Origin of the sequence: Pusillimonas sp. (assembly GCF_029263785.1) — a bacterium.
GTDB lineage: Bacteria > Pseudomonadota > Gammaproteobacteria > Burkholderiales > Burkholderiaceae_B > Pusillimonas.
Window position 1 is genome coordinate 1 of the sequence record NZ_JAJUFE010000010.1, and the last position, 57,671, is coordinate 57,671.

General features: G+C 58.4%; 48 protein-coding genes, 1 tRNA gene and 1 other RNA gene (1 of these 50 running past the window's edge). 29 read left to right on the forward strand and 21 right to left on the reverse strand.

Annotated features, from left to right (window positions below):
* The 3 genes from lptD to rsmA all read left to right on the forward strand — a co-directional run.
* Window positions 1-577: LPS assembly protein LptD (lptD, locus tag Q1J88_RS04615; protein WP_301116382.1), on the forward strand; the 577-nt coding region annotated here is incomplete at its 5' end.
* Complete coding sequence (locus tag Q1J88_RS04620; protein WP_301116436.1) at window positions 574-2,031, forward strand: peptidylprolyl isomerase; 1,458 nt, start codon at window positions 574-576, stop codon at window positions 2,029-2,031. The genes lptD and Q1J88_RS04620, both read left to right, overlap by 4 nt.
* 7 nt (window positions 2,032-2,038) lie before the next feature.
* On the forward strand, window positions 2,039-2,818 hold the full coding sequence (gene rsmA, locus Q1J88_RS04625; protein ID WP_301116383.1) for a 16S rRNA (adenine(1518)-N(6)/adenine(1519)-N(6))-dimethyltransferase RsmA: 780 nt from the start codon (window positions 2,039-2,041) through the stop codon (window positions 2,816-2,818).
* Here the strand turns inward: rsmA and Q1J88_RS04630 are convergent.
* Window positions 2,815-4,044 (reverse strand): spore maturation protein, encoded by a 1,230-nt coding sequence (locus Q1J88_RS04630; protein WP_301116384.1) that lies wholly within the window; start codon window positions 4,042-4,044, stop codon window positions 2,815-2,817. The two genes, rsmA and Q1J88_RS04630, sit on opposite strands and share 4 nt — an antisense overlap.
* Window positions 4,045-4,182: 138 nt before the next feature.
* Here Q1J88_RS04630 and Q1J88_RS04635 point away from each other — a divergent pair, with 138 nt between their 5' ends.
* The 4 genes from Q1J88_RS04635 (at window position 4,183) to Q1J88_RS04650 (ending at window position 8,648) form a co-directional block, all read left to right on the forward strand.
* On the forward strand, window positions 4,183-6,399 hold the full coding sequence (locus Q1J88_RS04635) for an acyl-CoA dehydrogenase (RefSeq protein WP_301116437.1): 2,217 nt from the start codon (window positions 4,183-4,185) through the stop codon (window positions 6,397-6,399).
* Between the two features lie 177 nt (window positions 6,400-6,576).
* Window positions 6,577-7,263, forward strand: coding sequence for a molybdate ABC transporter substrate-binding protein (modA, locus tag Q1J88_RS04640; protein ID WP_301116438.1), 687 nt, complete (start codon window positions 6,577-6,579; stop codon window positions 7,261-7,263).
* 10 nt (window positions 7,264-7,273) lie between these two features.
* Window positions 7,274-7,948 carry a molybdate ABC transporter permease subunit gene (gene modB / locus Q1J88_RS04645; protein WP_301116385.1) on the forward strand — a complete coding sequence of 225 codons (675 nt, stop codon included), beginning with the start codon at window positions 7,274-7,276 and terminating at the stop codon, window positions 7,946-7,948.
* Between the two features lie 7 nt (window positions 7,949-7,955).
* Window positions 7,956-8,648 (forward strand): ATP-binding cassette domain-containing protein, encoded by a 693-nt coding sequence (locus tag Q1J88_RS04650; protein ID WP_301116440.1) that lies wholly within the window; start codon window positions 7,956-7,958, stop codon window positions 8,646-8,648.
* Between the two features lie 25 nt (window positions 8,649-8,673).
* On the opposite strand, the gene gloA is transcribed toward Q1J88_RS04650, so the two are convergent.
* The 6 genes from gloA to glyQ are packed head-to-tail and all read right to left on the reverse strand — an operon-like array spanning window position 8,674 to window position 14,248.
* A complete protein-coding gene (gene gloA, locus Q1J88_RS04655; RefSeq protein WP_301116386.1) occupies window positions 8,674-9,069 on the reverse strand; it encodes a lactoylglutathione lyase in 396 nt (131 codons plus the stop codon).
* Between the two features lie 11 nt (window positions 9,070-9,080).
* On the reverse strand, window positions 9,081-9,959 hold the full coding sequence (locus Q1J88_RS04660) for a SprT family zinc-dependent metalloprotease (RefSeq protein ID WP_301116387.1): 879 nt from the start codon (window positions 9,957-9,959) through the stop codon (window positions 9,081-9,083).
* The gene (locus tag Q1J88_RS04665; RefSeq protein ID WP_301116388.1) at window positions 9,943-10,674 is read right to left on the reverse strand and encodes a lysophospholipid acyltransferase family protein; all 732 of its coding nucleotides are present in this window, start codon (window positions 10,672-10,674) and stop codon (window positions 9,943-9,945) included. The genes Q1J88_RS04660 and Q1J88_RS04665 overlap by 17 nt, the downstream gene beginning before the upstream one ends.
* A gap of 9 nt (window positions 10,675-10,683) precedes the next feature.
* Window positions 10,684-11,220 carry a D-glycero-beta-D-manno-heptose 1,7-bisphosphate 7-phosphatase gene (gmhB, locus tag Q1J88_RS04670; protein WP_301116389.1) on the reverse strand — a complete coding sequence of 179 codons (537 nt, stop codon included), beginning with the start codon at window positions 11,218-11,220 and terminating at the stop codon, window positions 10,684-10,686.
* The gene (glyS, locus tag Q1J88_RS04675; RefSeq protein ID WP_301116390.1) at window positions 11,217-13,352 is read right to left on the reverse strand and encodes a glycine--tRNA ligase subunit beta; all 2,136 of its coding nucleotides are present in this window, start codon (window positions 13,350-13,352) and stop codon (window positions 11,217-11,219) included. The genes gmhB and glyS overlap by 4 nt, the downstream gene beginning before the upstream one ends.
* Window positions 13,349-14,248 carry a glycine--tRNA ligase subunit alpha gene (glyQ, locus tag Q1J88_RS04680; protein ID WP_301116391.1) on the reverse strand — a complete coding sequence of 300 codons (900 nt, stop codon included), beginning with the start codon at window positions 14,246-14,248 and terminating at the stop codon, window positions 13,349-13,351. The genes glyS and glyQ overlap by 4 nt, the downstream gene beginning before the upstream one ends.
* A 208-nt stretch (window positions 14,249-14,456) precedes the next feature.
* On the opposite strand from glyQ, the gene Q1J88_RS04685 reads away from it, so the two are divergent.
* Both Q1J88_RS04685 and Q1J88_RS04690 read left to right on the forward strand, forming a co-directional pair.
* Entirely contained in the window at window positions 14,457-15,224 is a 768-nt protein-coding gene (locus Q1J88_RS04685; RefSeq protein WP_301116392.1) for a crotonase/enoyl-CoA hydratase family protein, read from the forward strand.
* A gap of 36 nt (window positions 15,225-15,260) precedes the next feature.
* On the forward strand, window positions 15,261-16,781 hold the full coding sequence (locus Q1J88_RS04690; protein WP_301116393.1) for a fumarate hydratase: 1,521 nt from the start codon (window positions 15,261-15,263) through the stop codon (window positions 16,779-16,781).
* A 182-nt stretch (window positions 16,782-16,963) separates the two neighbouring features.
* Here Q1J88_RS04690 and folK read toward each other — a convergent pair whose 3' ends face one another.
* The 4 genes from folK to hda are packed head-to-tail and all read right to left on the reverse strand — an operon-like array spanning window position 16,964 to window position 20,305.
* Window positions 16,964-17,479: a 2-amino-4-hydroxy-6-hydroxymethyldihydropteridine diphosphokinase gene (gene folK, locus Q1J88_RS04695; protein WP_301116394.1), complete on the reverse strand. Its 516-nt coding sequence runs from the start codon at window positions 17,477-17,479 to the stop codon at window positions 16,964-16,966.
* 52 nt (window positions 17,480-17,531) lie between these two features.
* Window positions 17,532-18,896: a polynucleotide adenylyltransferase PcnB gene (pcnB, locus tag Q1J88_RS04700; protein ID WP_301116395.1), complete on the reverse strand. Its 1,365-nt coding sequence runs from the start codon at window positions 18,894-18,896 to the stop codon at window positions 17,532-17,534.
* 9 nt (window positions 18,897-18,905) lie between these two features.
* Complete coding sequence (locus tag Q1J88_RS04705) at window positions 18,906-19,607, reverse strand: HAD family hydrolase (RefSeq protein ID WP_301116396.1); 702 nt, start codon at window positions 19,605-19,607, stop codon at window positions 18,906-18,908.
* Window positions 19,604-20,305, reverse strand: coding sequence for a DnaA regulatory inactivator Hda (gene hda / locus Q1J88_RS04710; protein WP_301116397.1), 702 nt, complete (start codon window positions 20,303-20,305; stop codon window positions 19,604-19,606). Before hda ends, Q1J88_RS04705 begins: the two co-directional genes overlap by 4 nt.
* Before the next feature lie 77 nt (window positions 20,306-20,382).
* On the opposite strand from hda, the gene purM reads away from it, so the two are divergent.
* On the forward strand, window positions 20,383-21,432 hold the full coding sequence (gene purM / locus Q1J88_RS04715; protein WP_301116398.1) for a phosphoribosylformylglycinamidine cyclo-ligase: 1,050 nt from the start codon (window positions 20,383-20,385) through the stop codon (window positions 21,430-21,432).
* A gap of 82 nt (window positions 21,433-21,514) precedes the next feature.
* On the opposite strand, the gene miaA is transcribed toward purM, so the two are convergent.
* From miaA to tsaE, 5 genes are all read right to left on the reverse strand, one after another.
* Window positions 21,515-22,465, reverse strand: coding sequence for a tRNA (adenosine(37)-N6)-dimethylallyltransferase MiaA (gene miaA / locus Q1J88_RS04720; RefSeq protein ID WP_301116399.1), 951 nt, complete (start codon window positions 22,463-22,465; stop codon window positions 21,515-21,517).
* On the reverse strand, window positions 22,462-24,333 hold the full coding sequence (gene mutL, locus Q1J88_RS04725) for a DNA mismatch repair endonuclease MutL (RefSeq protein ID WP_301116401.1): 1,872 nt from the start codon (window positions 24,331-24,333) through the stop codon (window positions 22,462-22,464). Before mutL ends, miaA begins: the two co-directional genes overlap by 4 nt.
* A gap of 2 nt (window positions 24,334-24,335) precedes the next feature.
* Window positions 24,336-24,953 (reverse strand): exopolysaccharide biosynthesis protein, encoded by a 618-nt coding sequence (locus Q1J88_RS04730; RefSeq protein WP_301116403.1) that lies wholly within the window; start codon window positions 24,951-24,953, stop codon window positions 24,336-24,338.
* A 126-nt stretch (window positions 24,954-25,079) separates the two neighbouring features.
* A complete protein-coding gene (locus Q1J88_RS04735; protein ID WP_301116404.1) occupies window positions 25,080-26,450 on the reverse strand; it encodes an N-acetylmuramoyl-L-alanine amidase in 1,371 nt (456 codons plus the stop codon).
* Window positions 26,381-26,926 (reverse strand): tRNA (adenosine(37)-N6)-threonylcarbamoyltransferase complex ATPase subunit type 1 TsaE, encoded by a 546-nt coding sequence (tsaE, locus tag Q1J88_RS04740; RefSeq protein ID WP_301116405.1) that lies wholly within the window; start codon window positions 26,924-26,926, stop codon window positions 26,381-26,383. Before tsaE ends, Q1J88_RS04735 begins: the two co-directional genes overlap by 70 nt.
* A 242-nt stretch (window positions 26,927-27,168) precedes the next feature.
* Between tsaE and Q1J88_RS04745 the strand changes: the two genes are divergently transcribed.
* From Q1J88_RS04745 to Q1J88_RS04755, 3 genes are all read left to right on the forward strand, one after another.
* Window positions 27,169-27,243: transfer RNA gene (locus tag Q1J88_RS04745), tRNA-Arg, on the forward strand.
* A gap of 89 nt (window positions 27,244-27,332) precedes the next feature.
* Window positions 27,333-28,145, forward strand: a complete 813-nt coding sequence (locus tag Q1J88_RS04750; protein WP_301116406.1) for an enoyl-CoA hydratase-related protein — start codon at window positions 27,333-27,335, stop codon at window positions 28,143-28,145.
* 80 nt (window positions 28,146-28,225) lie between these two features.
* Window positions 28,226-29,137: an SDR family oxidoreductase gene (locus tag Q1J88_RS04755; protein ID WP_301116408.1), complete on the forward strand. Its 912-nt coding sequence runs from the start codon at window positions 28,226-28,228 to the stop codon at window positions 29,135-29,137.
* A gap of 96 nt (window positions 29,138-29,233) precedes the next feature.
* Here the strand turns inward: Q1J88_RS04755 and Q1J88_RS04760 are convergent, their stop codons facing one another.
* Both Q1J88_RS04760 and xerD read right to left on the reverse strand, forming a co-directional pair.
* Window positions 29,234-29,722 carry an aminoacyl-tRNA deacylase gene (locus tag Q1J88_RS04760; RefSeq protein WP_301116409.1) on the reverse strand — a complete coding sequence of 163 codons (489 nt, stop codon included), beginning with the start codon at window positions 29,720-29,722 and terminating at the stop codon, window positions 29,234-29,236.
* 14 nt (window positions 29,723-29,736) lie between these two features.
* Window positions 29,737-30,636 (reverse strand): site-specific tyrosine recombinase XerD, encoded by a 900-nt coding sequence (gene xerD / locus Q1J88_RS04765; protein WP_301116441.1) that lies wholly within the window; start codon window positions 30,634-30,636, stop codon window positions 29,737-29,739.
* Between the two features lie 88 nt (window positions 30,637-30,724).
* On the opposite strand from xerD, the gene Q1J88_RS04770 reads away from it, so the two are divergent.
* The 6 genes from Q1J88_RS04770 to recR all read left to right on the forward strand — a co-directional run bounded on the left by Q1J88_RS04770 (window position 30,725) and on the right by recR (window position 40,133).
* Complete coding sequence (locus Q1J88_RS04770; protein ID WP_301116410.1) at window positions 30,725-33,379, forward strand: PD-(D/E)XK nuclease family protein; 2,655 nt, start codon at window positions 30,725-30,727, stop codon at window positions 33,377-33,379.
* Complete coding sequence (locus tag Q1J88_RS04775; protein ID WP_301116411.1) at window positions 33,369-36,677, forward strand: exodeoxyribonuclease V subunit beta; 3,309 nt, start codon at window positions 33,369-33,371, stop codon at window positions 36,675-36,677. Before Q1J88_RS04770 ends, Q1J88_RS04775 begins: the two co-directional genes overlap by 11 nt.
* Window positions 36,678-36,709: 32 nt before the next feature.
* Window positions 36,710-36,807, forward strand: an RNA gene (gene ffs / locus Q1J88_RS04780) — signal recognition particle sRNA small type.
* Window positions 36,808-36,904: 97 nt separating this feature from the next.
* The gene (locus Q1J88_RS04785) at window positions 36,905-39,163 is read left to right on the forward strand and encodes a DNA polymerase III subunit gamma/tau (RefSeq protein ID WP_301116412.1); all 2,259 of its coding nucleotides are present in this window, start codon (window positions 36,905-36,907) and stop codon (window positions 39,161-39,163) included.
* Between the two features lie 27 nt (window positions 39,164-39,190).
* A complete protein-coding gene (locus Q1J88_RS04790) occupies window positions 39,191-39,517 on the forward strand; it encodes a YbaB/EbfC family nucleoid-associated protein (protein WP_301116413.1) in 327 nt (108 codons plus the stop codon).
* Between the two features lie 7 nt (window positions 39,518-39,524).
* Complete coding sequence (gene recR, locus Q1J88_RS04795; protein ID WP_301116414.1) at window positions 39,525-40,133, forward strand: recombination mediator RecR; 609 nt, start codon at window positions 39,525-39,527, stop codon at window positions 40,131-40,133.
* A 43-nt stretch (window positions 40,134-40,176) separates the two neighbouring features.
* Here the strand turns inward: recR and tal are convergent, their stop codons facing one another.
* The gene (tal, locus tag Q1J88_RS04800; protein ID WP_301116415.1) at window positions 40,177-41,154 is read right to left on the reverse strand and encodes a transaldolase; all 978 of its coding nucleotides are present in this window, start codon (window positions 41,152-41,154) and stop codon (window positions 40,177-40,179) included.
* A gap of 165 nt (window positions 41,155-41,319) precedes the next feature.
* Here tal and carA point away from each other — a divergent pair, with 165 nt between their 5' ends.
* From carA to greA, 4 genes are all read left to right on the forward strand, one after another.
* The gene (gene carA / locus Q1J88_RS04805; protein WP_366902377.1) at window positions 41,320-42,474 is read left to right on the forward strand and encodes a glutamine-hydrolyzing carbamoyl-phosphate synthase small subunit; all 1,155 of its coding nucleotides are present in this window, start codon (window positions 41,320-41,322) and stop codon (window positions 42,472-42,474) included.
* An 8-nt stretch (window positions 42,475-42,482) separates the two neighbouring features.
* Window positions 42,483-45,719: a carbamoyl-phosphate synthase large subunit gene (gene carB, locus Q1J88_RS04810; protein ID WP_301116417.1), complete on the forward strand. Its 3,237-nt coding sequence runs from the start codon at window positions 42,483-42,485 to the stop codon at window positions 45,717-45,719.
* Window positions 45,720-45,980: 261 nt separating this feature from the next.
* Window positions 45,981-47,297 carry a solute carrier family 23 protein gene (locus Q1J88_RS04815; RefSeq protein ID WP_301116418.1) on the forward strand — a complete coding sequence of 439 codons (1,317 nt, stop codon included), beginning with the start codon at window positions 45,981-45,983 and terminating at the stop codon, window positions 47,295-47,297.
* Window positions 47,298-47,554: 257 nt separating this feature from the next.
* Window positions 47,555-48,031, forward strand: coding sequence for a transcription elongation factor GreA (greA, locus tag Q1J88_RS04820; protein ID WP_301116419.1), 477 nt, complete (start codon window positions 47,555-47,557; stop codon window positions 48,029-48,031).
* Between the two features lie 306 nt (window positions 48,032-48,337).
* Here greA and Q1J88_RS04825 read toward each other — a convergent pair whose 3' ends face one another.
* Window positions 48,338-48,883 (reverse strand): YhbY family RNA-binding protein, encoded by a 546-nt coding sequence (locus Q1J88_RS04825; RefSeq protein WP_301116420.1) that lies wholly within the window; start codon window positions 48,881-48,883, stop codon window positions 48,338-48,340.
* Between the two features lie 17 nt (window positions 48,884-48,900).
* Here Q1J88_RS04825 and Q1J88_RS04830 point away from each other — a divergent pair, with 17 nt between their 5' ends.
* The 5 genes from Q1J88_RS04830 to Q1J88_RS04850 all read left to right on the forward strand — a co-directional run bounded on the left by Q1J88_RS04830 (window position 48,901) and on the right by Q1J88_RS04850 (window position 54,594).
* Window positions 48,901-49,575 carry an RlmE family RNA methyltransferase gene (locus Q1J88_RS04830; RefSeq protein WP_301116421.1) on the forward strand — a complete coding sequence of 225 codons (675 nt, stop codon included), beginning with the start codon at window positions 48,901-48,903 and terminating at the stop codon, window positions 49,573-49,575.
* Between the two features lie 74 nt (window positions 49,576-49,649).
* A complete protein-coding gene (gene ftsH, locus Q1J88_RS04835) occupies window positions 49,650-51,542 on the forward strand; it encodes an ATP-dependent zinc metalloprotease FtsH (protein ID WP_301116422.1) in 1,893 nt (630 codons plus the stop codon).
* 18 nt (window positions 51,543-51,560) lie between these two features.
* Window positions 51,561-52,400 (forward strand): dihydropteroate synthase, encoded by an 840-nt coding sequence (folP, locus tag Q1J88_RS04840; protein WP_301116423.1) that lies wholly within the window; start codon window positions 51,561-51,563, stop codon window positions 52,398-52,400.
* Window positions 52,397-53,746, forward strand: a complete 1,350-nt coding sequence (gene glmM / locus Q1J88_RS04845) for a phosphoglucosamine mutase (protein WP_301116424.1) — start codon at window positions 52,397-52,399, stop codon at window positions 53,744-53,746. Before folP ends, glmM begins: the two co-directional genes overlap by 4 nt.
* Window positions 53,747-53,811: 65 nt before the next feature.
* Complete coding sequence (locus Q1J88_RS04850; protein WP_301116425.1) at window positions 53,812-54,594, forward strand: GNAT family N-acyltransferase; 783 nt, start codon at window positions 53,812-53,814, stop codon at window positions 54,592-54,594.
* Between the two features lie 74 nt (window positions 54,595-54,668).
* Here the strand turns inward: Q1J88_RS04850 and Q1J88_RS04855 are convergent, their stop codons facing one another.
* On the reverse strand, window positions 54,669-56,156 hold the full coding sequence (locus Q1J88_RS04855) for a Ppx/GppA phosphatase family protein (RefSeq protein ID WP_301116426.1): 1,488 nt from the start codon (window positions 56,154-56,156) through the stop codon (window positions 54,669-54,671).
* Window positions 56,157-56,312: 156 nt separating this feature from the next.
* Between Q1J88_RS04855 and ppk1 the strand changes: the two genes are divergently transcribed.
* Window positions 56,313-57,671 carry the 5' portion of a polyphosphate kinase 1 gene (gene ppk1 / locus Q1J88_RS04860; RefSeq protein WP_301116427.1) on the forward strand. Its footprint extends 708 nt past the window's final position, so 1,359 of the gene's 2,067 nt are visible here — the first part of the coding sequence; its start codon is at window positions 56,313-56,315; the stop codon falls past the right edge of the window.

Here is a 57,671-nt window from a genome sequence, read left to right on the forward strand (position 1 = left end):
GCCCCGGACGGATACCAAGTCTGATTATCTTGTTGGAGCTACCGCCGCGCTGACTGACAAACTTGATCTACGGTTCGACGCACAGTTCAATCCGGAATCACGAGACCGCAACCGCATGTCTGCCGGTGTGCGGTGGCGGCCCCAGCGCCTGGCGATGCTTGCGGCGAATTACCGCTATGAACGCGACCCCAGCCAGATCATCAACCCTGACATCGTTCATTCGCCGACGTACATTGATCGAAGCAAAGAGCAGGTGTCGGTGTATGGTCAATGGCCACTGCATAAAAAGCTCTATGCCTTGGGCCGGCTGGATTATTCATTGCAGGAAAAGCGCTCTACCCAGTCGATATGGGGACTGGAATACCGGGGAGATTGCTGTTGGGCCGCGCGGGTTGTTTACCAACGCTATGCCGTATCACAACAAGACACCAACACTGCTGTTTTCTTCCAGCTTGAATTAAGCGGGTTGGGCTCGTTGGGCACCGACCCGATGGGAACCTTGTCGCGAAATATTTATGGCTATCAGCCGGTATCCCAACCCATACCCGAAAAAACCACCTTCGAGAGGTACGAATAATGCGTAGTCAGCACATTGCCCGCCGGCTCGCGTCCTTGCTGCTTGTGTTTGGCATGGCGTCTCCGGTTGCCGCGCAACCCCGTTCGGGCGCCCAGTCCCCGTCTGATGCCCCCGCATCGCAGGTCGTGGACGGTATTGCAGCCGTGGTCAATAATCAGGTCATTACCTTGCGTCAGGTGGATGCGGAAGCCAAGCTAGCGCAGCAGCAGCTTGAGCGTCAGAAAATAGCGGTACCCGATTCAGACGTATTGCGCAGGCAAGTGCTGCAACGGATGATCATGGACGAATTGTTGCGCCAGGAAGCCAAGCGGCTAAACATCGAAGTCACCGAAGCCACTGCGCGGCAGGCTGCCCAGACGATTGCCCAGCGCAACAATATAAGCGTCGACCAATTGCGCGCCGAAATTGAGCGGTCCGGTGTGCCGTGGTCCGTTTACCTCAAAGAGCTGCGGCATGAAGTGCTGGTCGATCAAATCCGCCAGCGAACGGTAGATCGCAATATCTTCATCTCTGATGCCGATGTGGATGCCTTCCTCAAGACGCAACAGCGCCAATCAGGCTTGTCATCCCTGGCGCAGCCCAGCCAGACGCAACAGTCTGCGCCGCGCGTGCTGGGTCTGGCGCAGATCCTGGTCGCGGTGCCCGAAGGAGCGCCAAGTTCCGAGGTTCAGCGCCTCAGAGCCAAGGCAGAGGAGATTCTGTCGCGCCTGCGAGGTGGTGCTGACTTTGCTGCTGTTGCTGCAGCTTCGTCGGATGCCCCGGAAGCGCTTCAGGGCGGAGAGTTGGGAGTGCGTCCCCCCGAAGGATGGCCCGACCTGTTTTTGACTGCAACGCAGAACGTACCGACGGGTGGTATCAGTGACATCATCCAAAGCGGCAACGGCTTCCACATCCTGAGGGTGCTGACCCGCGGTGAGGAACAACAACCCGCGGCACAAAGGCCTGCACCGGATCCACGTCAGGCTTCCCCAATGCCCGACGGTCCGATGATGGTGACTCAGACGCGCGCCAGCCACATCCTTCTCAAGATCACGCCGGCCATGACCGAGGAGCGTGGTCTGGAACGCATGCGGCAACTGCGTCAGCGCATTGAAATGGGCGAGAGCTTCGAAGAACTGGCACGACTTTATTCGGAAGACGTCACGGCGCCCCAGGGCGGCGATCTGGGCTGGTTGAGCCCGGGCGAGACGGTACCGGCATTCGAGCAGGCCATGAATGCTTTGCAGCCTGGCCAAGTCAGTGAACCGGTGTTGTCGCAGTTCGGATGGCATTTGATTCGCGTGGACGAACGACGTGAGAAGGACATGGAAGATGAGTACCGGCGCATGCAGGCGCGTCAGATTCTATTCCAGCGTCGTGTCGAGCCCGCGTTCGAAGACTGGCTCAATCAGCTACGGGGTCAGGCTTATATCGACAACAGGCTGGATCCGCAGTCCAGTCGTCGCCCGCGTTAGGATCTTCATGGCGCACCATCACGCTCGCAAGCGTTTCGGTCAACACTTTCTGGTCGATGAAGGAGTGATCGACGCCATCGTCAGAGCCATATCACCAAAACGCGCCGATAACGTTGTCGAGATTGGTCCGGGTCTGTCGGCCCTGACCAGACCCTTGCTGAACGCCCTGGACCATCTGACTGTCGTCGAAATTGATCGCGACCTGGTGGCGCGCTTGCGTAACACCTATAGTTCCCAGCGCCTCACCGTTGTAGAGTCCGACGTGCTGGAAGTGGATTTTTCGACGCTGGGTGCCGGCTTGCGAGTCGTAGGAAACCTGCCCTACAACATATCCAGCCCCTTGCTGTTTCACTTGATGCCGTGGGCCGATCAGGTGATTGATCAGCACTTCATGCTTCAGCGCGAAGTGATCGACCGCATGGTGGCAAAGCCATCTACCTCGGAGTACGGACGTCTTTCTGTGATGCTGCAGTCCCGGTATGACATGGAAAAATTGTTCGATGTGCCGCCCGAGGCGTTTGATCCCCCGCCAAGAGTCGTGTCAGCCGTGGTTCGAATGATCCCGCTTCCCGCTGACCGGGCGCGTGCGCACGATGAGGCGTTTTTCTCACAAGTCGTTGCCAGGGCTTTCGCCCAGCGCCGAAAAATGCTTCGCAAAGGCTTGGGCGATTGGGCCAGGCACGTCGACTGGGATGTTGTCGGCATCCCGGAAACTGCTCGTGCCGAAGAGCTGTCCGTGGCGCAGTTCATTGCGCTGTCAGACTGCCTGGGCGCAGCCGCTCTTTAGCCAAAAAACCAGTAGCACACGCCGATAGCTGCCAGGATGCCGGCCAGATCACTCAACAATGCGCATCCGACGGCATGGCGCGCACGTTGAATGCCGACGGCGCCAAAATATACCGCCAAGACATAAAAAGTGGTCTCGGTACTGCCTTGCACGGTTGCGGCGAGCAGGGCAGGGAAGCTGTCCACGCCGAAATGCTGCATGGTTTCGATGAGCATGGCGCGCGCTGCGCTACCTGAAAATGGTTTGGTCAGCGCCGTTGGCATGGCGTCCACGAACCGGGTGTCGAGTCCGCTTGACGATGCAGCCCAGCGCAAGACATCAAGCAGGGCATCCAGCGCTCCCGAGGCACGCAGCACGCCGATCGCGCATAGCATGGCAACAAGATAGGGCAGCAGATTCTTCGAAATATCGAAGCCCTCTTTGGCTCCTTCGATGAAGGCCTCATATACCGGGACCTTCTTCCAGTATCCCACCATCAGGAATACGGCAATAATGCCAAAAAGCGTGAGATTGCCCATCAGCGAGGACAGGGTGCTGATGGCGGCTGTAGACAATGTTGCCAGCAGTGCCATGAAGCTGCCCAGAAGCACGACGGCGCCACCCACCCAGGCCAGCACGACCGGATCATGAAGCTTGAGTCGCTGCATGAAGGCGACCGACAGCAGTCCGACTAGCGTTGAGGCAGATGTGGCAAGAAGAATCGGAAGAAAGACCATGGCAGGGTCGGGGGCGCCCTGTTGAGCCCGATACATGAATATGGTTACAGGCAACAGGGTAAGCGACGACGCGTTCAGGACCAGAAACAGGATTTGTGCGTTGGTGGCCGTGCGGGGCTCCGGATTGAGCGTTTGCAAGGAATGCATGGCTCGCAAACCGATGGGGGTGGCAGCGTTATCTAGTCCCAGGCCATTGGCCGCAAAGTTCAGCGTTATCAATCCTATCGACTCATGTCCTGCCGGTACGCCCGGCATCAGTCGCCGAAATAGCGGAGAAAGTATTCTCGACAGTAATTGAATCAGGCCCGCGCCTTCCGCGATGCGCAGAAAACCCAGCCAAAGGGTAAGCGTGCCAAAAAGCAGGATCATCAGCTCGACAGACAGCTCGGCCATGTCGAACAGGCTGCCTACGATGCGCGTGAAGACTTCGGGGTCGTTCAGGAAAATCCACTGGTACAGGCCCGCGACCAGCGCGATGATGAAGAATGCGAACCACAGTGTATTTAGCATGAGTCAGGGGCCATCGTGACTGGTGAATGAGCAGTGAAATAACTGGATTGTCGCAGACTACGCCTTGTCAGGCATCTTTATGGCGATGGTATTGTTGGATAATGGCTCATACGCTTTTAGTCGAGGTGCTTCATGGATTTGGACTGGAAACACTGGCGTCGCAGGTGGTTGTCAGATCCCTTGTTCCGCATGGCACAAAAAGCCATGCCCAGGCTTTCTGTCACAGAACAAGAGGCCATCCAGGCCGGCGATGTCTGGTGGGACGCTGAGCTCTTTTCAGGCTGCCCTGACTGGCAACGCTTCATGGCCATCCCTCCCGCTCGCTTGTCGGACGAAGAGCAGAGTTTTATTGAAGGTCCTGTGGCACAGCTGTGTGCCATGATCGATGACTGGGATATCTCCTGGAACCGCTACGATCTGCCGCCGGATGTCTGGAGCTTTCTCAAGGAGCATGGTTTTTTCGGGATGATTATCCCCAAGCAGTATGGGGGTTTGGGCTTTTCTGCATATGCGCATTCCGAAGTGGTTCGCCGGATCTCAGTGCAATCGGTAACCGTCGCGGTCACGGTTATGGTGCCCAACTCCTTGGGGCCGGGCGAATTGCTGCTGCAGTTCGGAACCAGGGCCCAGCGTGATTACTGGTTGCCGCGATTGGCTTCGGGCCAGGAAATCCCGTGCTTTGGGCTTACCAGCGCCGAGGCCGGCTCAGATGCCGCCGCCATGACCGATACCGGCATCATCTGCAGGCGCGAAGTGGATGGTGTCGAGCAACTCGGGATACTGCTCAATTGGCGCAAGCGCTACATAACCTTGAGTCCTGTCGCCACGGTGCTGGGCTTGGCATTCAAGCTCTATGACCCAGACCATCTGGTGGGAAAGCGAACAGACCTGGGCATATCGGTAGCATTGGTGCCGACGAGTCTGCCGGGTATCAGTATCGGCCGGCGCCATCTTCCGGCGATGCAGGCCTTTCAGAACGGTCCGAACGAAGGTCATGATGTTTTTGTACCGCTTGATGCGTTGATCGGCGGGATCGAAAGAGCCGGGCAAGGGTGGGTCATGTTGATGAGCGCACTGGCGGCCGGCAGAGGCATTTCGCTGCCGTCCCTGGCGGCAGCTGCCTGCGTGTTTTCGGCACATACTGCTGGTGCCTACGCACGCGTGCGTAGGCAGTTCGGGGTTCCCATAGGCAAGTTTGAAGGGATTCAGGAAAAGCTGGGCCGTATGGCCGCCAACGCATATCTGGTCGATGCGGCGCGCCGCTTTACATGCGCGGGTCTGGATATGGGGCACAAGCCCTCGGTCGTGTCAGCCATCATGAAACTGCATGCCACCGAGCGAATGCGCCAGTCGGTCAACGACGCCATGGACATCCATGCGGGCAAAGCCGTTATCGATGGCCCTGCCAATTATCTGGGCGGCTTATATCGCGCCTTGCCTGTTGGAATTACGGTAGAGGGCGCCAATATCGTTACGCGCAACCTTATCGTCTTCGGGCAGGGAGCCATTCGTGCCCATCCGTACCTGATGACAGAACTGCGTGCTTTGGCAGACCCCGATCGCGAAGCGGGTCAAGATGCATTTGACAGCATCATCTGGAAGCATGTTGGGCATAGCACCAAGACCTTGCTGCGCGCCCTGGGGCACGCGTGGACCGGCGCGCTGTTTGCAAGGGCTCCCCGAAATGTCGGGCGAAGTGCTGCATTCTACCGACGGATCACGCGTTACGCGGCCGCCTTTGCCGTCCTGTCCGAAATGACGGTGCTTACGCTTGGGGGCTCTCTCAAGCGTCGTGAGATGTTGTCAGCCAGACTGGGCGACATTCTGGCCGAGTTGTACCTGCTGTCAGCGATGTTGAAGCGTTGGCACGAGGAGGGGCAGCACGAGCCCGACCTGCCTTTGGTCAAGGTATGCGCCTTCCAGGGCTTTTCGACCATAGAGAAACGGATCGACGACATTGTTCATAATTTCCCGGTTCGATGGTTAGGCAGAGTGCTGCGCCTCCTGATACTGCCGGGTTTTACCCGTGTCCGTCCGCCTACCGATGCAGCCTTGGCAGCGGGTGCACAGATCCTTCTGGAACCCAGCGAGGCGCGTGAACGTCTGGTGGGGGCGGTGTGGAGCCATTGCACAGGGAAGGCAGTCGAAGAACTTGAGCTGGCTTTTGATCGTGTCGTCAAAGCACAGCCTCTGATGGACAGCATCCGCCAAAGTGGTGTCAAGGATTGGCGTGTTGCCCACGCGAAAGGGGCGATCAGTGATTCCCAGGCTCAGGTCTTGGAAGAAGCCGAGCAGGCCGTGACGCAAGTGATACAGGTAGACGACTTTGCCCCCGATGCGTTTGCGCGCACATGACGTTTCAACTCCCGACCACCTGTCTATCCCGCGAGTGATCAGGACCCGGATCGGGCCAGCATCAGATGACAAGCGTCGTATATAGCGGTATATTGCGGCATGCGTCGTCCCTTTCCAATTCGGTCGGTCTTGGCTAGAGCAGCCCTGCTCATTGTGGGGGGGGTGTTGAGCTGCCGTGTGGCGGCCGGGGAGCTTACCGTATCTGCAGCGGCAAGCCTCACAAACGCTTTTCGAGAACTGGCAACGCAATTTGAGGCACGGCATGCCAACATGCAGGTACAGTTGAATTTTGCGGGTTCGGGCGCGCTGGTGCAGCAAATAGCTTTAGGTGCTCCGGTAGATGTACTGGCTTGCGCAGATGAGGCCACCATGGACCGCGCGCAGCAGCAGGGTCTGATCGATGTCACGCAACGACGTGACTTTGCGTCGAACCAGCTTGTCGTCATTGTGCCCAAAGGCGACAAGGCTCCTGGATCCCTGGACGAAATCGCACAACTTGAACGGGTCGCCATCGCCAGGCCCGCAAGTGTGCCTGTGGGACGCTATGCGCAAATTGCCTTGGATCAGGCCGGACTCTGGAACGCAATTCAGCCGAGGGTCATCGGCGCACAAAGCGCTCGCCAGGTGCTGGATTATGTCGCGCGTGGCGAAGTCGATGCGGGCTTCGTGTATGCCACTGATGCAGCCGCAATGAGCGACAAGGTCAGCGTGGCATTCATGGTAAGCAGTTCCGGCCCTATTCTGTATCCTGTTGCTCCGGTAAAAGGCAGCTCTGCGCGCGAGGAAGCTGCTCTTTTTATCGACTTCATTCATTCCCCCGAAGCCCGGGCCGTACTGGCCAAGCACGGCTTTGGCATGCCCTGACGGACTGCCCATGGAACAGGCCTGGATTCCATTGGCGTTGACCCTCAAGGTCGCCGGCTGGGCGACCCTGATCACCATGGTCCTGGGCGTCGCTTTGGGCTACTTGCTGGCGCGTACACGATTTCCCGGAAGAGATCTGCTGGACGCCGTCTTGACACTTCCGATGGTGCTTCCGCCCACGGTCATCGGCTATTACCTGCTGGTGCTGGTGGGTCGAAACGGACCTGTTGGTGAATGGTTGCTTGGCACCTTTGGCATCCATCTGATCTTTACGTGGCAGGGCGCAGTATTGGCGGCAGCCATCGTAGCGTTGCCCCTGACATTCAAATCGGCCAGGGCAGCATTTGAACTGGTGGACCCTCAATATGAGCAGGCGGCGCGCGTGCTCGGAATTGGCGAAGTAGCGATCTTTTTCCGAGTTACCCTGCCCCTGGCCTGGCGTGGAATCCTTGCCGGTGTACTGCTCTCTTTTGCACGCGCCGCCGGCGAATTCGGCGCGACGCTGATGGTGGCTGGAAGTATTCCCGGTAAGACCCAGACGCTGTCCATTGCCGTTTACGAAGCGGTTCAGGCCGGTCAGGATGACCTGGCGAATTTCCTGGTGCTGATTACTTCGCTTACCTGTATTGCTGTACTTTTGGCAGCCGGAAAACTTGTGCCCGGGCGTGTCCCGGAGAGATCTTGAGATGGCGATGATCTGGGATGTGGATTTGCGGCACCGTTTTCCGGGAAGCACTCACAGCTTCGAGCTGGACATGCAGTTTCGCAGCAACCGCCGCAGACTGGTTCTGTTCGGCCCGTCGGGTGCGGGCAAGAGCTTGGCCTTGAAGATGATTGCGGGCCTGATGACGCCCAGCGCCGGTCACGTCCGCCTGGATGGCGATGCCTTGTTTGACAGTATCCAGGGTGTAAACCTGTCACCCCAGCGACGTGGGCTGGGATATGTGTTTCAGCATTACGCCTTGTTCCCGCATCTGACGGTCTCTCAGAATATCGCTTTCGGCCTGCACCGGGGTCTTGTGAATCCCAGGCGTTCGGTGCATCTGGACACCGTTTCTCGCTGGATAAAGGTGCTGCATCTGGAGAACGTCGCCAATCAATACCCAGAGGAGCTTTCCGGCGGTCAGCGACAGCGTACTGCTTTGGCGCGTGTGCTGGTAACCGAGCCACGTGCGCTATTGCTGGACGAACCTTTTGCAGCGCTGGATCGGCCCTTAAGACGGCGATTGCGGGAGGAACTGAACGAACTGCTGTCCCGCCTTGATATCCCGTTATTGCTGATTACCCATGATGAGGACGATGTCCTTACCTTGGCGGATGCAGTCATCCGTGTTGACGGGGGGCGGGCAGGCGAGGAATTCGACCCCGCCAACCTGAGTGCGTGACGATAATGTGCTGATTGGAGAGGTGTCAGTCCACCCGACTGTTTGCCTGAATCAGTTCTATCTTGTAGCCATCCGGGTCTTCCACGAATGCGATGACTGTCGTGCTGTGCTTCATCGGACCGGCTTCGCGAACCACGTTGCCGCCTTTCTGCTTTATCTGTTCACAGGCTTTGTACGCATCGTCGACCTCAAGGGCGATATGGCCATAGCCGTTGCCAAGGTCGTACTCGGTGGTGTCCCAGTTATGGGTCAGTTCGATGACGGCACCCTCGCTCTCGGGCTGGTAGCCGACGAAGGCCAGAGTGAATCTACCCTCGGGGTAATCCTTGCGTCGTAGCAGTTTCATGCCCAGTACTTCTGTGTAGAAGGCCAGGGATCGTTCGAGATTTCCAACGCGGATCATGGTGTGAAGCAAGCGCATATTTTCTCCGTTCAAATCAGGGGCAGGGATGCCGGGTCGTGTTGGCGCAGGGCGTTGCGAGCCGATTCGAAGCCGGGCAACATTCGCCCGACTTCTTTCCAGAACTCCTTGCTGTGGTTCATTTGTCGCAGATGGGCGATCTCGTGTACCACGACGTAGTCGATGATGTCTGGGGTGAAATGAATCAGGCGCCAGTTGAGCATGATGTTGCCGTCGCTGGTGCAGGACCCCCAACGCGTCGCTGCCGATGATAGCCGCCAGCGATTAATGGTGAGGTTGTTGGCGTTGAGGAAATGTTCAAGTCGACGACCAAACCATTCGATGGCCCGTGCCTGCAACCACGAGTGCACGGAGTCTCGTACACGCTGGTGTTCGGCATCGCGCGGCAGTGCAAGCAAAAGCTGGTCGTTATCCTGCGGTGCGAGCTCTTGGCCGGTAAAGGCATGAGCCGTGCCCGAGTGACCCAGTCCTAATAGTATACGTTTGCCCAAGTACGGGATCGAGGTGCCGTCAGACCAATCCGTGTCAGCCAGTGCAAGTTGTTCGCGGCGTTCTTGCATCCATCGGAGCTTTTTCAGAACCCACTGCGACTTTTCGCGCACGGCGTCATCAATCTGGCCAAGCGTCACCCAGTTGGGCGCAGTGACAATAAGGCCATCGTCGTTGATAGCCAGCCCGATACTCTTGCGTCTTGAACGACGCAGTACGAAGCCTATGGTCTGAGTGTCAGTATCGACTTCGCGCCAACGAGCCAGGGGAGGAAGCGAAGGAGGGGGCGTGATGGACAGTGGCCTGAGCCTGGGCTGCTGTCTGGGCTCGGGAGGCAGGGGAGTGATGCACACATGGTCGCCCGATTCAAACAGGCTGAGTTGCCTATTCTCGAGCGGCATAGCGTTCGGGGTTGAGCTGTCGCATTTCATTTTCAATCCAGTCCCGCACCTGTCTGTTGACCTCCTCTGCGTCCTTCCCGGCTGTCTCGATGGGCGGTCCGATGGAAACCGTAACAAGGCCAGGCCTTTTCAGGAAGGATTTCTTTGGCCAGCACTCGCCGGCATTGTGCGCTATGGGTACCACTACTACGCCAGTCCGGGTGGCCAGCAAGGCGCCTCCCATTTTATAGCGGCCTTCTTTGCCCGGCGGAACGCGTGTTCCTTCAGGGAAAAGCAGGGGCCACCGGCCTTCATTCAGGCGCTTCTGCCCCAAGCGCACCACTTGCTCGAACGCGTCCTTTCCCTTGCTGCGGTCGATGGGAATCATGCGCAGTAATGCCAGGCCCCATCCAAAGAACGGGATGCGGTTCAGTTCCTTCTTGTAGACAAAACACACTTCGCGAGGAAGATATGCCGGCATGAACAGGGTTTCCCATGCCGACTGATGTTTGCTCAATACGATGGCAGGCGCATCGGGAAGGTTTTCTTCGCCCTTGATCTGCCAGCGTATGCCCGTAATGACCCGCGCACCCCAGATAGCCAGCCGGGCCCATCCTATGGTCAGCCGGTAGCGCAACTTGAGAGGTAGCGGAGCCCATAGCAGACACGCAAACGCGTATGGAATGACAGTAATGATCAGGAACAGTAAGTACGCGGCAGAACGAAACGCAGTCATAAGCAGGCCTCAGGCCTCAAGCCAGCGATCAACTATTTGCGAGAGGTCGTCAGCGATCTGGGTGCCGGGAGGCAGTTCGCCGCTGTCGCGTGTCTTGACTCCGTTGCCGGTCAGGACCAGCCAGGGCGAACAGCCGGCTTCTGCTGCAGCCTGCAGGTCACGCAGCGAATCACCCACAGCCGGAACGTTCTTGAGACTGATGTCATAACGCCGGGCGATATCGTGGAACATGCCTGGTTTGGGCTTGCGGCACTGGCAATTGTCGTCGGGACCGTGTGGACAGATGAAGATGGCATCAACGTGACCACCCAGTTGGGAGAGCTCGAGACGCATCTTGGCGTGCATGGCGTTTAACGTTTCCATGTTGAACAGGCCGCGCGCAAGCCCTGACTGGTTGCTTGCAATGACGACTCGCCATCCCGCCTGAGCAAGTCGTGCTATGGCCTCGAGGCTGCCTGGCAAGGCCACCCATTCAGCCGGGTTCTTGACGAAAGTCGGGCTGTCGTGATTGATGACGCCATCCCGGTCAAGGATTACCAGCTTCACGATGCCAGCCTCGACAGATCTGCAACCCGATTCATGGTGGCGTGCAGTGCATTCAGAAGCGCCAGCCGGTTGGCCCGTATTACAGGATCGTCGGCCATGACCATAACGTCGTTGAAGAAAGCATCGACGGCCGTGCGTGCATCGGCCAGGGTCGCCAGAGAGGCAGTAAAGTCCCCTTTGTCGAACTGGGCCTGGGCGGCCGGCCGGATTTGGTCAATGGCGTCAGCAAGTGCCCGCTCGGCCTCTTCCGTAAACTTGGATGCATCGACGGATACAGGTGTGGCGGTACTTTTCTTGAGAATATTGCCAATACGCTTGTTCGCCGCAGCGAGGCTATCGGCTTCTGGCATCCGGATGAAGCTTTCGCAGGCGTTGATTCGCACGCGAACCTCGTGCAACGGAGGAAACAGGGCAAGCACTGCATCGACGACGTGCTTGTCGTGATCCGTTCCGAACTGGTTGCGACAGCGTTCGTAAATAAACTGGCGAACCGCTTCGGGAGCATCGGCTGCGATATCGAAAGGGGTAAAGGTGGTGGCAGCGAACTCAAGAAGTTCGTCGATGGCCAGGCGGGAATCGTCGGGTACCGACAGGTAGCCGCCTGCGCTCAGCTGTTCGAATGCACTGATGATTCCCAGGGCTGCACGCCGCAAGCCGTAGGGATCACGCTCACCGGTTGGGAGCAGGCCGATACCCCAGATACCTATCAGTGTTTCGGTTCGCTCGGCGATGAAGAGGATGGCGCTGATGAGTGTGTCATCGTTGACCGCCTGCTCAAGACGTATGCGGTACTGGTTTCGCAAGGCGTCGACCACGCGTGGGTCTTCACCGTCAGCCTGGGCGTAGTAGGCACCCATGACGCCTTGCAGCTCGGGAAACTCGGCGACCATATTGGTTACCAGGTCGGCTTTGGCCAGTTGCGCGGCGCGGTCCGCGAGGTTGGCATCGGCCTTGAGCCGATCAGCCAGATAGCGCGCAATGGCCCGGACGCGCTCTGTGCGTTGTTGCTGTGAGCCCAGCTTGTTGTGATAGACGCTGTCTGAAAGCGCGTCGACACGTTCAGCCAGCGCTTGCTTGCGATCCATTTCATAGAAGAACCGGGCGTCGGCCAATCGAGGGCGCACGACACGTTCGTTACCTTCAATGATGTTGCTGGGGTCTTCCACGCGCATATTGCTGACGATAAGGAAGCGATGAGTAAGCTTGCCGGTATCGGGCTCGAACAAGGGGAAATACTTCTGATTCAAACGCATCGTAAGAATCAGGCACTCGGGCGGCACGTCAAGGAAGCCGGGATCAAACTGTCCGGCATAAACCGTGGGATGTTCGACAAGCGCCGTAACTTCGTCAAGAAGGCTCTCGACTTCGGGGTCGTCGCCCAAGGTGGCCCCGAGACGGGATGCGTGCTCTTGCAATTGTTCGAGGATGTTTTTCCGACGGGCCTGGAACGAGGCTACGACCATCCCCTTGTTCAGAAGAACAGACTCATAGCTTGAAGCATCGTTCAGCTCAATGGTTTGGTCGCCCATAAACCGGTGGCCGGAGGTTGTATTGCCGGCTGTCAGGCCCAGCGCCTGCACGGGAATGACATCACTGCCCCATAGCGCGGCCAGGCCATGCGCCGGCCGCACGAACTTGACAGTGGTCACGCCGTCGGCCAATTGATATCGCATCACTTTTGGGATGGGCAGATTATCGATGGCGTAGTCCAAGGCTTCCTGAAGGCCGTCGACCAGCTTTGCGCCGGGAGCCACGCCATTGGCATAAAGGTAGTCTTGCTTTCCATCGGACTCCCGAACAAGGTCGGCAGGGGCCAGGTGTTGCAAGCCCTTGCTGGCAAGCTTCTTGAGCAATGCCGGGGTGGCTTCGCCGCTTTCGGTCATGCCCACCTTGGCGGGCATGAGCTTCTCGCTGTATTGCTCTTCCGGCGCCTGCTCGAGCACGGCATCGATCAGAACAGCCAGGCGACGCGGAGTGGCGTAGTCGATAGCCGTACACTCGGCGCTGACCAGTCGTTTTTTTTCAAGGGTATCGCGGATGCTTTGGGCAAAGGACCGGCCGAGTTTCTGCAGGGCTTTCGGGGGCAGTTCTTCGGTAAGCAGCTCGATAAGAAGTGGGCGCACCTGACTCATTTCGCGCCCTCCGCCGCAAGCATGGGGAAGCCAAGTCTTTCTCGTGAATCGTAGTACGCCTGGGCGACGCTGCGAGAAAGGTTGCGGATACGACCGATGTAGGCGGCACGCTCGGTAACGCTGATTGCGCCGCGGGCATCCAGCAGGTTAAAGGTGTGCGCAGCCTTGAGGGTTGCCTCGTAGGCCGGCAGGGCCAGTGGCACTTCGATCAGGCGTTTGGCTTCAGCCTCGTAGTCGTTGAAATGAGAAAACAGCATGGTGGTTGATGCGTATTCAAAGTTGTATGTCGACTGCTCTACCTCGTTCTGGTGGAACACGTCGCGGTAGAGAACGGGGCGACCATCTGCGTTCGAGGTCCAGACCAGGTCGTACACGCTTTCAACACCCTGAAGGTACATGGCCAGGCGCTCAAGCCCGTAGGTGATTTCGCCGGTTGCCGGAGTGCAGTCCAGACCACCCACTTGCTGGAAGTACGTGAACTGGGTGATTTCCATGCCATTTAGCCAGACTTCCCAGCCCAGGCCCCAGGCGCCAAGTGTGGGGTTTTCCCAGTCGTCTTCGACGAAGCGAATGTCGTGCTGCGCAGGGTCGATGCCCAAGGTACGCAACGATTCAATGTAGAGGTCGAGTATTTCGGGCGGCGCGGGCTTCAGCACCACCTGATACTGGTAATAATGTTGAAGGCGGTTGGGGTTTTCGCCGTACCGGCCGTCCTTGGGGCGACGCGATGGCTGCACATAGGCCGCACGCCAGGGTTCCGGGCCGATGGACCGCAAGAAGGTGGCGGTATGGGACGTGCCCGCGCCAACCTCCATGTCGTAAGGCTGAAGCAGGGCACAACCCTGTTTGTCCCAGTATTGCTGGAGTTTCAGGATGATTTGCTGAAAGGTGAGCATGAATGAAAGCCAGTAAAGCGAAAATTGCGCAAAGCCGCAAAATTCTTCAATTTTAACGTGCTTCGCCATTGCGGACTTGAGCCGGGCAGATTGATTCGATCGCGGGTTAGCGTGGAACGCATTTTGGCGACAGAAGCATTGGTCGTATGATACTGGGTTATCGTCCACTACCGTTTCAGCCGCATTGGCGGCCACATGGAGACCCTCTATGTCAGATCTAGTCAAGACAGAAAATGTCGACGGCGTACTTGTCATCACGATCAATCGACCCGAAGCACGAAATGCCATCAACTACGAAACCGCTGTTGCCATGGCAGAGGTGTTCGAGCGGATGGATGAAGACAGCAGCGTAGCGCTGGGTATATTGACGGGTGCCGGCGGCACTTTCTCGTCAGGAATGGATCTCAAGGCTTTTGCAGCGACCGGCCAACGTCCGTTAGTGGGGCGCCGCGGATTTGGAGGCCTGTGCGAAAAGGGTCCGCGCAAGCCGCTCATTGCAGCGGTCGAAGGGTATGCCCTGGCGGGGGGCTGCGAACTTGCCCTGGCCTGCGACATGATTGTTGCTGCCAGCAACGCCAATTTTGGTCTGCCCGAAACCAAGCGTGGCCTGGTGCCAAGCTCGGGAGGCATGCTGCGCCTGCCTCAGCGCATTCCCTACCATATTGCCGTCGAAGTCATTCTTACCGGTGAAATGTTTCCGGCCGAGCGCGCGCATCACTTTGGCTTGGTCAACCGCTTGGTCGAGCCCGGCAAGGCACTGGAAGGTGCGCTCGAGCTGGCTCGTATCATCGCTGCAAACGGCCCGCTGGCCGTGCAAACTGCAAAAGAGATCATTCAGGAATCCAGGGACTGGCGTCAAGCAGACATGTTTGATTTGCAGCGGCCGCGATCGAGCCCCATTTTTGAGTCGGCCGACGCCAAAGAAGGCGCGAGGGCATTTGCCGAAAAGCGCAAGCCCGTCTGGACCGGCAAATAGAATTCCCGGCTTTGTTTTTCACTAACCCCAATTGTTATGACGACCATCATCAAAGAAGATGACCTGATCCAGTCGATTGCCGACGCGGTGCAGTTCATCAGCTATTACCATCCCGCGGATTACATCCAGCATCTGGCACGTGCGTACGAGCGCGAAGAAAGCCCGGCTGCGAAGGACGCAATCGCCCAGATCCTGACAAACTCGCGCATGTGCGCAGAAGGGCGACGTCCCATCTGCCAGGACACCGGCATTGTCAATGTCTTCCTGAAGATCGGGATGAATGTACGCCTCGATACTCAGCGTAGCCTGCAAGAGCTTTGCGACGAGGGCGTACGTCAGGGCTATTTGAACCCCGACAACCCATTGCGGGCATCGGTGCTGGCAGATCCCCTGTTTACGCGCAAGAACACACGCGATAACACGCCCTGTATCGTAAACGTCGAGCTGGTGGCGGGTGACACGGTTGACGTGCAGGTAGCCGCGAAAGGTGGTGGGTCCGAGAACAAGACCAAGTTCGTCATGTTGAACCCCAGCGATTCGCTGGTGGATTGGGTACTCGAAACGGTTCCCAAGATGGGCGCGGGCTGGTGCCCTCCCGGCATGCTGGGCATTGGCGTAGGCGGTACCGCCGAGAAGGCCATGCTGATGGCGAAACAGGCGCTGATGGAAGACATCGACATGTACGAGCTTTTGCGCCGCGGCCCAAGCAACAAGCTCGAAGAGCTGCGCATCGAGCTTTATGAAAAGGTCAACGCCTTGGGCATCGGCGCTCAAGGTCTGGGTGGGCTGACCACAGTGCTCGATGTAAAGATTAATACTTTCCCGACGCACGCGGCATCAAAGCCGGTGGCAATGATTCCAAACTGCGCAGCGACCCGCCACGTCCATTTCGTGCTCGATGGTTCGGGCGCGGCCAATCTGACTCCACCGTCATTGTCGGAATGGCCGGATGTGAACTGGGCGCCTGACTACAACAAGTCACTGCAAGTCGATTTGAACACTCTGACAAAAGAGCAGGTTGCCAGCTGGAAACCAGGTCAGACATTGCTGCTCTCGGGCAAGATGCTGACGGGTCGGGATGCGGCCCACAAGCGGATTCAAGAGATGCTGGAGCGTGGCGAGCAGTTGCCTGTCGACTTCACGAACCGTGTCATTTATTACGTGGGGCCGGTTGATCCGGTGCGTGATGAGGTGGTGGGTCCGGCAGGGCCGACGACAGCGACCCGCATGGACAAGTTCACGGACATGATGCTCGAGAAGACAGGTTTGATCTCCATGATCGGAAAGGCAGAGCGCGGGCCAGTAGCGATTGAGTCGATTCGTAAGCATGGGTCGGCCTATCTGATGGCCGTGGGTGGCTCTGCGTATCTGGTGTCCAAGGCAATACGCGGAGCACGTATAGTGGCTTTCGAAGACCTGGGCATGGAAGCGATTTACGAGTTCGACGTGAAGGATATGCCGGTGACGGTGGCGGTAGATGCCAGCGGAACGTCGGTGCACGAGACCGGTCCGAAGCAGTGGCAGCGATTGGTTGAGATTCCTGTGGCTGTGCAGTAAGCAGCCGGCTGGTTTCTGCTGATTGAATAAGGGCTTCGAACTTCGGGCCCTTATTTTTTGCTTGTGGAGCGTCAGTCTTCCAGGGGGCAGAAAAATAAAGTGCCGAATCTGCATACCTTGTCGGGTGTGAAGCTCTGCCTTGCGAGATATTTGCCGCTGTAGCGAAATGTCCGCCGGCGCTACTAATTCGCTGAGGGCAAGCGATGCAGGACCTGGTCCGCGCACAGCGCGACCCAGTCAGCACAGGGTTTGCCGTGTACATGGATGTCGGGCGTGAGGTCGAGAAGGGGTCGCAGCACGAAGGCACGCAAGTGCATTCGCGGGTGTGGAACCTCAAGTCGGGGCGAATTGATATATTGCTCGCCGTATAGCAGCAGATCCAGGTCCAGGGTGCGCGGCGCGTTTTGGTAAGGGCGTTCGCGACCGTGTAGTTGCTCGATATGCTGCAGGGTATCGAGCAGTACTTCAGGGGCGAGCAAGGTCTGGAACCTTGCGACGGCGTTGATGTAGTCCGGGCCGCTGGCGTCGATGGGGGCGCTGCAGTAAAGCGGGGAAAGCTTCAACTGGCGGATGCCCTCGACTTGGGCCAGCTGTGTCGCGGCCTGCTGAACCGCCTTGCCGGCATCACCCAGGTTTGCCCCCACGCCAACGTAGGCAGTGGTCCAATGCTTGCCGGTATGAGGGTCTGAATTGGCCATAGGTAACGAGATTGGCAGGATGTACGGGAGCCGAAACGGATGTCTCGATGCATCAGCCCGCTGCTACGTCTTGCGTGGCAACGGGTTTGCGGCGGCGGCGACGGCGTTTTCTTGATTTTGCAACCGCCGTGCCGGTGTTCTGGCGCTGGTATTCGTCAACCATCTGGATGCGCGTGTTGCTGTCGGCGTTGGCCAGATCCATCCACCACTGTGCCTGCACGCTGTCGACCTCGCGGGCTTCGGCGCGCAGCTGAAGAAAGTCGACGGCCGCCCTGAAACGTTGGTGTTCGAGCATACGCCAGATTGCGCGCGGCGTGGCACGCTCGAAGCGGGGCTGCATGAACCAGATCTCACGCATGTCGGCCTGGAAGCGGCGCTGGATGGCCAGGGTACGGGTCTGTTGGTCGATGACGTTGTCAGCGGCAATGACAAGGGCCTGGATGGGGTGTTCGCCATTGGCGGTGATATCGACCCATTGCTTGTTGACCAATTGCCATAGCAGGGCGGCGAATAGAAAGCTGGGGCTGACGGATTTTCCGGTGCGAACCCGCGAGTCGGTTCGTTCGAGGGCGAGGGCGATGAAGTGTTCGCCTTCGGGTTGATCGAGCAGGTCGTCGATGACAGGCAGCAGACCCTGCAGAAGGCCCAGCTCGCGCAATTGTTGCAGGCACTTCATGGCGTGACCACATGTCAGCAGCTTGAGCATCTCGTCAAACAGACGGGAGGCCGGAACGTTTTTTATCAGTGGTGCGAGCTTGCGGATAGGAGCCGATGTCGCGGGGTCGATGGCGCCGTTCAGCTTGCAGGCAAAACGTACTGCACGCAACATGCGGACCGGGTCTTCGCGATAGCGGGTCTCGGGGTCGCCAATCATGCGAACGACCCGGTTCTTCAGATCGGCAACGCCCCGATGGAAATCGATGACCTCTTCCTTGATCGGATCGTAATACAGGGCGTTGATCGTGAAGTCGCGCCGCGCAGCGTCTTGCTCGTGAGTACCGAAAAGATTGTCACGCAGGATTCGACCGTGCTCATCCGTGACCTGGTCAGCTTCGTCAGCCGGCGCGCGAAAGGTGGATGTCTCGATGATTTCCTGACCGAAGACGACATGTACCAGCTGGAAGCGGCGTCCGATGATGCGTGCCCGGCGAAACAAGGGGCGAATCTGCTCGGGTGTGGCGTTGGTGGCCACGTCGAAGTCTTTGGGTTCGAGCCCGATGATGAGGTCACGTACTGCGCCACCGACAATATAGGCCTTGAAGCCCTTTTGCTGCAGCACTTCGCAGACTTTGATGGCGTGTCGCGACACGTTGCGACGATCTATTCCATGCTTGTCGCGCGCAAGGCGCTCTGGACCGCGTGGTGCCGGTATGGCAAAGAAGCGGCCGACAAAGTTTTTTATTGTCTCTTTCAGCATGGGTGTATTTTAGGACTTTGCGTCCTGCATGTCCTTGAAAATATCGAGGATCGGCCAGCCTCGCGTCTCGGCCACCTGTCTGAGAGTCGGGCTGGGATTCGCCGCGATGGGGTGGGTTACCGCTTCAAGCAAAGGAAGGTCGTTGGTCGAGTCACTGTAAAAGTAGCTGCGCTCGAAGCTGTGCAGGCTAAGGCCTTGTGAATCCAGCCAGGCGTTTACGCGGGCGACCTTTCCTTCCTGAAAGCTGGGGACGCCCGCAATGGCACCGGTATAGCGACCGTCGCGCATTTCGGGCACGGTGGCGATCAGATGGGGGATGTTGAAGGCGCGAGCGATCGGTGCAGTGACAAATTCGTTGGTGGCCGTGACGATGGCGCACAGATCGCCGCGCTGCAGGTGCTGGTCTACCAGCGCTCGTGCGACAGGCAGGATGTTGGGCTCGATGACGTCACGCATGAAAATCCGGTGCCATTCCATCAACTCGGAAGTCGTGGCGGCGGCAAGCAGGCCCAACATGAATTCGGCTGCTTCCTGGGCAGTCAGGTTGCCCGCGTTGTAACGCTCCATCAGTTCGTTGTTGAGACGTTGAGCTTCAACCGGGTCGCCGGCGCGGCCGGTGCGGGCCAGAAAGTCGGCCCATTGATAGTCGCTGTCCAACGGCAGCAGGGTGTGGTCCAGGTCAAACAGGGCCAGATTCTTTGGAGTGGTCATGCAGTGTCGTCGGGCGACCTGGAGGCCGCCAGCAAATCCTTTAATAGTGGCAAGGTAATGGCCCGGTGCTTTTCAAGTGAATAGCGGTCGAGCGCGTCGACCAGGGCACTAAGATGATTCATGTCGCGGGTATAGTGGGTAAGCACCCAGTTGGTGACTTCCGGTGTCAGTTGAAGGCCGCGCTCCTGGGCTTGCGCCTGCATGGCTTGTGCCCGTTCTGCGTCAGATAGCTGTTGAAGGCGATAGACAAGGTCCCAGCCAAGGCGTGTCCGAAGGTCTTCGCGCAACGGCATGGCCATGGGTGCCCGATCGCCGGCCAGCAGCAGGGCGAAGGCCCTGGCTCCTGCGGAAGCTTCCCGCCAGCGATTGTACAGGGCAAACAGCGCCGATTGCCCCTCAGCGTCCAGAAGCTCGACTCCGTCTATGGCAATCAGGCGAAATTTCAAATCCTCGTTCTGGTTGATTTCCGCCAGTCGTGACGATACGTGATTTGCTTCAATATATAGGTTGTCGGGAGCTTCACCCAGGGCGCGAAGCAAATGGCTGCGGCCCGAGCCGGGCGACCCCCACAGATAGATGGCCCTCCCGGGCTGGCATTTCCGCAGTGCGTCGATGGCAGCTGCGTTATCGCCCACTACGAAGTTGTCCAGGGTGGGCGGTGGCGGCGGAAGAAGATCGAGGAGGAGTTGACGGGGCATTGCCGGGGGTAAAAGCGTAAAATGCGCTGAACGATTCAGTTAAACACGCAATTCTTACATATCCCACGGCTTTTCTCATGACTACCAAAAATTCCGCTCCCTTGACTTACCGCGATGCCGGTGTGGACATTGACGCCGGCGAGGCGCTTGTCGACCGAATCAAGCCGCTCGCGGCTCGAACCATGCGTGCCGGCGTGATGGCCGGCATTGGTGGTTTCGGAGCGTTGTTCGAGATGCCCAAAGGCTATACCGAACCCGTGCTGGTGGCCGGAACCGACGGTGTGGGCACCAAGCTTCGCCTGGCGTTCGAGTGGCAGCGTCACGACACCGTGGGTATCGACCTGGTCGCCATGAGCGTCAACGACATCCTCGTTCAAGGCGCCGAGCCCCTGTTCTTTCTCGATTACTTCGCCTGCGGAAAATTATCTGTTGATACGGCCGCGAGCGTTGTCGGGGGCATTGCCAAAGGTTGTGAACTTGCCGGCTGTGCCCTGATAGGTGGCGAGACTGCCGAGATGCCGGGCATGTATCCGGATGGTGAGTACGACTTGGCCGGATTTGCGGTAGGTGCCGTCGAGAAGTCCCTGATCATCGACGGAAAATCTATTGCCGAGGGCGATGTGGTGCTGGGGCTGGCTTCCAGCGGAGCACATTCAAACGGGTTTTCGCTGCTTCGCAAGATACTTACGCATGCCAATGCGCGGCCAACGCAAGAGTTGGGCGATCGCCAGTTGGGCGATGTGATCATGGAGCCCACCCGCATCTACGTCAGGTCGGTGTTGGCCGCCTTGCAAAAGCATCGCAGTGCCATAAAAGGGCTCGCCCATATCACGGGTGGTGGCCTCCTGGACAACGTCCCCCGCATTCTGCCGTCAAATCTGGCCGCCCAGCTGCACCGCGACGCCTGGACGATGCCCGAGCTGTTTCAGTGGCTGCAAAAAAACGGTGGCGTGGAAGACGCAGAGATGTACCGGGTGTTCAATTGCGGCATCGGTATGGTGATTGTTGTCCCTGCCGACCAGGCTGATGCAGTATCGGATACCCTCAGCAGTCATGGCGAACAGGTCAGCCGCCTGGGAAGCATTGTTCCCCGCGTGGGCGACGCCGCTCAAACTGTCGTCATCTAGGTTGTTCAGCTTTCGTGCAGGGCAACCGTCCCTGGCACGAATAGCCGGTTTGACCTGCCAGCGTGGCCGGGATCTGCGTCGTTCAACAAGTGGCAGACCCGGCGGACCAGATTTTGCCGGCTGATTCCACGACTTGCTGTGCAGCATCGTCTGACAGGCAATCCACCACTATTCGATCAGGTTGCGACCTTAACCACGTCAGTTGGCGCTTGGCCAGTTGGCGGGTAGCGGCGATGGCCTGTTCTATGGCTTGGGGCAGGCTGATCTTTCCGTCAAGGTGATCCCAAAGCTGACGATAGCCCACACATCGCACTGATGGCAGGCCCGGGTGGAGGTCCGGTCGGCGATGCAAAGCGGCCACCTCATCAAGCAGGCCTTGCTCAATCATGGCCAGATACCTTTGCCGGATGCGCTCGTGAAGGATCAGCCGATCGGAGGGCTCCAGGCTGATCGTCAAGAATTGGTGTGCGGGCGCTTCCTTTGCCGGGCGTTTGTCCAGCAGCTCTGACATAGGCGTGCCGGTGAGCCGATATATTTCCAGGGCCCGCTGTATTCGTTGGCTATCATTCGGAGCAAGCCGTGCTGCTGTTTTGGGGTCTACGGCAGCAAGTTCCCGGTGCATGGCCGGCCAGCCCTGTTGCAGGGCTTCGGCATCGAGCTGAGCCCGAGTGGCCGGGTCGGCGCGCGGAAGATCATCGAGACCGTCGCGCAGGGCTTTGTAATACAGCATGGTGCCGCCACACAGCAGCGGGATGTTCCCCCGTGCCTGTATTTGGTCGATCAAGGTCAGCGCGTCCGTGCGAAAGGCAGCGGCCGAGTAGCTTTCCGCCGGGTCACGAATATCCAGCAGATGGTGAGGAATGCGCTCCCGCTCGTGGCGCGAGGGCTTGGCGGTGCCGATATCCATGCCACGGTAGATGGTGGCGGAGTCCACAGTGATGATCTCGATGGGCCAGTGTTGCGCCAGCGCCAGCGTCGAAGCGCTTTTGCCGGCCGCGGTGGGGCCTGCAATACATAAGATAGGGCTGCTCATTGTCCACGCAGGAAGAAGCGGTCGATTTCGCCAAGCTTCCACTGTATCCACGTAGGCCTGCCATGGTTGCATTGGTCGGCACGTTCCGTGCGCTCCATCTGTCGCAACAAGGCATTCATCTCATCGAGCGTCAACCGGCGATTGGCGCGCACTGACCCATGGCAGGCCATGGTTGACAGCAGCATGTTGCGTTGTTCCGTTAAAAGTGCAGAACTTCCGACCTGTGCAAGATCGCTTAACACGCCGCGAGCCAGTGATTCGAGATCTCCGTGGGCTAGCAGGGCGGGTACCGCCCGAATCATTATTGTGTTGGGGCCCGATGGTCGAAGCACAAGACCCAATTCGGTCAGGCTGGTTTCGTGTTCTTCGACCAGGCCCATTTCTTTGTCGCTGACCGAAATCACGACGGGGACCAGAAGTTCCTGGCGGGGCAGGTCGCGTTCGTCCATGGCTGCTTTCAGCTGCTCGTACACAACGCGTTCATGTGCCGCATGCATATCAACCAGGATCAGCCCGTCTTTGTTTTGCGCAAGGATGTAGATGCCATGAAGTTGCCCCAGGGCCATACCCAAGGGGAACTCGTCTTCCTGGTGGGGCGATCGGTGATCTGGCGTTGCTTGCTTTGATGCCTCCTGCACCTGCAGGGGCTGATATAGGTTGTGCCACTGCTCAGTAGAAAGCCCTCCGCGCTCGTTCAGGCGCAAGGCAGTCTGGCGAAAAAAGGGCGCATACGAATCAGGTGCGCTGGATGCAGGGCTTGGTGAAGACATCCCCACTTCGCTGCTGCTACGGATTTCTGGCCGGGCATTATCGCGCTGGGACAGGCCCGACTCCAAGGCGTTGTCACTGAGCGGTGAAGGCCCGTTATCGATGGTGGCCCCGGCTGCATGACTTAAAGCGTGGGCGATCGCCGACGATACAAATCGATGCACAGCCCCGCTTTCGCGGAACCGGATCTCGTGCTTGGCCGGATGCACGTTGACGTCAACCGTTGCGGGGTCGACTGATAAAAAGAGGACATAAGCAGGCTGGCGGTCGCCATGCAGCACGTCAGCGTATGCCTGCCGGACCGCATGCGCGACGACTCTGTCGCGTATAAAACGGCCATTGACGTACAGGTACTGTTTATCAGCTCGGGGGCGGGCGAACGCAGGGCGTATCACGAGGCCGCGCAAGGCGATCAGTCCCGACTCCAGTTCCACGTCCAGGGATTGCTCACAGAACTCCCTGCCGACAACGTCGAGTATTCGCTGCCGTATGGACCCCGCTCGCCAGTTCTTTTGCGGCCGGTCGTTGTGGAACAGGCGAAAATTCACCGACGGGTGCGCCAGGGCGATGCGCTCAAGGGCATCGACACAATGCCCATATTCAGTCGCCTCCGAACGCAGGAATTTTCGGCGCGCGGGGATGTCATGGAAGATCTGCCGAATATCAACGGTAGTGCCGATCGAGCCGGCAGCTGCTTCCGGTTTAGCGGCGTTAGGTTCAATCTGCCACGCGTGATCGTCATTTGCCGTGCGAGAGATCAAAGTCAATCGCGAGACAGAGGCAATCGATGCCAAGGCCTCGCCCCGAAAACCCATCGATGCAACAGACTCGAGCTCGTCGAGTGATCGAATCTTGCTGGTCGCGTGTCGGGTCAGGGCTAGCGACAGTTCATCCGGCGGAATGCCGATTCCGTCGTCGTTGACGGCGATGCGCTTTATGCCGCCACCCTCCAGTCGAATCTCGATATTGCGTGCCTTGGCGTCAAGGGCGTTTTCCAGCACCTCTTTAAGTACCGATGCAGGACGTTCGATAACTTCGCCGGCAGCAATCTGACTGACGAGAAGATCGGGCAGTGGAGCGATGGAGCGGCGTTCTGACATCTTTAGCTCAGGAGCGCGCCACCCGCTCGCCAGGCAGCATACAGCAGCGTCGAAAAATAGATTACGGTCAAAATGGTGGCAAGGTAGCCCAGCAAGATGAACAGGCCGTCGCGCTGAAGCATTCCCATGGTCAGAAACAGGATGGCGACAGCCGGTGCAGTATTTGAAAATGGTATCAGGCCAAACGGCGCCATCAGCAACAGTCCCGCAAAGATCAGGACAAGGCCATTGAAGCGCGCAAATGCCCCTGCGGAAAGCATCGGCATTCTGGGCAACACCCATGCATCAAGCCTGGACACAAAGTTTACGCCTTTGCGCAACGCGGGCAGGAGCTTGGCCGTCTCGAGCGGTCGATCAAGTATGCGCTGCGGCAGCCAGGGCAGCCGATTCATGGTGATGGCCACCGCAAGCAGGACGATGGCTGCGCCAAAAACCGTCGATACGCCGGGGATTGATACCGGAATCAGAAACGGCAGCGTGGCGATGGCGCAAAGCACCAGCAAGCCTTGTTCTCCGATGGCAGTCATCAGGTTTCGAAGGGTGACAGTTTCGCCGTGTATGCCATCGATGGCGCGGGATAGGGTTTCGCTCAAGGGAGCACTGGTGTCGCTGAAATGCATCGGACTGGTCGGTGGTTGAGCCGGCCTTTATGGTAGCAGTTTTCGACTGGCCGCCCTCGGCGGGAGGGCGGCAATATGGAGTGAAGTCAGTACATAAAAAATGGCAGACTTCGCTGACGGAATGGCTCAGGCACGCCTGGCCAGGCCGGGGCTGGAAGCAAAGTAGCCGTTGATGCCTGCCAGCATGGCCTGCGCGATGCGTTCCTGGTGCGCAGCACTACGAAGAAGACGCTCTTCTTCGGGGTTGCTGATGAACGCCGTCTCGACCAGTATCGATGGAATGTCGGGAGCCTTGAGTACGGCGAAGCCAGCCCGCTCCACACTTTTCTTGTGCAAGCGGTTGATCTTGCCGATTTCCGACAAGACATTGCCTCCCACCTTGATCGAATCATTTATCTGGGCAGTGGTGGAAAGCTCGAGCAGCACCTGGGCCACCTGCCTGTTATGCGAGCCCAGATTGACGCCACCGATAAGGTCGGCATCGTTTTCCTTCTTAGCAAGCAATCGTGCCGTCGTACTCGTGGCGCCGGTTTGCGACAGTGCGTACACCGACGAGCCACGGGCCGAGGGCTTGATCCATGCATCTGCATGAATGGAAATGAAAAGGTCCGCTTTTACCCTTCGTGCCTTTTGCACGCGTACATGCAGTGGTACGAAAAAGTCTGCATCGCGGGTCAGATAGGCGCGCATATTGGGTTGCGCGTCAATGAGCTTTTTAAGGCGTTTGGCGATGCTGAGCACAATGTCTTTTTCGCGCGTGCCGCGAGGCCCGATGGCGCCGGGGTCTTCGCCTCCATGTCCCGGATCCAGCGCAACCAGAATCGGACGCGTTGACGGAGTGGGCTTTGCGACGGCGGGTGGCGGCGAAGGCTGAACCGGCTTCTTTACCGTCGGAGGAGACTTTGGCAGGGATTGCCCCTCGACAGACGGGATGGGCGCTGCATCCGGAGCGTTCTGTGCGAGATTTTCCAGGACATCGGCCAAGGGGTCTTCGTCCTGAAACGCGTTGGCAATGGCCATGAGCGGATCTTGTGCAACCTGGGGGTACAGGTCGAGCACAAGCCGGTATTTGTATTCGCCGATCGGTTTGAGCGTGAAGACCTGTGGCGCGATGGGCTGCTTCAGATCAAGCACCATGCGGATCACATCCGGCCGATTTTGGCCGACCCGCACGGACGCAATGTAGGGGTCATTGGGACGCACTTTCGACACAAGGTCGTTGAGCTTGTTGCTCATGGTGAGTCCTTCAATATCAACGACCAGTCGGTGCGGATTTTCGAGCGTGAAGTGTTCTGCCTTCAGCTCGCTGTCCATTTCGAGGGTTACGCGAGTGTACTCGTCGGCCGGCCAGGTGCGCACGGCAAGGATCGTGCTTGCCATTGCCAGCCGGGGAACGACCGGCAGCACCAGCAAGGTGGCTGCAGTGGTCAGGATCCGGCGGCGGGTGAGTCCCTGGGCGGAAATTCCTGGAGGTGGGGTGCCAGTGAAGTCAGCCATGTTTGTCCTTTGTTGCTATAGGCGGCCAAGCGGGCCTTTCGACCGTCGCCTTCATAGACCAGCGTTATTTCCAGGTCTGGTGCGGGCAAGAGGGAGCCCGCTTGCTCCGGCCATTCGATCAACACAACCGCTTGTTTTTGCAGGAGATCTCGGAATCCTGCGTCGATCCACTCCCTTGGGTCAGCAAATCTATAAAAATCAAGATGATAGAAGTATAAGTTAGAAACTTTATAGCTTTCAAGCAGGGCATAGCTGGGACTTTTGATTCGACCTGTTACCCCGCAGGCCCGCAGAAGCGCTCGTGTGAAGTGAGTCTTGCCGGCCCCAAGATCGCCTTTCAGGTGGATGTGCCCGCCGCGAGCGCCGCCTTCATCGGCCTGCATGACAAGGGGGGCCAAGTATCCGGCGAGCTCGTCGGTGACGCTTTCATTCGCCAAAAAAACATCAACTTCTGCTAAAGGTGCTCTATTTTGCATTTTTCAGTGATGGGTGAAGGTGGCAGGGATGCATGCGCGCAGAAGGGGGCTGCGCCGCATGCCCTCATGATCGGGACTGGCCTGCGCACATTATCCGGGATGAAAAAAGTGGTGCTTGAGTCTATGCCAGTCCGCGAGAAGTCTGGCGTCAAACCGCAGCTTTTTTTGGCGCATAAACAACAACCAGCCGCGTACATCGCCCGGTGCCGGCTCAGGCGTGCCTGCTATACTTTCGCTTCTTTGCCCCCGTAGTTAAATGGATATAACTTTCCCCTCCTAAGGGAAGATTGTAGGTTCGATTCCTGCCGGGGGCGCCAAGCCAGACAGGCCGGGGTGCCAGTCGTTCTTTAGGCTGACAGGTCACGGCAAAGGGTCTTGCTATGATCGTCTCGCACAGGGAGACATCATGGCGACCGAACCGCTTCTGTACGAGAAAAAAGATCATATCGCGGCCATCACACTGAACAGGCCCGAGGCTCACAACGCCCTTACGCCAAGAATGCTGTGCCTTTTGGCCGATGCGCTCATTGATGCCCGCGACGATCCTTCAGTCCGGGCAATCCTTCTCGCAGGATCAGGAGGCAAAGCCTTTTGCAGCGGCGGAGACCTGGGTCGTACTCTTCCACTTCTGACGGGCGATCGCCGGCCCGAAGATGCTTGGGATGAGCGTCTGCTTACCGACCCGGGGATCATGCAAGCGTCCTCCCTATGCGATCCCCAGCTACATAAACCGGTTGTGGCCGCAGTGACAGGCATATGCATGGCGGCAGGCGCCGAGCTCTTGTTGGGAACCGATATCCGGGTTGCCTCCATGGATGCCCGCTTTGCCTGGCCGGAAGTTCAGCGTGGCCTTATTCCGTTTGCCGGCTCCATGACAAGGCTGCCGGCACAACTTCCGTTTTGCCAGGCCATGGAGCTTATGCTGACGGGCGAAGCAATCAACGCCGAAAAAGCATTACAACTGGGACTGGTGAATTACGTGGTGCATGGGCCCGAGGTGATGGACGTTGCCCGACGGATTGCGCGACGCATCGCGGACAACGCTCCACTGGCAGTAGTCGAAATCAAGAAAACCACTCAGGCGTCGCTAGGAGTGCCGCCGATTGAGGCGTTCGCACTTGAAAAGGAGGCCTACAGGCGGGTCATGGCGACAGAAGACGCCCGCGAGGGCCCACGTGCGTTCATGGAGCGCAGGGCGCCCGTCTACCGCGGCCGATAGCCAGACGTGCTATGTCAACATGCGCAAGCCGCAGGCTTTTTTTGGCGCAAAATAAAGATTAAAGGTTCAAGGGTGTTTGCATGACAGCTATACAGCTTGATGGAAAAGTCGCTGTTGTTACGGGCAGCGGTCGCGGGGTGGGGCGCGAGATAGCAAAAGGGCTGGCGCGCGCGGGTGCCGCCGTGGTGGTAAACGACGTGGACAAGGCCGCTGCAGAAGAAGTCGTTGCGACCATACAGGCTGAAGGGGGGCAGGCGTTGGCGGAGGTCGTGGCCATAGGCTCGTCTCAGGCCGCGCAACGCTGTGTCGACAGGGCAGTGCAAGAATTCGGCCGGCTCGACATCATGTGTACCAATGCCGGCATACTTCGTGACAAGGTTCTCTGGAACATGTCCGACGACGATTTCGATGCCGTTATCGATACGCATCTGCGTGGCACCTTCACCTGCGCGAGGGCAGCTGTCAGGGTGTTTCGCGAACAGAATGACGGCGGACGACTCCTTCTGGTGTCGTCGATAGCGGGCCAGCGGGGCAATTTCGGTCAAACCAATTACGCCGCGGCAAAGGCGGGTATCGCCGCATTTGCGCGCACCTGGGCCATTGAGTGTGCCCGAATGGGGGTGACGGTCAATGCTGTGTTGCCCATGGCATTCACCCAGATGGTTGCCACCATTCCTTCCATGGCCCCTTATGTGGACATGATCGCTCAAGGCAAACCGTTGCCATCATCGTTGCGCTCGGGCATGGGTCTGGGCCTGCCCGAGGATGTGGCCCCCTTGTTCGTGTTCCTGGCTTCCGATGCCGCCCAAGAGATCACCGGGCAGTGCATAGGCCTGGGTGGCGACAAACTCACTTTATGGAGTCACCCTCAAGAAATTCGCAGTGCCTATCGCTCCGGCGGGTGGACGGCCGAGTCTATCGCAGAGGCATGGAAAAGTTCGGTTGGGCAGCAGTTGGAAACCTATGGCATACCCATGCCTGCGGATGAATGATTTGCTGGTGCCAATGGTGCTGTGGGGTTGGCCTGTATTGTTCGAACGCATCGGTCGACGCGTGACATCGCCAATAAGGCCAGAAGCGGTGATGCCTTAATGCTTGGGAATCGCGGCCTCTACCGGCCTGGCATCAAGCAGTTGGACCAGTACCGAGGGGTCGAGGCTGATCAGGTAACCGCGTCGGCCGCCATTCAGATAAATGCACGGGTAATCGAGCAAAGTCCGTTCTATCCATACCGGCATCTTCTTGCGGGTGGCAAATGGTGACGTGCCCCCGACCAAATAGCCGGAATGGCGTTGCGCCGTAGCCGGAGCACAAGGAGCGACTTTCTTGACTCCGATCTGACGCGCCAGGTTCTTGGTGGATACTTCGCAATCCCCATGCATCAGCACGATCAGCGGACGCGCGCTCTCGTCTTCCATGACAAGCGTCTTGGCGACCCGGTTGGGATCCACCCCCAACTGGCGCGCTGATTCCATGGCACCACCATGTTCAACGTAGTCATAGGGGTGCTCGTCGAACTTCACCTTGAGACGCCGCAGCAACTGCGTTGCAGGGGTTTCGGTTATGTGTTTTGCCATATTGAGGTTGTGCCCTAGCCACGTGGATGATGCTGCGCATGCAAGGTCTTGAGGCGCTCGCGGGCGACATGAGTATAAATCTGGGTAGTGGAAATATCCGAATGGCCCAGCAGCATCTGAACCACCCGAAGGTCCGCGCCGTGGTTGAGCAAATGCGTGGCAAAGGCGTGCCTGACCACATGAGGTGACAAGGGCACGTGAATATCTGCCTGCAGGGCGTGCTTGCGTACGATCAGCCAAAACGATTGGCGCGTCATGGGCGCGGCCCGAGCAGTTACGAACAATGCGTCGCAGCGTCGTGAACCCAGCAAGCGCGGCCTGGACTCGAGCATATAGCGCTCAATCCAGTGTGCGGCTTCCTGACCCAACGGGACCAGCCTGTCCTTGCCGCCTTTTCCCATGTTTACGCGCACTACGCCTTCCTGCAGGTTGACATCCAGCAGATTCAAGGCAACCAGCTCGGACACCCGCAAGCCGGTGGCGTACAAGGTTTCGAGCATCGCCCGGTCGCGCAGGCCCAGAGGTGTGGAGTCATCGGGTGCCTGCAGCAACGCATCCACCTGGTCTTCCGACAGCGTCTTGGGAAACCGGGCTGTTTGCTTGGCGGCCTTCAAGGGCAGACAAGGGTCGGCATTGACGCGACCATGTCTCATGGCCCACAAGTAAAACCGCTTCAGTGCAGCCAGGCGTCGATTGGCGGTAGTGGCCTTCGAGCTGGGGTGGCAGTGTGCAAACCAAGCTTGAATATCGGCTGTATCGGCCGCCTCGATGTCCTTCTTGTGATTTTCGAGCAGCCAGCGAGAAAACGCGCTCAGGTCGCGCCGGTAGGCAGATAGCGTATTTTCGGCCAGCCCATCTTCAAGCCAGACGGCGTCCAGAAATTCATCGATCGAGGCGGGTGCAACAAAATCCACGGCGAAGCCCGAAGTACAAGTCAAGAGGGATCCCAACAGGCAATTTTACTCATACCCCCACCTGAGACAGCACGGTACACTTTGCGGCATGGAAAACACCTTGCCATCCCTGACTCTTGACGACCTGGCTGCCGAAAGTGCCGATACGCTGGTGCTCACCGTCAATAACCGATATGCCCGTCGCATCTTGGCCAGCCTCTCGGCCAGGCTCGACCAACATCGGAGGGTTATGGCCTTGCCCGCCATTGTGCCGTTTCGCAGCTGGCTCAGGCAAGCGGGCGACGAACTGTCGTTTCTGCCCCAGGCCCGGCTCGCCTCGCATGTCATCGATGTGTTCGGCTCACGAAGCTTGTGGCAGCAGGTTATTTGCCAACTTGAAACCGAGAACCCGCTGCTCGACTCCGCACAAGCGGCAAGGTTGGCCATGGAAGCCGATCAAGTCATGTCCGAGTGGGGCGTTGCCGTGCTTCCCGAAGAAGAAACGGCCGATCACCAACGGTTCATTCAGTGGCACAACGAATACCGCAGACGGCTCGACGAACTTGATGCCGAAGACGCCACCCTTGGTTATGAACGAGTCTGCGAGGCTGTTGAGTCAGGTTTGTTGCCAAACACCTATGCACGTCTGGTTCTGGCAGGTTTTGCCGAAATCTCGCCTCGCATGCAGCGTCTTGTTTCCGCTTTCCAGCAGCAGGGCGTCGAACTCCTTACCCTTCGCGTCGACGCCACCCCGTCCACACATGTTTGTCGTGTGCCGGCTCCCGATCCCGACACCGAGTGGCGACTTGCCGCGCAGTGGGCATCCCGGATGCTGCGTGAATATCCCAATAAGCGGTTTGCCATCATCGCTGCGCAACTCGAAGCCGACGCTGCACTGGCGCATCGAGTCCTTCGCGAAGCGCTTGCGGGCCGGCCCGGGCATTCCGCGCCGGGTTACAACATTGCCGTGGCCCGACCGTTGGCACAGTGGCCGCTCGTCCGGGCGTCTCTGGCATGGTTGCGCCTGTTATCCCAGCTGATAAAAAAGGGGAAGTGTCGTCCCGCTGAAGCCGGCGAAGCCTTGTTGCTGGGGTACTGCATGGCACACTTGGCCGAAGCTGACGGGCGCGCACGCATTGATGCTGCTTTGCGCGCCGACGCCGTCGTCAGCCTTTCTGTTTCCGAGTTTGCGCGCCGGCTTGCGCAACTGACACCCCAACTTGCACAAGCCTGGTCGGCATGCTTCGAGCATGCTCTCGAAAACTCTTCAGCAGCAACTATCGAAACCTGGGTGGCGCGCTTCAGATACTGGCTGCAGCAATTGGGGTTTCCCGGCGAGACCGCAATGTCCAGTCACGCCTTCCAGACCATAGAGGCGTTCGAGCGGGTGCTCGAGCGCCTGGCGCAACAGACTGTCGTCATGGGTCGCGTAGACCTCTTCGAAGCGGTAGCGGCCTTGTCGACAATCACAATGCAAACGCCGTTCCAGCCGCAGCGTGATCCGGCGGCACGACTCGACGTGCAGGGTTTTCTTGAAGCCGAGGGCGGGCAGTGGGACGGAGTGTGGATTCTGGGTCTTACCGACGAGGTCCTGCCATCTGCTCCCAAGCCCAATCCGCTGTTACCCTTATCCGCCCTGAAGCGTGCCAACGCGCCGCGCGCAACCCCGGAACGAGAACTGCATTGGGCGCGTACCATGTTCAACTCGTTATTGTGTACTGCTCCCAGTGTATGGGTCAGTCATGCACTTCTAGAGGGCGAACGCCAACTTCGAGCCAGTCCACTCATCGCGGCGTATCCTTCCGAAACGCACTCCTGGCAATGGCCAGATGTTCACGTGGCCGTAATCGAAAGCCTCACCGACGACAAAGGCCCCGCGCTATCGCCGGACACCATTACAAAAGGGGGAATCGCCGTCATCGATACTCAGGCCCGGAATCCGCTGTGGGCGTTTGTCCGCTACCGCTTGGGTGCCAGTCAAATGAGTGACTACGCCGAAATGGCCAGTCAGAGCGCTCGTGGCATCTTCCTGCATCGAAGCATGGAACTGGTTTGCAAGAATCTGCTCAATTCCGATACGCTGCGCACCTGGCACGACCAAGGCAAGCTTGCAGACCTCATTCAAGACTCGGTCGAGTGTGCTGCAAATGAATGGCTGTTCGACTACGGGATGGCAGTGCGTGAACTCGAGATCAATCGGGCAGCCGCCATATTGCACGATTGGTTCGAACTCGAGCGCCATCGTGGCGAATTCTCTGTTCAGGCGATTGAGCAATCGTACGAATGGACGCGAGGGCCCTTGCGGCTCACATTGCGTCTGGATCGCATCGATCAGCTACCCGATGGTTCCCTGGCCGTCATCGATTATAAAACCGGCGGTGCAAGTATCGACCCACGTTCAGACTGGATGCGTGATCGGCCCGTGGGCTTGCAACTGCCGTTTTATGCTGCGGTGCTGGCTCAGGATCAGGCTCCGGTCAGCGCATTGCTAATGGTGCGGCTGCATGCACGCGGAATCGAGGTCAAAGGGCTTGCTGACGGCGACTGTGGCTTTACGGGGCCGGCGCACGTACACGAGTGGCCGGCCTTCGAACACCTTGATTGGGATGGCCTGATGGCCCAATGGCGTCGGCATGTCGAACTCGTTGCTGACGAGTACGCGAGCGGCCTGGCGGCCAACTACGTGCTGCGGCCTGACGATCTCAATTATTGCGACGTAATGCCTTTCCTGCGCCTTAATGAAGAGGTCGACCATGTCATTTAAGTCGCCATCCGATGCGGCCGTGCGCCGTCAGGCGCTGGATCCCGGTCGTTCATTTCTCATTCAGGCACCGGCGGGTTCCGGAAAAACCGAACTCCTCACTGATCGCATTCTTGCTCTGCTGGCAACAGTCGAGCGGCCCGAAGAAATTCTGGCAATAACGTTTACGCGCAAGGCTGCCTCCGAAATGCACGCGCGAGTGCTGGCCAAGCTCCAGGCCGGCCAAGGGCCAATGCCTCCAGAGCCGCACAAGCAGGCCAGCTGGCGCCTGGCTCAAAGTGCCATGGCCCGCAACACCCAGAAGCAGTGGAACTTGCTCGAATATCCAGCAAGGTTGGGAATTCGAACCATAGACTCGTTCTGTTCGGGGCTCGTGCGCCTTACTCCCTGGCTCAGCACACTGGGCGGATTGCCAAGCGTCACGGAACAGGCCGACGAACATTATCAAGAGGCGGCCAAAGCCACGTTGGCGATGGCGGATGACGACGAGAAAGTGGCGAGGCTGATCGCCCATCTGGATGTTGACTTGCGTGCTGCGCAGGACCTTATCGCAGCGATGCTGGCCAGCCGCGATCAGTGGTTGCCACTGCTGGGTGAGGGAAGCGATGCAGGCCGCCTGTTGCATAATCTGATCCAGGCAGTCCAGGCTGATCTCGTTCAGCTTGCGCAATGTATGCCGCCGGGATGGTCACAGGCGTTATCTCAACCGCTGTCTGCCGCGATCGAAGCATTGCGCAACAGCGAGAAGCCCTGCAGTTTCGAAGCTTTGTCCGGATGGGATGGCACTGCGCTCGAGCCATCCTTCTCCCAGCTTTCGCGTTGGCAGGCTCTTGCCAATGCCTTGCTGACCCAGACCAATACGCTGCGACGTACGGCAGACAAGCGTTTGGGCTTCGACCCCAAATCGCCCCACAAAGACACTTTCCTGAAGTGGTTGTCCGGATGTGATCCCGACGAGCCGTGGGTTGAATGCCTTGCCCGCATTCGCACTGCGCCTTCCGGTGGCTACGATCCCGAACAGCTGGCAGTTCTGGGCGATCTCATCCACGTTTTGTGGTTGGCCACAGCACAGCTCAAGCTTCGCTTCAGCGAAAAGTCCGAGGTCGATTTCATCGAAATATCTCAAAGTGCTCTTCAGGCCCTGGGCAGTGCCGACAATCCAAGCGATCTGCTACTGAAACTCGACGCGTCCATCAAACATTTGCTGGTCGACGAGTTTCAGGACACCAGCCAGTCTCAGATACGCCTGTTGACATCATTGACAGCGGGCTGGGAGCCCGGAGACGGCCGGACCGTGTTCCTGGTAGGTGACCCGATGCAGTCCATTTACCGCTTTCGCAAAGCAGAAGTAGGATTATTTCTGCACGCAAAGGAAAAAGGGCTTGGCAACATAGCTCTTGAGTCGCTTAACCTCACCGACAACTTCCGGTCCCAGGCCAACATTGTCGATTGGGTGAACCGCTCGTTTCAACCCCTTTTTCCGAGCCAGGCTGATCCAGGCATGGGCGCGATTCCCTATACGCCTTCTACCGCCTACCACGACGCCCTGGGCGATGTTGGCGTCGAACTGCATCCTGTCTGGACGCATGCGTCCATCGACCCCGCCTCGGCGTCGCTAACGGCTGAATCCATCGCAGTCCGGCTTGCGCGCGATGCGCTGAAGCGTCACGCCGACAGTAATCATCCTGTCGCAATTCTGGTTCGTGCACGCAGCCATCTGCAAGAAGTCGTTCGCCGGCTTGCAGCAGAAGGCATACCCTGCCGCGCGGTCGAGCTTTCCCCCCTTAAATCCCGCCAAGTCGTAAGCGATGCTGTCCAGCTTGCCCGGGCTTTGTCGCATCCTGCTGATCGACTTGCCTGGCTGTCGGTTTTGCGCTCTCCGATGTGTGGATTGACGTTAACGTCCTTGCACGCAATCTTTGGCAGCGATCATCACACTTCGCCGCGTGAGTTGCTGATGCGCTGGCTGCAAGGCGACCTCCAGAACCAGCTCGCGCCGGACGAGGCCGAACGCCTGCGGCATGCATGCTCGGTGTTGCTGGATGCCTCCAACTCGACGGGGAGTGTGCCGTTGGCTGCATGGCTGCAGTCCTGTTGGGAGCGTCTGGGCGGGCCACAGGTTTATCCCAGCCCCAGCGACAGGGCAGACGTCGAAAGTCTGTTTCGCCTGATCGAAAAGCTCTGGCCCTACGGAGGGCTGGATCCCGCCGAGCTCGAGCTGCGCCTTGAGCGTCTGTTCGCAGCACCCGAGGGGGCGGAGCGCTCGGTCGAGGTCATGACTATCCATAAGTCCAAAGGCCTGCAGTTCGAAACCGTGATCCTGATGGGAATGCATCGCCGGCCCCGCGCTGACACGCAACCCCTGTTGCGACTGGAACATAGCGAGGGGCGCTTGCTGCTGGGCCCGATCAAGAACCGGGCATCGGATGATCCCGACCCTGTTTCTACCTATCTGGCCGAACGTGAAAAGCGACGCGCCGCTTACGAGGCAGACCGCTTGCTATACGTTGCGGTTACGCGCGCATGCCAGCAATTACACCTTATCGGGGAAGTTGCTCTCGACGATGAAGGAGGCATCAAGGAACCATCGGCTTCGAGTCTTCTGGGGCGCCTGTGGCCGCATATGCGCCAGCCTGAGCCTCCTCCTCTGGCGGAAGTGCTTGCAGGTCAAAATGTACAGCCCCCCCGGTCAACCCCACGCCCCTTGCTGCGCGTCACTGCCGACAGGTTATCTCAGCCGTCGGCACCCGTGGGCGCAAGCGAGCCGGCATCAGTCTGGCAGTGGGCTTCCGACACTACCCACGAGGCGGCAATTGGTACTGTGGCTCATGCCTGGCTTGAACGGTTGGGACGCCAGGGCCTGGACGCGTGGTCAGAGTCACGCATACATGAGCACCTGCCGGTGATACGCAAACAATTGGGTCGGGCGGGGCTCCCGGTGTCCGCGCTCGACGCCGCGGCCCAGGTAGTCAGTCACACCTTGTGTGCTACCTTGGCAAGCGAGAAAGGGCGGTGGCTGTTGAATGCTGCCAAAGCTCAACGGGAATGGTCTTTACTTGATGTCTCTGGCCGCGTCTCGGTGATTGATCTTGCGATTGCCGACGAAGAGGGTTGGCTGGTGGTTGATTACAAGACTTCCATGCCACCCGCGACAGAAGACCCTGAACAGTTCGCGGCACGCATGAGATTGCGCCACGGCGAACAGTTGAAACGGTATTGCGAGCAGGTTGCCGCGCTCGACGGCCGCCCCGCGCGCGCAGCCCTGTACTTTCCCAGAGCCGATATTTGGCTGGAGTTCTGAAGATTCGTGCGACTCCTGTTAAACTTCGTGGTGGCGGGCCCCTTCGCATGGTCCGGCGGCAAACCTGGTCAGGTCGGGAACGAAGCAGCCATAGTCGCTAAGGGTCAGTGCCGAAGTCAGGCTCGCCGCCCCATTTTCAGTGGTTCCACGCCTGCACCTCAAGCCGTTCCGAATCCGGTACACTTTTCCTTTGTCCTCCGATTGCCTTCTGGTACGGGTCTTCCTGCATGACATATCTGGTGCTGGCACGCAAATGGCGTCCGCGTTCATTCGACACTCTGGTTGGCCAAGACCACGTGGTCCGCGCGCTGACCCACGCTCTGGACACCCAACGCCTGCATCATGCATGGCTGTTTACGGGTACTCGCGGGGTAGGTAAGACCACGCTTTCTCGTATTCTCGCCAAATCGCTGAATTGCGAACACGGCATCACGGCAAAGCCGTGCGATGCCTGCCGGGCCTGCGTTGAAATCGATGCCGGACGTTTTGTGGACTATGTCGAGCTCGATGCGGCATCGAATCGTGGTGTCGACGAAATGACGCAGTTGCTTGAACAGGCTGTTTATGCGCCCAGTTCCGGTCGCTTCAAGGTCTACATGATCGACGAGGTGCACATGCTTACCGGGCATGCGTTCAACGCCATGCTCAAGACCCTCGAAGAGCCCCCCCCACACGTCAAGTTCATTCTTGCCACGACAGACCCGCAAAAAATTCCTGTCACGGTGCTATCCAGATGTCTGCAGTTCAATCTCAAGCAAATGACCGCCGAGTCGATCGTCACTCATTTGCAGGAGGTTCTGGCGCAGGAAGACATTCCGTTTGAAGTGCCTGCGCTGCGTCTGATCGCTCAGGCCGCGTCAGGTTCGATGCGTGACGCCTTGTCTCTTACGGACCAGGCCATTGCCTACAGCGCCGGCAACCTTACCGTGGAAGCCATGCAGGGAATGCTTGGCACGATCGATCAGCGCTATCTGGTGCGCTTGCTGCAGGCCTTGGCCGCCGGCAAGGCTACCGAAGTGTTGGGCGTTGCAGATGAGTTGGCCACCCGTGGCTTGTCGTATTCAGGAGCTCTGGGAGACCTTGCGGTATTGCTTTCCAAAATAGCCATTCAGCAGCGCATACCCGGGGCACTAGGTTCCGAAGAGCCATTGATCGAAGAAGTGGTCGGACTGGCCGCAATGATGCACCCGGATCTCGTGCAGCTGTTTTACTCCGTAGCAGTACATAGTCGAAACGAGCTGTCACTGGCTCCCGACGAGTACGCAGGTTTTGTCATGGCCTGTCTGCGTATGTTGGCGCTTGCACCCGAAGCTGATTCTGCCGGCACAGGAAGCGGGGGCTCGGCAACGGGCTCGGGTTCAGATAGTACGATTGATGACAGGGCGGTGTCGCAAAGTGCGGCGGCACCTTCCAGCGATCCGTCGGGCGCCGTTGCCGAGCCGGGAACGAACGCAGCACAAGGCTCCGAAGAGGGTAAAAGACCTGCGGAACGCGAAGATAGCCGGCCTGAACCTTCCAATGCCACTTCGTCCGAGCCCGCTGATTCCTCGGCCGGCTCCGGCGCGGCTTCCAGGGTCATGGAGGCATCGGTGGCTTCTGTTCGGCCTGTCTCCCCATCAATCGTTGGCGTCGAACCAGCCAACGGCGCGGAGGCAGCCAATGACGTTGACGCAGCCAGTGACGTTGAAGCGCTCAGTGGCGTTAAAGCAGCCAATGACGTTGACGCAGTCAGTGACGTTGAAGCAGCCAGTGACGTTGAAGTGGCCAGGGATGTTGAAGCAGTCAGTAACGTTGAAGTAGCCGATGTCATTGAAACAGCGAATAGCGCTGAAATAGCTTCACAAACGAATTTCGATCCCGCCGCTGCAGATTCGGCTGATGGCGATATTCCGGCTTGGGAAGACATTCCCATCGACGCCGACTTTGGCAATTACGAGCCGTATCAGGATTCGGCTGATCCGGGTCCTGAAGCCTCTTTTGACCTGCCCGATGATGGTGCCGAGATTGGAATGGAAGCGGCCGCCCCCGACTCTGCAGGGGTGGCGCTTTTTGCAACTCGGCCTGCCAGGATCCGCTCACCCAAACTGGAGAGGATGAATGCCAGCGACTGGCCGGCGCTGGCAGCGAAATTGCCGGTTACGGGCCTGGCAGCCGAATTGGCGCGCCAAAGCGAGTGGCTTGGGGTCGAAGGCGATCTCATCCGATTGCGCGTGGCGGTTCGTACCTTGGCCGCCACCGCAGGCAAGGCCCGGCTGCGTACCGTGCTTTCCGAACATTTTGGCAAGGTCGTGCAGCTGGAAGTCGAGTTTGGTGCCACGGGCGACGAAACCGCGCACGCTGTGGCTCAGGCCGAACGAGCCGCCCGTCAAAAACAGGCCGAACATGACGTGCAGGCCGATCCGGTTGTTCGCGCGCTAATCAATGATTTCGGCGCTCATATTGTCCCGGGATCAGTTCGTGCCGTCACGAACGATCACAGGGCATGATTTTTTAATTTGAATGGAACCACGAACATGATGAAAGGACAGATTGCCGGGCTGATGCGCCAGGCGCAGCAAATGCAGGAAAACATGAAGAAGGCTCAGGAAGCCTTGGCTGACATCCTGGTCGAGGGTGCGGCCGGAGGCGGCCTGGTCAAAGTCACCATGACCTGCCGTAACGACGTCAAGCGAGTCTCGATCGATCCGTCATTGCTCGAAGAAGACAAAGAGATGCTGGAAGACCTGCTGGGTGCGGCCGTCAACGACGCCTTGCGCAAAGCCGAAGCCACTGCGCAAGAGAAGATGTCTTCCGTCACGGCAGGCCTGCCGCTTCCTCCTGGAATGAAGCTGCCTTTCTAAGTCCTCCATGTCGTCATCATTGCCGGAACCCGAGCCGCTCAAAGCGCTGATCGACGCCCTGCGCCGACTGCCGGGCGTCGGGGTGCGTTCGGCTCGGCGAATGGCGTATCACATGCTTCAACACGATCTGCCGGGCGCCGACCGTCTGGCGCGGGCGCTCAGCGATGCGGTGCGAAATTTGCGACATTGCGAGCGGTGCAACGGGTTCTCTGACGAAGCGATCTGCCCTGTATGCGCCAACCCCAAGCGTGATGCGTCTTTGCTATGTGTGGTTGAGACTCCCGCTGATCAGAACATGATCGAATCCAGTCACGGCTATCGGGGTTTGTATTATGTGCTGATGGGACGGTTGGCACCGCTTGAAGGCGTGGGGCCCGCCGAACTGCATTTTGATCGCCTGATTCAGCGGGCCACTGATGGCGAAGTGCGCGAGGTGATCCTTGCGACCAACTTCACGGCCGAAGGCGAAACCACCGCTCATTATCTGGCCGAAGCCCTGCGTTCGCATGGCTTGTCAGTAAGCAGGCTGGCCCGCGGTGTACCTGCGGGCAGCGAGCTCGAGTATGTGGACGCCGGAACGATCGCGTGGGCGCTCATGGAGCGACGAAGCTCGTAAATAATCCGGGCTGCCTGCATCGCCCTCGATGCATCCGGCCAGGTCAGACCGTGTTGGCCGGGACTCCTGCTCGCAATTGTTCAATGAGCGCATCAAGTTTGGCTGCATCGGCGGCGAAGATACGTATGCCTTCTGCGAGCTTGTCGCTGGCCATGGCATCCATATTGAGTGATGTGCGGAATTTAACTTCGTCCATCTGAATTTGCTCTGGCGGGTTTTGCACGGCTTTGACGGGATCAAGCTGGCGCGTGAGCGGTTCGGTGCTTTGGGCCAGTTCGGCCAGCAAGTCGGGGCTGATGGTAAGTAGGTCGCAGCCCGCCAAGGCACGAATCTGATCAATGTTTCGGAAACTGGCCCCCATGATTTCGGTGGGAATTCCGTAGGCCTTGTAGTAGCGATAAATATTACGAACCGACTTCACGCCTGGATCGTTTGCGCCGGCATTGGCGACTTCGTCCCAATCCGGGCCGGCCGATTTCTTGTACCAGTCGTAGATTCGACCCACAAACGGCGAAATAAGCTGGACCTTGGCCTGGGCGCAGGCCACGGCCTGCGTGAGGCTGAACAGCAAGGTCAGGTTGCACGCAATGCCTTCTGCCTGCAAGGCCTTTGCAGCCTGGATGCCTTCCCAGGTGGAGGCGATCTTGATGAGCACCCGATCTCGAGAAATTCCTGCGAGCCGGTAAAGTTCAATGATCTGTCGAGCCCTGATGATGGTGGCCTGGGTGTCGAATGACAGTCGGGCATCGACTTCGGTTGAGACCCGGCCCGGCACGATCTGCAGGATTTCGCGTCCGAATGCGACCAACAGGCGGTCTACCAGTTCTTGAACAGGCGCGCCAGGGTGGTCGGCCACCGTTCGCTCGAGCAAGGGGCGGTAGGCGTCCTTTTGCACAGCCTTCAGGATCAGCGACGGGTTGGTGGTCGCATCTGTCGGACGATGGGCCTTCATGGCTTCGAAATCGCCGGTATCGGCGACAACCGTGGTGAATTGGCGCAGAGCTTCGAGTTGATTGGTCATGTTCAGAGTTTCTGTAAGCGTACAAGCATCCCTACAGTATAGGGGCAAAGTCGGCTTTACCTCATAAGGCGTGTGGTTGCGTATTGCCTGCGTGGTCAGGGAGGAGTCGCATCTCAAGGTATAATTGGAGGGTTTACTTACTGACTTTATAACCGGGGTTTAGCGTTGCTGCCGTCATTACTTCCAGAGGGGTGCGAATCCACTCCTACCGCAATCCTGGCCTTGGCGGACGGTACTATCTTCAGGGGCGTCTCGATCGGCGCTGAAGGGCATACTGTCGCCGAGGTCGTCTTCAATACATCCATGACGGGCTATCAAGAGATCATTACCGATCCCAGCTATAGCGGCCAGATAGTCACCCTCACATATCCGCATATCGGCAACACCGGCATCAACGCTGAAGATGTCGAATCTACCCGCATCCATGCGGCAGGTCTGGTTGTTCGCGATTGTTCTTTGCGTGTTTCCAGCTTCCGGGCCACGATGTCCCTGCCTGCTTACTTGAAGCAGCAGGGCGTGGTGGCCATTTCAGGCGTCGATACTCGCAAGCTTACCCGGATCTTGCGCGACAGCGGTGCCCAGGGCGCCTGTATTCTGGTCGGGGAAGACGAGGCGAAAGCCGTCGAGCTGGCTCGCAGCTTCCCGGGTATGGCCGGCCAGGATCTGGCTCGTACCGTGTCCACAAAAAGCATCGCGTCCTGGAACGAAGGTACCTGGAAGCTTGGCTCCGGCTTCCGCCAGATCGGCGAGGGTGCTCATCATGTCGTCGCGTACGATTTTGGCATCAAGTCGAATATTCTCCGTTTGCTGGCCGATCGCAACTGCCGGATTACCGTAGTGCCGGCACAAACTCCGGTCGAAGATGTGCTCGCTCTCAAGCCTGATGGCATCTTTTTATCGAATGGTCCCGGCGACCCCGAACCTTGTGACTATGCCGTCGAGACAGCCCGTGCCGCCATCAGCCGAAAGATCCCGTTGTTCGGGATCTGCCTGGGCCAACAGATCATCGGTCTTGCAGTCGGGGCCAAAACCGTCAAGATGAAGGCGGGGCACCATGGTGCCAACCATCCGGTCCACGAGCTCAATTCGGGCCGGGTTTTCATCACCAGCCAGAACCACGGGTTTAATGTCGATGCCGACACCTTGCCGGCAAACGCCCGCGTCACCCATGTGTCGTTGTTCGACGGTACGTTGCAGGGCTTCGAACTAACCGACGCACCCGTTTTCTGCTTTCAGGGTCATCCCGAGGCCAGTCCGGGTCCTCACGACATCGTCGTGCTTTTCGACAAATTCATCAGCCTCATGGCCCAGAACACCTAATCAGCACCATGGCAAAGCGTACAGACATAAAAAGCATACTCATCATCGGCGCGGGCCCGATCGTAATCGGTCAGGCCTGTGAATTCGACTATTCCGGCGCCCAGGCTTGCAAGGCGCTCAAGGCCGAGGGGTATCGAACCGTTCTGGTCAACAGCAATCCGGCCACCATCATGACCGACCCGGAAACGGCGGACGTCACCTACATCGAGCCCATTACATGGCAGGCAGTCGAAAAAATCATCGAGCGCGAAAAGCCCGACGCCCTGCTGCCCACCATGGGTGGACAAACCGCGCTTAACTGTGCCCTGGATCTTGCACGCCATGGCGTGCTCGAGAAGCATGGCGTCGAGATGATTGGTGCCAATGCCGTGGCCATTGACAAGGCCGAGGATCGCCAGAAATTCAAAGAGGCCATGACCGCGATTGGTCTGGAATCCGCCAAGTCGGGCGTCGCACATTCCATGGACGAAGCCTGGGCGGTTCAAAAGCGCATTGCCGAAGAAACCGGTTCGGCCGGCTTCCCCGTGGTGATCCGGCCCAGCTTCACCTTGGGCGGCACTGGTGGTGGTATTGCCTACAACCAGGAAGAGTTCGAAGTCATTTGCCGGCGTGGTCTCGAAGCTTCGCCTACCAACGAACTGCTTATTGAAGAATCGTTGTTGGGCTGGAAAGAGTACGAGATGGAGGTTGTCCGCGACTGCGTCGACAATTGCATTATCGTGTGCTCGATCGAAAACCTTGACCCCATGGGTGTACATACGGGCGACTCGATCACGGTTGCCCCGGCGCAGACCCTTACCGATAAAGAATATCAAATCATGCGAGACGCCTCGATCGCAGTATTACGCGAGATCGGCGTCGATACTGGCGGTTCGAACGTCCAGTTTGCCGTCAATCCTGCGAACGGGCGCATGATCGTAATCGAGATGAACCCACGTGTGTCGCGTTCATCGGCCCTGGCATCAAAGGCCACCGGCTTCCCTATTGCCAAAGTCGCTGCTCGCCTGGCGGTTGGCTATACGCTGGACGAGCTCAAGAACGAGATCACCGGCGGTGCCACGCCCGCGTCGTTCGAGCCCACCATCGACTATGTCGTGACCAAGGTGCCGCGTTTCGCATTCGAGAAATTCCCGCAGGTCGATTCCCGCCTTACCACTCAAATGAAATCGGTGGGCGAGGTCATGGCCATTGGCCGTACCTTCCAGGAGTCTTTCCAGAAAGCGCTTCGCGGACTCGAAGTGGGTGTCGATGGGCTTAACCAGAAGACGACTGATCGCGAAAAACTGCAGGTTGAACTGGCTGAACCCGGCCCAGAGCGCATCTGGTATGTGGGCGATGCGTTCGCACAGGGCTTCAGCCTCGAAGAAGTGCATGCCCTCACGCATATCGATCCCTGGTTCCTGGCCCAAATCAAGGAAATCGTCGATATCGAGCTGGCGCTCGAGCAAAAGACCCTGGCTGATCTTGACCGCGACACGGTCTGGCAACTGAAGCGTCGTGGCTTCTCAGACCGCCGCCTGGCTTTCCTGCTGGACACGTCCGAGACCGAGTTCCGGAAGCTGCGTCATCAAATGGGGGTGCGCCCGGTGTACAAGCGCGTCGATACCTGCGCAGCCGAGTTCCCCACCAAAACCGCCTACATGTACTCTACCTACGAGGACGAATGCGAAGCGGCACCCACTGATCGCAAGAAGATCATCGTTCTTGGCGGTGGCCCCAACCGCATCGGGCAAGGGATTGAGTTCGACTATTGCTGTGTCCACGCGGCGCTTGCACTGAGCGAAGATGGTTTCGAGACCATCATGATCAACTGTAATCCCGAGACAGTATCCACCGACTACGACACCTCCGACCGGCTTTATTTTGAGCCGCTGACGCTCGAGGATGTCCTCGAAATCGTGCACAAGGAAAACCCCGCAGGCATGATCGTTCAGTACGGCGGTCAGACGCCCCTGAAGCTGGCGCGTGCGCTCGAGGCCAATGGCGTGCCCATCATCGGCACGAGTCCGGAATCCATTGACGTTGCCGAGGATCGCGAGCGCTTCCAGAAACTGCTCAACAAGCTGGGCTTGCGTCAGCCGCCCAACCGCACGGCCCGCACCGAGGGCGAAGCCATGGCCCATGCCGCAGAAATCGGCTATCCGCTGGTGGTCCGGCCCAGCTACGTGCTTGGTGGCCGTGCCATGGAGATCGTTCACGAACCCCAAGACCTCGAACGCTATATGCGTGAGGCTGTCAAGGTCAGCAACGATTCGCCGGTGCTGCTGGATCACTTTCTGAACAACGCCACCGAAGTTGACGTCGACTGCATTGCCGACGGCGAAGTTGTATTTATTGGTGGTGTCATGGAACACATCGAGCAGGCGGGGGTTCACTCGGGAGACTCGGCATGCAGCCTGCCACCCTATTCGCTTTCCGGTGAAACCATTGCCGAAATTGAGCGTCAGACGGCACTCATGGCTCGTGCCCTTAACGTCAAGGGGCTGATGAACGTGCAGTTTGCCATACAGAACGGCGATGTTTACGTTTTGGAAGTCAACCCGCGTGCTTCGCGTACCGTCCCCTTTGTTTCCAAGGCGACGGGATTGCAACTGGCCAAGATTGCGGCCAGGGCCATGGCCGACCGCTCCCTGGCTTCGCAAGGCATTACCAAGCAAGTGGTGCCTACGTATTTTTCCGTGAAGGAGGCCGTCTTCCCGTTTGTGAAGTTCCCCGGCGTCGACACCATTCTTGGTCCGGAAATGAAATCGACGGGCGAAGTGATGGGAGTAGGTGAAAGTTTTGGTGAAGCTTTTGTCAAGTCGCAGCTGGCCGCGGGTGTTGCGTTGCCAGAGTCGGGCGTCGCATTTATCAGCGTGCGCGACCAGGACAAGCCTCGCGCGGTCGAAGTGGCGCGAGGCCTTATCGACCTTGGCTTCAAAGTGGTTGCCACGCGCGGGACTGCGGCCGCCATCGAAGCCGAAGGCCTGCCCGTGCAAGTTGTGAACAAAGTGACCGAAAGCCGGCCGCATATCGTCGACATGATCAAGAACCAGGAAATCTCACTGGTAATCAACACCGTCGAAGAACGTCGCAATGCCATCGCGGATTCCCGCATGATTCGCACCAATGCGCTGCAGGCTCGACTGGCTTTCTTTACCACCATAGCGGGTGCCCGCGCTGCCGTCGAAGGTTTGCAATACTTGCGCCATGGCGGTGGCCTCAAAGTGTATCCCTTGCAGGAGCTGCACGCCGGCTTGCAGTAAGGCGCCAGCGGCACCAACTACGGGCGTCGCAGCCTGGCAAGGTCAGCCACTTTGGGCAAGCGGCTGATTGCGAACAAGGACTAATAAGGGGCAGTGACACAAGTCGCTGTCCCTTCTTGTTTCGCGAAAGAGGCGAAGCCGTCAACGAGCTGCCGGCTTTCTCTGCCGGCCTTGCAGTTTTTCATGCCCTACGCGTAAACTCTTGCCCCAGCATTGCCCCTTTCCATAATCCACAAGGCATAAAGAAAAGGCATACAGAAAATGTCGCAATCCTACTTCCCCCGCTGGAAACCCGTTATCAATCGGTCTGACGACATGGTGGTGCAGCCTGACGAGTATCTGCCTGCGCCGCAAAGCGTTGCCATGGGCGCCCAGCATGTCGTCGCCATGTTCGGCTCGACCATCCTGGCACCGCTACTGATGGGTTTTGACCCCAACGTTGCCATCCTCATGTCCGGTATTGGCACGCTCATTTTCTTCCTGTTTGTCGGGGGAAGGGTACCAAGCTATCTGGGCTCAAGTTTCGCCTTCATTGGCGGAGTGATTGCTGTTACCGGCTACGCAGGTTCGGGGCCCAACGCCAACATCGGTCTGGCGCTGGGTGCGATCATTATCTGTGGCCTTGTCTACACCCTGATCGGCCTCATAGTGTGGTGGATCAACGCGCGATCGGGCGATGGCGCGCAATGGATCGACCGCCTCATGCCGCCTGTCGTGACAGGTTCCATCGTGGCCATAATCGGTCTGAATCTGGCCCCGATTGCAGCCAAGGGGGCAATGGGTGGAAGCACATTCGAAGCGCTCATGGCCTTGGTTACCGTCCTGTGTGTGGGTGGCATCGGCGTGTATACGCGCGGTACCACGCAGCGTTTGCTGATTCTGGTGGGCTTGCTGCTGTCCTGCGTGATTTATGGGGTGCTGACCAATGGACTGGGATTGGGGGCGCCGCTTGATTTCAGTGGCGTAGCGAATGCGGCCTGGTTCGGTTTGCCAAGCTTTTCCAGCCCCGTGTTTGATTTTCATGCCATCAGCATTATCGCGCCGGTAGCTATTATTCTCGTCGCTGAAAACCTGGGGCACATCAAGGCGGTCAGTGCCATGACAGGTCGGAACCTGGATATATATCTGGGTCGCGCCTTTGTGGGTGACGGTGTGGCGACCATGGTTTCGGGTGCTGTCGGCGGTACCGGTGTTACCACATACGCCGAAAATATCGGTGTTATGGCCGTGACCCGGATTTACTCATCGCTGGTGTTTGTCATCGCCGCCGGCATCGCCATCTTGCTGGGTTTCTCTCCGAAATTTGGCGCTCTGATCCAGCTTATCCCGGGCCCTGTTCTGGGCGGTATGTCGGTAGTGGTCTTCGGCCTGATTGCCGTAGCCGGAGCCCGGATTTGGGTGGTCAACCAGGTAGACTTCAGCAACAACAAGAATCTGATCGTTGCTGCCGTCACGTTGGTGCTTGGCGCCGGCAACTTCTCGATAGCGTTCGGTGCTTTCAAGCTTGACGGCATTGGCACCGCCACGTTCGGTGCAATCATCCTGCATGCCCTGCTGAGCCTCCGCCAAAAGTCCTGAAGGCAGATTTGCAGCGCCTGCAAGGGGGCTTGCAATTTGCAGGGATTTTGCGCACAATAACTCGTACATCCCCGGTTCCAGGAGAGCCGGGGTTTTGCATTACGTCGAAAAACCCGGCGTGTAAAGCAAAGCCACAACAACAACTCAAGACCCAATCTTGTAAAACATATCAACCCCGGCTGCGGTCTGTCGCCAGGGTTCACCATCAGAGGCGCTCCCTCGTTGCGGAGCGTCTTTTACTTTCATTCAGGAACACCATGGCTGCCATACCATTGACAGCAAGCGGCGCTGAACGCTTGCAACAAGAACTGCATCGCTTGAAAACCATCGAGCGTCCCGAGGTCATCAACGCCATTGCCGAAGCACGTGCCCAGGGCGATCTGTCCGAAAATGCCGAGTACGATGCTGCGCGTGAGCGTCAGGCATTTGTCGAGGGACGCATTCAGGAACTCGAAGGTACCTTGTCAAACGCCCAGATCATCGATCCGACGACGCTCGACGTCGAGGGCACAGCCGTCTTCGGTGCAACAGTCGAAATCGAAGATCTTGAAACCGGCCAGAGGCTCTCGTACCAGATCGTTGGTGACGCCGAAGCGGATATCCGCTCGAACCGCATTTCGGTTTCCAGCCCTGTGGCGCGGGCCCTCATCGGCAAATCCGAAGGAGACGTCGTCGAGGTCCAGGCCCCCGGCGGCGTGCGCGAATACGAAATCGTCAATATCAGCTATATCTAAGTGGCGCGCCTGGGCCGATGCCGGCGTCCCGCCCCGGCCGTCATTGAGTTGCGTCGCCCGCACACGTCGGCGAATCCCGGGAATCCGGGCGCGACATGTAGTCGACAGATTTCAGCGTAAAATGACGAATTCGCGCTTTTATTGATGCGTTGCCCAGGTGCGCAGCAAAAAAAGGCCCCCAGCTTTGGGGGCGTTTTGTTTTTGTTTGCATGGCTCGTTCTGGAAACCGTGCGTTGTAGTTGATTTTTGTGTTTTGGGCAGGGGTGGCGAGCGTTGCCGCTACGTGGCGTTGGGTGGCAAGCCGCCTCAGCCCGAGCGCTTTCGTCCGGCTGGCGACGCGCTGCGGCGCATCCCGGCACGCAATGTCAGGGAGCTTCCGCTGCGGCGTGGAATTCCATGGGCAGGTGTAGTGGCACGGCGGGAGACAGGAGCGGACGCCTTGCCGGCTGCCTTGCGAGCGGTCTTGCGCGCGGGTTTTACACCAGCGGCGGCCGCTTTCTTGGGGATGTAGGGGTCTGAAGGCTTGCGCTGAGCGCGCGTGGTATTGCGGGCTTCTTCCTCGGCTTTAAGTTTGGCCGCATCGGGCCGGTACAGGACCAGCGTCTTGCCCAGATGATGCACGGCGGCGCAAGAGAGCTCCTCGCAAATGGTTTCAAGCGTAAGGTCGCGTTCGGCGCGCTCTTGGCCGTTAACCCTTACCTTGATCAATTGGTGAGCGTTCAGATTGAGATCAATTTCTTTCAGAACGGCGGGAGTCAGCCCCTTGTCGCCAATCAGGACGACCGGGTTCAATGGGTGGGCAGCAGCGCGTAGCGCACTGCGCTCTTGAGATGTAATGTCGAGTTTGGGCATAGTGGAATTGTACGGGAATGGCCAAAAAAAAATTCTCTAAAAACTGGGTTCACCAGCACATCAACGACCCATATGTGAAAATGGCGCAACAAAAGGGCTACCGTGCTCGTGCCGCCTTCAAGCTGATTGAAATCCTCGACTCCGAAAAGTTGATGCGCAAAGGCGACATTGTGGTCGATCTTGGCTCCGCGCCCGGCAGTTGGTCTCAAGTCGCGCGTGAGCGCCTGGCCGGGCCCGGTGGAGTGGTTCAGGGCCGGATCATTGCCCTCGACATGCTTCCCATGGAGCCCGTCGCCGGTGTGGAATTCATACAGGGCGATTTTCGCGACGACACTGTGCTCGAGCAGTTGAAACAGATTGTGGGCGATTCGCCGGTAGATCTTGTGATTTCCGATATGGCCCCCAATTTATCTGGTGTGGAGTCAGCCGATTCGGCGCGCATCCAGCATGTATGCGAACTGGCGCTCGATTTTGCCTGTCGCCACCTGCAACCTGACGGCGCGCTTATTGTCAAAGCTTTTCATGGAAGTGGTTTCTCGCAAATTGTCGAAACCTTCAAGAAGCATTTTCGACGCGTCGTCGAGCGCAAGCCCAAGGCGTCGCGCGATAAATCATCTGAAACATTTTTAGTGGCCCGGGGCCTGAAAGCCGGGGCGAAACACAGCGATATTCGTTCTGACGGGTTAGAATGAATCATTCGAGCATCTGATCGCTTGCCAACGACGCGGGGCGGCTTGTCAGATACAGGTTATGTAGGAGGTTGGCGTTGAACAACTCATTTTCCAAGGTCGCCATATGGATGGTGATCGCGCTGGTACTTTTTACTGTTTTCAAACAGTTTGACGGCCGCGTTGCATCTACCGATACGGTTACCTACACCCAATTCATGTCCGACGCGCAGGCTGGCAAGATCAGCAAGGTCGATATTCAGGGCGACACCATTTACGTCACGCCAGATTCCGGTCGTCCCTACAGCCTGACTTCCCCGGGCGATCTCTGGATGGTGCCTGAACTGGTCAAGGCAGGCGTCGAGGTCTCGGGCAAGGCGCGCGAAGAGCCTTCTTTCCTCACCAGCCTGTTCATCTCCTGGTTCCCCATGTTGTTGCTGATCGGCGTCTGGATTTTCTTCATGCGCCAGATGCAAGGCGGAGGCAAGGGAGGTGCGTTCAGCTTCGGAAAGTCACGCGCCCGCATGATGGACGAAAACACCAATAACATCACCTTCGCCGATGTGGCGGGCTGCGACGAAGCCAAAGAAGACGTCACCGAACTGGTCGATTTTCTTCGCGATCCCACCAAGTTCCAGCGGCTTGGCGGCCGCATTCCGCGAGGCGTATTGCTGGTTGGTCCTCCCGGAACGGGCAAGACGCTGTTGGCCAAGGCAATCGCCGGCGAAGCCAAGGTTCCCTTCTTCAGCATCTCGGGCTCCGACTTCGTCGAGATGTTTGTCGGGGTGGGTGCTGCACGCGTTCGCGACATGTTCGAAAACGCCAAGAAGCAGGCTCCCTGCATTATCTTCATTGACGAGATCGACGCCGTAGGACGTCAACGCGGCGCCGGTCTTGGCGGTGGTAACGACGAACGCGAGCAAACGCTCAACCAGTTGCTGGTCGAAATGGACGGTTTTGAAACCGGCCAGGGCGTCCTGGTCATTGCCGCCACCAACCGTCCTGATGTACTTGATCCGGCGCTTTTGCGTCCTGGTCGCTTCGACCGCCAGGTGGTGGTGTCCCTGCCCGATATTCGCGGTCGCGAGCAGATTCTCAAGGTGCATATGCGCAAGGTGCCTCTTGCGCCCAATGTCGATCCGCTCATCCTGGCGCGCGGCACGCCGGGCTTCTCGGGTGCCGACCTCGCCAACCTGGTCAACGAAGCCGCATTGTTTGCCGCCCGGCGCAATGGCCGCACCGTCGACATGAGCGATTTCGAAAAGGCCAAGGACAAGATCATCATGGGCGCCGAGCGCCGTACCCTGGTCATGCCCGAAGAAGAACGTCGCAATACGGCGTATCACGAATCTGGGCATGCCCTTGTGGCGCGCAGTCTGCCCAAGACCGATCCGGTTCACAAGGTCACCATCATTCCGCGAGGCCGTGCGTTGGGTGTCACCATGCAGTTGCCCGAAGGTGATCGCTACAGCATGGACAAAGAGCGCCTGCTCAACATGATCGCCGTACTGTTTGGCGGACGTATCGCCGAAGAGGTGTTCATGAACCAGATGACCACCGGTGCTTCGAACGACTTCGAGCGGGCTACGGCCATTGCGCGCGATATCGTCACGCGCTACGGCATGACCGACTCTCTGGGCCCGGTTGTGTACGCCGAAAACGAAGGCGAGGTCTTTCTTGGACGCAGCGTCACGAAAACGACGCATGTCTCTGAGTCCACCATGCAGAAGGTCGATCAGGAAATTCGCAAGATCATCGACGAGCAATATAAGGTTGCCCGCGACATCATCGAAAACAACCGTGACAAGATGGAAGCCATGGCAGCCGCGCTGCTCGAATGGGAAACCATCGACTCCGACCAGATCGACGACATCATGGAAGGTCGGCCACCACGTCCACCCAAGAACCTGGACGCGCCCGATTCCTCTTCAACCCCGTCGTCCGGTGCGCCGGCAGTCGGGGGCGGTAATGCGGCCGCTACGCCGGTGTAAATTAACCGTATTTCCTTCATGAGCGCCAAGTTGCTCTGCGGGCGGTTCGAGCTCTCTCTCGAACGCCCGCTGGTCATGGGAATTCTTAACGTGACCCCGGATTCGTTCTCCGACGGATCCCGCCATCTTGAAACGGATAAGGCCATTGCCCATGGTCGCAACATGGTGGCTGAGGGCGCCGACATCATTGATATCGGTGCCGAATCCACTCGCCCCGGTGCAACCCCGGTTCAGCTACAAGAAGAACTCGAACGGCTGCTGCCCGTGATAGAAGGCTTGCGCGAAGTGGGTGTGGCCTTGTCCGTCGATACGTTCAAGCCCCAAGTCATGCGACGCGTCCTGGACGCAGGCGCCGACATGATCAACGATATTTACGGCTTTCGCATGCCCGGTGCGCTGGATGCAGTGGCGACATCGCATTGCGGACTATGTGTCATGCACATGCAGGGCGAGCCTCGCACCATGCAGCAGGCCCCCCAATATGACGATGTCGTTGCCGAGGTGCGCGACTTCCTTCGCGAGCGTGTGGCCACACTCCAGGCGCAAGGGGTTCACCCTCAGCGAGTTCTCTTGGATCCGGGCTTTGGCTTTGGTAAAAACGCTCAGCATAACTACGAATTGCTGGGTCGATTGGAAGATCTTTTTTTCGATGACTATCCCTTGCTGGTGGCACTGTCTCGCAAGACGATGATCGGCCATGTCACGGGTCGTGAACCCGGAGAGCGTCTGGGCGGCAGCATCGCGGGAGCGCTTGCGGGTATCGCTCGCGGCGCGGCCATGGTGCGCGTTCACGATGTTGCCCAGACAGTAGACGCCATCAAGGTGTGGCAAGCAGTACAACACGGAGTATCTGCATGAGCGATCGCAAGTATTTTGGCACTGACGGGGTGCGCGGCGTGGTGGGTGGACCCATCATCAATCCGGAATTCACATTGCGGCTTGGCTATGCTGCCGGTCAGGTCCTTGCACAGCATCACAATCCTGTACGCGGTCGCCCCACCGTGGTCATTGGCAAAGACACCCGGATTTCGGGCTATATGCTCGAATCCGCATTAGAGGCCGGTCTTTCGGCCGCAGGCGTTGATGTGCTGCTGGCCGGTCCGGTACCCACTCCCGCCATTGCTTATCTGACCCGCGCCTTGCGTCTGGCGGCCGGCGTGGTCATAAGCGCTTCGCATAACCCCTACCAAGATAACGGCATCAAGTTTTTTTCGGCGCAGGGCATGAAGCTGGCCGATGAGATCGAAGAGCGTATCGAAGCGGTGATCGATCAGCCCCTGGGCTGCGCCGATTCCGAGCACCTGGGCAGGGCTCGGCGCATTGACGATGCCTCGGGTCGCTACATTGAGTTTTGCAAAAGCACCTTCCCCAACGAGCTTGATCTGTCGGGGATGAAGATTGTGGTAGATGCTGCTCACGGTGCTGCCTACCAGATTGCTCCCCATGTCTTCCGCGAACTGGGTGCCGAGGTTTTTCCCATCGGCTGTCAGCCGGACGGCTTCAATATCAATGAGGGTGTCGGCGCATTGCATCCCGAGGCAATGGCGGCTGAAGTCAGAGCGCGCGGTGCTCATGTGGGTATTGCTCTGGACGGCGACGCCGACCGCTTGCTGATGGTCGATGAAACCGGTCGCATCTACAATGGCGACGAGCTCCTGTACGCCATCGTGCGCGACAGGCACGCCCAGAGCAAGGTGCAGGGTGTAGTGGGTACGCTCATGACCAACTTCGGCTTCGAGAAAGCCATGAACGCATTGGGCATTGAGTTCGAGCGCGCCAAGGTTGGTGATCGGTACGTGCTTGAAAGCCTCGTGCGCAAGGGGTGGCTCTTTGGTGGCGAGAGCTCCGGCCATTTGTTGTGTCTCGACCGTCATACTACTGGCGATGGCATTATTGCCGCCCTGCAGGTCTTGACTGCCATGCGGCGCAACGGGCTGAGCCTGTCCGAGGCGGTAGGAGATCTGCAAATGTACCCTCAGGAAATGGTCAATGTTCCCTTGCAACCAAACACTGCCTGGCAAGATCATCCAGGGCTGATTCAGGCTCGCGAGCGGGTCGAGCGCGAACTGAACGGGCGGGGCAGGGTGTTGATCCGTGCCTCGGGTACCGAGCCGAAACTTCGTCTGATGGTCGAGGCCGAAGACCTTGAGCTGGCGCGGCAAAGTGTGCGGGAATTGGTTGCAGTCGACTTAACAAAGCGGTAACGTAGCCATCAAATACTTGAAACATTCTGCGGCCATAATGTCGCAATGTTTGTGGAGCGATATCTATGTTAGAGCTTGCGCGAGTCAACGGCGAACCTGAAGTCGGAGTTGCATGGTCCGACCGATCGGCCGGGGGGTTGGTACTGGGCCTGGCCCGAACCAACGAAGAGCTCGAGTCGATTCAGCGTTTGCGTTACGACGTGTTCACCAAAGAAATGAACGCCGTTTTTCCGGATGCGGTGGACGGCCTGGATTCTGACCGTTTCGACCCCTGGTGCGAACATTTCATGGTGACGGAAGCCGGCACGGGCCAGGTGGTGGGCACCTATCGATTGCTTACTCCCGCCAATGCCATCAAGGCCGGTGGCTATTATTCCGAATCAGAGTTTGATATTTCATCGCTTGATGGCATCCGTTCGTCACTGGCCGAGGTGGGCCGTTCCTGCATTCATCCGGATTACCGTCGCGGTTCGGTCATTATGCTGCTTTGGTCGGGCATTGCGGCCCTCATGCAACAGGGCGGGTATCAGTACGTTCTCGGGTGCGCCAGCGTCAGCTTGCGCGACGATGGAGTCACGGCCGCCGAGGTATGGCGAGCTGCCAAGAAAAGCATGGCCTCGGGCCGCAGTCCGCATCGGGTAGCGCCGCTGCACCGGTATCCGGTCGAACGCCTCAACAGCCAACTTCCGGCCCGCGTGCCTCCGCTGATCAAAGGATATTTGGCCCTGGGGGCTACCATTTGCGGCGAACCCGCCTGGGATCCAGACTTCAATACTGCCGATTTTCCAGTATTGCTTGATATTGCCCAGGTCGATCCGCGCTATCGCAAGCATTTCGGACTCGACTAAAAACCGCAGTCGAACGAGCCCGAAAATGAAATGCCCCGGCCTTGACCGGGGCTTTCTCATAAAAAGAACCTGCCTTACCTTTCGATCAGTTGCAGGTCCAGGCCAGTCTTGCTCCAATCGGCGGCCTCGCGCTGCAATGAGTACTCGGACAAGGGGTGGGTCTCGAGCCAGGCCTTGTCGGCGATTGCCCTGACCATGGATCCCCTGGATTCCAGTGCTATGGGCAGCTCGGGAAGGTCTTCGCGTCGCCGGCATAACAAGGTGGCGAGTCGCAGGCAAAGCAGGGCACGCCACTGCATGGCAGTGGCAGGAAACCCGTTCTTTTTGCTTAGTTTTCCTTGCAGGCCCAAAGCAAGCCAGGCCAGCAGAGACTGGTCATCGTTTGAAAAGCCGGGCATGTCGGCATGCTGCAGGATATAGGCGCTGTGGCGATGAAAGTTTGCCTGCGTAATGGATAATCCAACTTCGTGCAAGCTTGCCGCCCAGCCAAGAGCCAGAGCCGTTTCTTCTTTTTCGTCCCCCGATGTCACCAGCTGGTCAAAGAGCTTAAGCGCAATGTCGCGTACACGGTCGGCCTGCTTTACATCGAGCAAATAGCGCTTCTGATAAAGCGCTACGGTTTCATCCCGCTTGTCGTGATCGGAATCGCGGCCCAGCAAATCGTACAGTACACCGACTCGAAGCGCGCCCTCACCGGGCAGCATGAGATCGATCTTGAGTTCCTGGAAGGCCGCCATCATGATGGCAAGGCCGCCGGGCAACACGGGCGCACGCGTCGCCTTGATGCCGGGCAGGTTCTGCATGATGACCTTGCCGTCCTTTATCAGCTTGGCCTTGAGCTTTTCCATGCCCTCCAGAGTGATGCCCTTGGAGGACATGCCGCCTTCAGCGAGGATGGCCAGCAGGCCTTTTGCGGTTCCGGAGGAACCGTAGGCCTGTTTCCAGCCCGTTTTGCGATAAAGGCGCGAAATGCCTTGCAGTTCGCCCCGCGCAGCCAACTGAGCCTGTTCCATACGTTGCGCGGTGACACGGCCCTCTGGAAAAAATCGGCGGCTGAAACTTGCACAGCCCATATTGAGCGAGGCCAGATGTATGGGCTCGTGCCCCCGCCCAAGAATGACTTCGGTCGATCCGCCTCCAATGTCAATCACAAGCCGGCGATGCGAAGAAGGGGCCAATTCGTTCGCGACCCCGGAATAGATCAGACGGGCTTCCTCGGCTCCGGAAATGACTTCTATGGGGAAACCCAGTGCGGCTTCGGCGCGCGGGAGAATATCCGCAGCGTTGCGGGCGACGCGAAACGTGTTGGTCGCAACTGCCCGTACCCGATTGGGATGAAAGCCCTGCAGCCTTTCTCCGTAACGCTTGAGCACTGCCAGGGCGCGTTCAATAGCGGGTTCGTCAAGGATCTGATGGGAATCGAGCCCGGCAGCCAGCTGAACTGACTCTTTCAACCTGTCAACGGCGTAAATCTGTGCTTTGCCATTGTTTTGTACGACGCGGCCGATGGAAAGTCGAAAACTGTTCGAACCCAGATCGACGGCTGCAAGTAGATAGTCCATAGAGGCATCATGTGGGCGGCGATGCTGGGATTATAAGAAGTTATTCCGCGGCGCGTGCGATCAGGCCCGGGTGGCGTCTTGCGGGGGACAATGCCCACTGTCATGATAATGTCATCAAACTGCAGTAAAAGACCGGTACCATTTACAGGAGCACGAATGTCATCCGATTACTCCAGCGTCACGCCCAGGCTGCTCAACCGAGAACTGTCTCTCTTGAAGTTCAACGAGAGGGTGCTGGCCATGGCCGAGTACCCGGACACGCCGTTGCTCGAAAGGCTCCGTTATCTGTGCATTGTCAGCTCCAACCTGGATGAGTTCTTCGAGATTCGCATATCGAGCCTGAAAGAGCAGCTTGCCCAGCACGCCAATATTCCCGCCGAAGACGGCTTTACTCCTGCCGAAGCCTTTGAGCAGGTGCAAGAGGCCACACATGCGCTGATAGAGCGTCAGCATTATCTTCTGAACGAAGAGGTGTTGCCGCTACTGGCGCTGGAAGGTATCGTTTTGCTCGATCCCGAAGATTGGGACGAGGCTCAGCTTGAGTGGGCCCGCTCTGTTTTTCGAAGCGAGGTCATTCCTATGCTGACTCCCATAGGTCTTGACCCGGCACACCCGTTTCCGCGGGTCTACAACAAAAGCCTGAACTTCATGGTGGCTTTGGCGGGTGTCGATGCATTTGGCCGCCGGGCTTCCATTGCAGTCGTGCAGGCGCCTCGCGCCTTGCCCCGACTGATGCTGGTTCCCCCGGAGATATCCGGTGTAGAACACGGCTACATCATTCTTACTTCGTTGATCAGCCACTTCGTGGCAGAGCTGTTTCCGGGCCTGGAGGTCAAGGGTTGTTATCAGTGGCGGGTCACGCGAAACAGTGATCTGTTTGTCGACGAAGAAGAAATCACAAACCTGCGCCTGGCCTTGCAGGGTGAGCTCTCCCAGCGGAACTTTGGCGCCGCGGTAAGGCTTGAGATCGATCACGAGATGCCGGCCCATCTTGAGCGATACCTGCAGAAGGAGTTCGCCCTGCAGCCGCACGACACCTATCGGGTCGATGGGCCCGTAAATCTTTCGCGGCTGATGCAGCTTTGTAATGCGGTCAACCGCCCGGATCTGTTGTTCCCCGATTATCGTCCGCAGGTGCCCGCACCGTTCGACATGATCGGTGACGACCCTCAGGCCATGTTCGACGCCATCGCCGAGCGCGACCGGTTGTTGCATCACCCCTACCAGTCATTCGAGCCTGTCCTGGCGTTCCTGTCGGCAGCTTCAAAAGACCCGTCGGTTGTCGCCATCAAGCAGACCATTTACCGTACGGGAGAAGACTCCGAGCTGATGAGTCTTCTGTTGTCGGCGGCGCGGGCCGGCAAAGAGGTCACGGTCATCGTCGAGTTGATGGCTCGATTTGATGAGCAGACCAATATCGGTTGGGCAGCCAAGCTTGAAGAAGTCGGCGCGCATGTCAGTTACGGAGTGGTGGGTCATAAGACACATGCCAAGATGGCGCTGGTACTTCGGCGA

Excerpts from the sequence above, each read along its gene's own strand:
- rsmA (WP_301116383.1), top strand. The coding sequence starts at position 2,039 with ATGGCGCACCATCACGCTCGCAAGCGTTTCGGTCAACACTTTCTGGTC.
- Q1J88_RS04630 (WP_301116384.1), bottom strand. The coding sequence starts at position 4,044 with ATGCTAAATACACTGTGGTTCGCATTCTTCATCATCGCGCTGGTCGCG.
- modB (WP_301116385.1), top strand. The coding sequence starts at position 7,274 with ATGGAACAGGCCTGGATTCCATTGGCGTTGACCCTCAAGGTCGCCGGC.
- Q1J88_RS04650 (WP_301116440.1), top strand. The coding sequence starts at position 7,956 with ATGATCTGGGATGTGGATTTGCGGCACCGTTTTCCGGGAAGCACTCAC.
- gloA (WP_301116386.1), bottom strand. The coding sequence starts at position 9,069 with ATGCGCTTGCTTCACACCATGATCCGCGTTGGAAATCTCGAACGATCC.
- Q1J88_RS04660 (WP_301116387.1), bottom strand. The coding sequence starts at position 9,959 with ATGCCGCTCGAGAATAGGCAACTCAGCCTGTTTGAATCGGGCGACCAT.
- Q1J88_RS04665 (WP_301116388.1), bottom strand. The coding sequence starts at position 10,674 with ATGACTGCGTTTCGTTCTGCCGCGTACTTACTGTTCCTGATCATTACT.
- glyS (WP_301116390.1), bottom strand. The coding sequence starts at position 13,352 with ATGAGTCAGGTGCGCCCACTTCTTATCGAGCTGCTTACCGAAGAACTG.
- glyQ (WP_301116391.1), bottom strand. The coding sequence starts at position 14,248 with ATGCTCACCTTTCAGCAAATCATCCTGAAACTCCAGCAATACTGGGAC.
- Q1J88_RS04685 (WP_301116392.1), top strand. The coding sequence starts at position 14,457 with ATGTCAGATCTAGTCAAGACAGAAAATGTCGACGGCGTACTTGTCATC.
- Q1J88_RS04690 (WP_301116393.1), top strand. The coding sequence starts at position 15,261 with ATGACGACCATCATCAAAGAAGATGACCTGATCCAGTCGATTGCCGAC.
- folK (WP_301116394.1), bottom strand. The coding sequence starts at position 17,479 with ATGGCCAATTCAGACCCTCATACCGGCAAGCATTGGACCACTGCCTAC.
- pcnB (WP_301116395.1), bottom strand. The coding sequence starts at position 18,896 with ATGCTGAAAGAGACAATAAAAAACTTTGTCGGCCGCTTCTTTGCCATA.
- Q1J88_RS04705 (WP_301116396.1), bottom strand. The coding sequence starts at position 19,607 with ATGACCACTCCAAAGAATCTGGCCCTGTTTGACCTGGACCACACCCTG.
- hda (WP_301116397.1), bottom strand. The coding sequence starts at position 20,305 with ATGCCCCGTCAACTCCTCCTCGATCTTCTTCCGCCGCCACCGCCCACC.
- purM (WP_301116398.1), top strand. The coding sequence starts at position 20,383 with ATGACTACCAAAAATTCCGCTCCCTTGACTTACCGCGATGCCGGTGTG.
- miaA (WP_301116399.1), bottom strand. The coding sequence starts at position 22,465 with ATGAGCAGCCCTATCTTATGTATTGCAGGCCCCACCGCGGCCGGCAAA.
- mutL (WP_301116401.1), bottom strand. The coding sequence starts at position 24,333 with ATGTCAGAACGCCGCTCCATCGCTCCACTGCCCGATCTTCTCGTCAGT.
- Q1J88_RS04730 (WP_301116403.1), bottom strand. The coding sequence starts at position 24,953 with ATGCATTTCAGCGACACCAGTGCTCCCTTGAGCGAAACCCTATCCCGC.
- Q1J88_RS04735 (WP_301116404.1), bottom strand. The coding sequence starts at position 26,450 with ATGGCTGACTTCACTGGCACCCCACCTCCAGGAATTTCCGCCCAGGGA.
- tsaE (WP_301116405.1), bottom strand. The coding sequence starts at position 26,926 with ATGCAAAATAGAGCACCTTTAGCAGAAGTTGATGTTTTTTTGGCGAAT.
- Q1J88_RS04750 (WP_301116406.1), top strand. The coding sequence starts at position 27,333 with ATGGCGACCGAACCGCTTCTGTACGAGAAAAAAGATCATATCGCGGCC.
- Q1J88_RS04755 (WP_301116408.1), top strand. The coding sequence starts at position 28,226 with ATGACAGCTATACAGCTTGATGGAAAAGTCGCTGTTGTTACGGGCAGC.
- Q1J88_RS04760 (WP_301116409.1), bottom strand. The coding sequence starts at position 29,722 with ATGGCAAAACACATAACCGAAACCCCTGCAACGCAGTTGCTGCGGCGT.
- Q1J88_RS04770 (WP_301116410.1), top strand. The coding sequence starts at position 30,725 with ATGGAAAACACCTTGCCATCCCTGACTCTTGACGACCTGGCTGCCGAA.
- Q1J88_RS04775 (WP_301116411.1), top strand. The coding sequence starts at position 33,369 with ATGTCATTTAAGTCGCCATCCGATGCGGCCGTGCGCCGTCAGGCGCTG.
- Q1J88_RS04785 (WP_301116412.1), top strand. The coding sequence starts at position 36,905 with ATGACATATCTGGTGCTGGCACGCAAATGGCGTCCGCGTTCATTCGAC.
- Q1J88_RS04790 (WP_301116413.1), top strand. The coding sequence starts at position 39,191 with ATGATGAAAGGACAGATTGCCGGGCTGATGCGCCAGGCGCAGCAAATG.
- recR (WP_301116414.1), top strand. The coding sequence starts at position 39,525 with ATGTCGTCATCATTGCCGGAACCCGAGCCGCTCAAAGCGCTGATCGAC.
- tal (WP_301116415.1), bottom strand. The coding sequence starts at position 41,154 with ATGACCAATCAACTCGAAGCTCTGCGCCAATTCACCACGGTTGTCGCC.
- carB (WP_301116417.1), top strand. The coding sequence starts at position 42,483 with ATGGCAAAGCGTACAGACATAAAAAGCATACTCATCATCGGCGCGGGC.
- Q1J88_RS04815 (WP_301116418.1), top strand. The coding sequence starts at position 45,981 with ATGTCGCAATCCTACTTCCCCCGCTGGAAACCCGTTATCAATCGGTCT.
- greA (WP_301116419.1), top strand. The coding sequence starts at position 47,555 with ATGGCTGCCATACCATTGACAGCAAGCGGCGCTGAACGCTTGCAACAA.
- Q1J88_RS04825 (WP_301116420.1), bottom strand. The coding sequence starts at position 48,883 with ATGCCCAAACTCGACATTACATCTCAAGAGCGCAGTGCGCTACGCGCT.
- Q1J88_RS04830 (WP_301116421.1), top strand. The coding sequence starts at position 48,901 with ATGGCCAAAAAAAAATTCTCTAAAAACTGGGTTCACCAGCACATCAAC.
- folP (WP_301116423.1), top strand. The coding sequence starts at position 51,561 with ATGAGCGCCAAGTTGCTCTGCGGGCGGTTCGAGCTCTCTCTCGAACGC.
- glmM (WP_301116424.1), top strand. The coding sequence starts at position 52,397 with ATGAGCGATCGCAAGTATTTTGGCACTGACGGGGTGCGCGGCGTGGTG.
- Q1J88_RS04850 (WP_301116425.1), top strand. The coding sequence starts at position 53,812 with ATGTTAGAGCTTGCGCGAGTCAACGGCGAACCTGAAGTCGGAGTTGCA.
- Q1J88_RS04855 (WP_301116426.1), bottom strand. The coding sequence starts at position 56,156 with ATGGACTATCTACTTGCAGCCGTCGATCTGGGTTCGAACAGTTTTCGA.